Genomic DNA, 57671 nt, shown 5'->3' with positions numbered 1-57671 from the left:
TGATCAAGTCGCCGGTGATGTTCGTGGTCCTGGTCGGCTCGGTGCTGACCACGGCGTTCGCCGTCATGGACCCGACCGACTGGTTCGGCTGGGCGATCGCCGCCTGGCTGTGGCTGACCACGATCTTCGCCAATCTGGCGGAGGCCGTGGCCGAGGGCCGCGGCAAGGCGCAGGCGGACACCCTGCGCAAGGCCAAGACCGACACCGTCGCCCGCCGCCTGACCAGGGACGGCAGGACCGAGGAGCGGGTGCCCGGCACCGAGCTGCGGATCGGCGAACTGGTCGTCTGCGAGGCCGGCGACATCATTCCCGGCGACGGTGACGTCGTCGAGGGCGTGGCATCGGTGGACGAGTCCGCCATCACCGGCGAGTCGGCTCCGGTCATCCGTGAGTCCGGCGGTGACCGCTCGGCGGTCACCGGCGGGACGAAGGTGCTGTCCGACCGGATCGTCATCAGGATCACGACGAAGCCCGGCGAGACGTTCATCGACCGGATGATCAACCTGGTCGAGGGTGCGGCCCGGCAGAAGACGCCGAACGAGATCGCGCTGAACATCCTGCTCGCCTCGCTGACCATCGTCTTCCTCCTGGCCGTGGTGACGCTGCAGCCGTTCGCGACGTACGCGAACGCCCCGCAGACGATGATCGTCCTCGTCGCGCTGCTCGTCTGTCTGATCCCGACCACCATCGGCGCGCTGCTGTCGGCGATCGGCATCGCGGGCATGGACCGCCTGGTCCAGCGCAACGTGCTGGCCATGTCCGGCCGTGCGGTCGAGGCCGCCGGTGACGTGTCGACGCTGCTGCTCGACAAGACCGGCACGATCACCCTCGGCAACCGCCAGGCCGCCGAGTTCCTCCCGGTCGACGGCACCACCGCCGCCGAACTCGCGGACGCCGCGCAGCTCTCCTCGCTCGCCGACGAGACCCCCGAGGGGCGTTCCGTCGTCGTCCTGGCGAAGGAGACGTACGGGCTGCGCGAGCGCCACCAGGGCGAGCTGGAGCACGCCACCTGGGTTCCGTTCACGGCCCAGACCCGTATGTCGGGTGTGGACGTGGACGGGCGCAAGGTCCGCAAGGGCGCGGCCGGTTCGGTCATCACGTGGGTCAAGGAGCAGCACGGCACCGTCGCCGACGGCGCCGACCAGGTCGCGAACCGGATCTCCGAGGCGGGCGGCACGCCGCTGCTGGTCGCCGTCGAGGACGACAAGGGTGCCCGGATACTCGGCGTCATCCACCTCAAGGACGTCGTCAAGGACGGCATGCGGGAGCGGTTCGACGAGCTGCGCCGCATGGGCATCAAGACCGTGATGATCACGGGTGACAACCCGCTGACCGCCAAGGCGATCGCCGAGGAGGCGGGCGTCGACGACTTCCTCGCGGAGGCCACTCCCGAGGACAAGATGGCGCTCATCAAGCGGGAGCAGGCCGGCGGCAAGCTCGTCGCGATGACCGGTGACGGGACGAACGACGCCCCGGCGCTGGCGCAGGCGGACGTCGGTGTGGCGATGAACACCGGGACCTCGGCCGCCAAGGAGGCCGGGAACATGGTGGACCTCGACTCCAACCCGACCAAGCTCATCGAGATCGTCGAGATCGGCAAGCAGCTCCTCATCACCCGTGGCGCGCTGACGACCTTCTCGATCGCCAACGACGTGGCGAAGTACTTCGCGATCATCCCCGCGATGTTCGCGGTGGTCTACCCGGGCCTGGACAAGCTCAACATCATGCAGCTGTCCTCGCCGGAGTCCGCGATCCTGTCCGCGGTCATCTTCAACGCGCTGATCATCATCGCGCTGGTCCCGCTCGCCCTCAAGGGCGTGCGCTACCGGCCGACCAGCGCGGACAAGATGCTCCGCCGCAACCTCGGGATCTACGGACTCGGCGGCCTGATCGCCCCGTTCATCGGCATCAAGATCATCGACCTGCTCATCTCCCTCATCCCCGGAATCGGCTGATCGCCATGAACAACTCCTTCGGAAACGCGGCACGGCTGACCTGGGCCGGGCTCCGCGCCCTCCTCGTCCTGACCCTGGTGACCGGCGTCATCTACCCGCTGGCCGTCACCGGCGTCGCCCAGGGCTTGTTCAGCGGCAAGGCGAACGGCTCGGAGATCAAGGCCGACGGCAGGGTCGTCGGCTCCGAACTCATCGGCCAGACCTACAACCTGCCGAAGAAGAACCCGGACGACGCGGAGGAGGCGGCGGTCCCGGACCTGAAGTGGTTCCAGCCGCGTCCGTCCAACGGCCTTGGCAGCAACAGCGTCAACACCCAGTACTCGCTGATCCTCTCCGGGGCGACCAACCGCTCCGGCGACAACGAGGAACTGATCCAGTGGGTCAAGGACGCCAAGGCCGCCGTGGTCAAGGACAACTCCACCGCCACCTACAAGGTCAAGCCCTCGGACGTGCCGGCCGACGCCGTCACCTCCTCCGGCTCCGGCCTGGACCCGGACATCTCCCCCCAGTACGCGAAGCTCCAGGTCCACCGGGTCGCCGAGAAGAACCACCTCACAGTCGCCCAGGTCGACAAGCTCGTCGCCGACCACACCGACGGCCGGATCCTCGGCTTCATGGGTGAGCCCGGCGTCAACGTGCTCGAGCTCAACATCGCGCTGAAGCAGCTCACCGAGAAGTGACCGAGCAGTGACCGAGCAGTGATCGACAACTGATCGACAACTGATCGACAACTGATCGAACCCCCAGGCAGCGGGCGGCTGGAAACCTCCGCCGCCCGCTGCCCGGGCCGGCCGTACCGCAGGAAGGCACGCCGATCCCGGCAGCCCGTCCGCGCAGAAACTGGCCCAACTCGCCGACGCCCTCAGTACGTAGCATCCAGCGCTGCTGCCGGAGCGGCCGCCGTCCCTGACCTCCCTGGACAGACCAGCCAGATCAAGCTGAAAGGTCGTCGAGAACCTGTCGGTGCTGCCTCGTGTCGGTGTTGGGCCGAACGGGTGAGGGGCGCGAGGATGGTCCCATGAGCAGGTACGAGAGGTACGACGTCACCGACGAGCAGTGGGCGGGGCTGGCCCAGGTCGTTCCCCTGCGCGGGCGCAACGAGTGGCCGTCGAGAGTCGACCATCACACGATCCCGCGCGACTACGGAGACGCCTCGGGGATGGAGGCGGGAGAGCAGCGGCGCATGGTCGTCCTGCGGGTGCAGGTGTTCGCGGACGCCCGCGAGGTCGCCGAGTACCTCATCGCGCAGATCCCGGTGCTGCTGGACCTGACGAGCGCGGACGCCGAAGTGGCCAAGCGGATCCTGGACTTCAGCAGCGGTGTCGTCTTCGGGCTCGGCTGCGGGATGCACCGGGTGGACCGCAACGTCTTCCTGCTCGCACCGCTCGGCACGGAGGTCGAAGGCATCGCCGCCGCGGCCGTCCCCCATTCGTAGGAAGCCCCTTCCGGCGTAACGGTTCGTCGTGTGCGACGCTGCGTAGCGTGCCCCGCATGGACGCACTGACCAGCACACTTCCCGCGGAGTCCGCAGAATCCATGGGCCCTGCACCCGTTCGCCCACCGGGATCCGGACGCGCACGGGGATCCGTACCCGGGTCCGGAACCGCACCCGCATCCGTATTCGCTCTCCCTGTGGTGACCGAACTGAGGCTGTCCGCCTTCGCCTCGCACCGGGGAGCCGCTTTCCCGCTCGGTTCCCCGGTGACCCTGTTCGCCGGGCCGAGCGGCAGCGGAAAGTCGAGCGCGCTGCGGGCGTACGAGGCGCTGGCCCGCCTCGGCTCGGGCGCGGAGCTGGGCGAGGCGTTCCCCGACCCGGCGGGCTGTGTCCCCGAGCGGGCGAAGGCGGACGCGCAGGGCCGGCGGGGTTTCCGCATCGGCTGTACGGTCCAGGGCCCCGCCGGTTCCGTACGTCTCGACCTCGCCGTACAGGCCGAGCCGGAACTCCGCATCGTCGGCGAGCGTTTGACCGCTGACGGACGGATCCTGCTGAGCACGGCCCTGCGCGACCCCGGCCGCTCGTGCGTGCAGGCCGCCTGGCACACGGCGGGCTCGGTCGCCGTCACCCGCGCCCCGCTGCCGGACGACCGGCTGGGCACGGCGATGCTGCCGCTGCGGGTCTCCGGCAGGACGGACGGGGAGCGCGCCGTGCTGGCCGCCGTCGAGCAGGTGGTGGTGGCGCTGCGGTCGGTGTTCGCGTGCGACCCGCAGCCGCAGTCGATGCGTGCGCCGGTCCTGCCGGGTGAAGGGCGTCTGCGGCGCGGCTGCGACAACCTGGCGGCGGTGCTGCACCGCACGCGCAGCGAGTGCGTCCGCCGCCACGCGCGGCTGACCGCTGCCGCGCGGGCGGGCTGCGCCGGTCCGGTGTCCGAGGTGGGCGTCGAGGAGCTCGCGGACGGGACGTTACGGGCGGTCATCGACCGGGCCGCCGGCAGCGTTGCCACGCCCCTCGCGCGGCTCGGCGACGGCGAACTGCGCTATCTGGCGCTCGCCCTGGTCCTGCTCACGGGTCCGGGCGTGCTCGCGGTGGACCAAGTGGCGGAGGTGCCGGGGGCGCTGCAGTGCCTCACGGTCCTGGCCGACGGCTTCGATCGCGGCCTGGACCGCCGCCAGGTGGCCGAACTGGCCTCAGTGGCCGCCTCGGTCTGCGCCGACGGCCATCTGCGGCTGGTGGGCTCGGTGAGTGACCGTGACGGTGGCGCATTCGCGCGGGAGACCGACGGAGTGACGGTGGTAGACCTGGTGCCGTGACAGAACTGGACGTGAAAGCACTGCAGCGCAGACTGGCCGAGTTCGCGGCCGCCCGGAACTGGGGGCCTTACCACACCCCGAAGAACCTCGCGGTGGCGCTGACGGTCGAGGCGGCCGAACTGGTCGAGATCTTCCAGTGGTTGACGCCGGAGGAGTCGGCCCGGGTGATGGACGATCCGCAGAAGGCCCACCGTGTGGCGGACGAGGTCGCCGACGTCCTGGCCTATCTGCTCCAGTTCTGCGAGGTGCTCGGCGTCGACGCACTCGCCGCGCTGGCCGCGAAGATCGACCGGAACGAACTGCGGTTCCCGGCGGCCGAAAGGCCGTCGGACGGCCCTGCACCGACTGATCGTCACTCTGCGGAGTGATCGACCTTTCCCCAATCCGCTTCCTGTCCACAGATTTCCGAATTCCCCTGGCTTTTCGTCTGGAGCTCCCTCACTCTGGGTAGTGACTGAGTGAACGGAATTTCGTACGAACGGGGGCGGCGTACATGGAAGCGGAGCGGCTCATCGCGGCCGGCCGGCACGCACTGGCGGAGAGCCGTGACGCGCTGGACATCGTGGCGGAGGCCTGGCAGGCGCAGGCCCTCGCCCAGGCGGTCGGTACGCAACTGGCGCTGTGCGGGCCCCAGGAGCTGCGCGGCGAGGCGCGCGGCCTCAGCGAGGCGGGTGGCCGCGGCGGGGGGTTCGTCGATCCACAACTGCTGGGGGTCGGCGGGCTCCGTGCAGCGCAGCTCAGCGAAGTCACCGATCCTCGGCGTGCTTTGACCCTCCTGAGCACGCTCCTCGGTGAGATCGGCATAGCTCTCGTCGGCGTTGCCTGTGCCACGGACGAGGAAGGGCTCTACTGGCAGTGCATCGAAGCCATCGACGCCACGGACGAGTCCAACGACCGCGTCCGGGCGATGCTCCGAAGACTCTCCTTACGCGACCGGGACCGGGAACGTCACCGCGACCGGGACCGCGACCGGGACCAGGAGCGCGACCGGGAGCGTGGCCGCGAACGCGAGAGTCGTCGCGTCGACCCGGACGCGGCGACGAGCCCGCCCTGAGGCCGGGCCGGGCAGGCCGGGCAGGAGGGGCAGGAGGGGCAGGTCGGCTCACATCGAGAGGTTGACGCACGCACGACGGTGCAGGATGGAGGTATGGATCTTCGAATCTTCACAGAGCCCCAGCAAGGGGCTTCCTACGACACCCTGCTGAAGGTCGCCAAGGCCACCGAGGACCTCGGCTTCGACGCATTCTTCCGGTCCGACCACTATCTGCGCATGGGCTCGGCCGACGGCCTCCCCGGCCCCACCGACGCCTGGATCACCCTCGCGGGGCTCGCCCGTGAGACCCGGCGGATCAGGCTCGGCACCTTGATGACCGCTGGTACGTTCCGGCTGCCCGGAGTGCTCGCCATCCAGGTCGCCCAGGTCGATCAGATGTCCGGCGGCCGGATCGAGCTCGGGCTCGGCGCGGGCTGGTTCGAGGAGGAGCACAAGGCGTACGGCATCCCGTTCCCCAAGGAGAAGTTCGCCCGGCTCGAGGAGCAGCTCGCCATCGTCACCGGCCTGTGGGCCACGGAGACGGGCAGGACCTTCAGCTACGAAGGCAAGCACTACCAGCTGCGGGACTGCCCCGCGCTGCCCAAGCCCGCCCAGAGCAAGGTCCCGGTGCTCATCGGCGGCCACGGCACGACCCGCACGCCGCGGCTGGCCGCCCGCTACGCCGATGAGTTCAACATGCCTTTCGCGTCCCTGGAGGACAGTGAGCGGCAGTTCGGCAGGGTCCGCGCCGCCGCGGAGGAGGCCGGCCGCAAGGGCGACGACCTCGTCTACTCCAACGCCCTTGTCGTCTGTGTCGGCAAGGACGACGCGGAGGTCGCCCGCCGCGCCGCCGCCATCGGACGGGAGGTCGACGAGCTGAAGACCAACGGCCTCGCGGGCTCGCCGGCCGAGGTCGTCGACAAGCTCGGCCGGTACGCCGCGATCGGCTCGTCCCGTGTCTATCTGCAGGTCCTCGACCTGCACGACCTGGACCACCTGGACCTCATCTCCTCCCAGGTCCAGTCCCAGCTCGGCTGAGCCGTCCCGCCCGGTCCGGACCCACCCCCGGAGTCACCTGTGAAGCCCGTCCGCAGCCTCGCCGCCGCCCTCGCCGAAGGGCCGCTCGTCCTCGACGGCGGCCTCTCCAACCAGCTGGAGGCACAGGGCTGCGACCTGTCCGACGCCCTCTGGTCGGCGCGGCTGCTCGCGGACGGCCCGGAGCAGATCGAGGCCGCCCACACGGCGTACGTGCGGGCGGGCGCACAGGTGCTCATCACCTCCAGCTACCAGGCGACCTTCGAGGGCTTCGCCCGCCGTGGCGTCGGCCACGCCGAGGCAGCCGCCCTGCTGGCCCGCAGCGTGGACCTCGCCCGCGCCGCTGCGGAGCGCACCGACCGGGAGGTGTGGGTCGCGGCGTCGGCCGGTCCGTACGGGGCGATGCTCGCGGACGGCAGCGAGTACCGCGGCCGGTACGGACTCACGGTGCGGGAGCTGGAGGCCTTCCACCGCCGCCGCATCGAGGCCCTCGCGGCAGCCTGCCCCGACGCCCTCGCCCTGGAGACGGTGCCGGACACCGACGAGGCGCAGGCACTGCTCAGAGCCGCGCACGCGGTCGGCCTGCCGGTCTGGCTCTCGTACACCATCGCGGGGACCCGCACCCGGGCCGGCCAGGACCTTTCGGCGGCCTTCGCCCTCAGCGCGGACAACCCCCAGGTCATCGCCGTCGGCGTCAACTGCTGCGAGCCCGGCGACGCGGACCGTGCGGTGGAGCTCGCCGCCCGGGAGACGGGCAAGCCGGTCGTCGTCTACCCGAACAGCGGCGAACGGTGGGACGCCACCGCACGGACCTGGCGCGGCGCCGTCACCTTCGATCCGGCCCGCGCCCGCGAGTGGCAGGCGGCCGGGGCGCGCCTCATCGGCGGGTGCTGCCGCGTGGGCCCGGACCGCATCGCGGCGCTGGCGACCGCCCTCACCGGTCCGGAGCCTTAGCCGTACCCGTGCGCGCCGCTGCGGAGACCGCACCGCAGGCCCGTACCAGCCGGGAAAATACCTGGTCGGAGGGCGCTGGTGAGGCGATACTCGGACACGTGTTCATGACCATCAGTACGACCGGCACCCCTGAGCGTCCCGCCACCGACCTGGGCTTTCTGCTGCACAAGCATCCCGACAAGGCGCAGACGTTCTCCACCTCCCACGGCACGGCGCACATCCTCTACCCCGAGGCCACCGCCGAGCGCTGCACAGCGGCACTGCTGCTGGAGGTGGATCCGGTGGCGCTCGTGCGGCGCGGCAAGGGCAAGGGGCGCGGCGGCGCGCCCGATTCGGCCCTCGCGCAGTACGTCAACGACCGGCCGTACGCGGCGTCCTCGCTGCTCTCCGTGGCGATGAGCACCGTCTTCAAGAGCGCGCTGCGCGGCGTGTGCCACGCCATGCCGGACCGGGCCGGGAGTCCGCTGCCCCTGCGGATCGAGGTGCCCGCACTGCCCGCGCGCGGCGGGGCCGAACTGGTGCGCAAGCTGTTCGGGCCGCTCGGCTGGGACTCGGTCGACGCCGAGCCGGTGGCGCTCGACGAGCAGTTCCCGGAATGGGGCGACTCGCGGTACGTGCGGCTCGTCCTGGAAGGGGAGCTGCGCCTCGCCGACGCGCTGCGGCAGCTCTACGTCCTGCTGCCCGTTCTCGACGACGCCAAGCACTACTGGGTCGCGCCCGACGAGGTCGACAAGCTGCTGCGGGCCGGAGAGGGCTGGCTGGCCGAGCACCCCGAGCAGAGGCTGATCACCAGCCGCTATCTGTCCCGCCGCTGGGGTCTGACCCGGCAGGCGATGGAGCGGCTCGAGCTCGTACGGCTCGCCGAGAGCGACGACCTCGAGGTCGAGGACGTCGACAACGCCGTGGACGAGACCACGGACACCGACGAGCGCCCCGTGCCGCTCGCCGAGCAGCGCCGCGAGGCCATTCTGGACGCCCTGCGCGCCGCCGGCGCGGCCTCCGTGCTCGACCTGGGCTGCGGCCAGGGCCAGTTGGTGCAGGCGCTCCTCAAGGACGTGCGGTTCACCGACATCGTCGGTGTGGACGTGTCCGTGCGCGCGCTCACCGTCGCCGCCCGCCGGCTGAAGCTGGAGCGCATGGGCGAGCGCCAGTCCGGCCGCGTCACGCTGCTCCAGGGCTCGCTCACGTACACCGACAAGCGGCTCGGGGGCTATGACGCCGCCGTGCTCAGCGAGGTCATCGAGCACCTCGACCTGCCACGGCTGCCCGCCCTGGAGTACGCCGTCTTCGGCTCCGCACGCCCGCGCACGGTGATCGTGACGACCCCGAACGTCGAGTACAACGTCCGCTGGGACTCCCTGCCCGCCGGGCACGTCCGCCACAGCGACCATCGCTTCGAGTGGACCCGGACCGAGTTCCGCGACTGGGCGGAGCAGGTCGCCGGGCGCCACGGATACGACGTCCGGTACGCCGGCGTAGGCGACGAGGACCCCGAAGTGGGCGCCCCGACGCAGATGGCGGTATTCACCCTGACCACGAAGGAGGTGGAGGCGGCATGACCACCACCACCCGCACCCTGCCCGTCCCCGACCTCTCCCTCGTGGTCCTCGTCGGCGCCACTGGCTCCGGAAAGTCCACGTTCGCCCTCAGGCACTTCAAGTCCACCGAGGTGATCTCGTCGGACTTCTGCCGCGGCCTGGTCGCCGACGACGAGAACGACCAGAGCGCGAGCGGCGACGCCTTCGACGTGCTGCACTACATCGTCGGCAAGCGGCTCGCCGCCGGCCGGCTCACCGTCGTCGACGCCACCAACGTCCAGCAGGAGAGCCGCCGCCAGCTCGTCCGGATCGCGCGCGAGCACGACGTCCTGCCCGTCGCGATCGTCCTCGACCTGCCCGAAGAGGTCTGCGCCGCACGCAACGCGGAACGCCCCGACCGGGCCGGCATGCCCCGCCACGTCATCCAGCGGCACCGCCGCGAGCTGCGCCGCTCGCTGCGCGGACTGGAGCGCGAGGGCTTCCGCAAGGTGCACGTCCTGCGCAGCGCGGAGGAGGCCGACGCGGCCGAGGTCGTGCTGGAGAAGCGCTACAACGACCTGCGCCACCTCACCGGGCCGTTCGACATCATCGGCGACATCCACGGCTGCCGCTCCGAGCTGGACGCCCTGCTCACCAAGCTCGGCTATGTGGATGGGGCACACCCTGAGGGCCGTACCGCCGTGTTCGTCGGGGACCTCGTCGACCGCGGCCCCGACAGCCCCGGTGTGCTGCGCCGGGTGATGAGCATGGTGGCCTCCGGCAACGCCCTGTGCGTTCCGGGGAACCACGAGAACAAGCTCGGCCGCTGGCTGAACGGCCGGCAGGTCCAGCGCACCCACGGACTCGCCGAGACCATCGAGCAGCTGGAGCGCGAGGACCCGAAGGACCCCGAATTCCGGCAGCGGGTGCGGGAGTTCATCGAAAACCTCGTCAGCCACTACGTCCTCGACGAGGGCAAGCTCGTCGTCTGTCACGCCGGCCTGCCCGAGAAGTACCACGGCCGCACCTCCGGCCGGGTCCGCTCGCACGCGCTGTACGGCGACACGACCGGTGAGACGGACGAGTTCGGGCTGCCCGTCCGCTACCCCTGGGCCGAGGACTACCGAGGCCGGGCGGCTGTGGTGTACGGCCACACACCCGTGCCCACCGCCTCCTGGCTCAACAACACCATCTGCCTCGACACCGGCGCCGTCTTCGGCGGAAAGCTGACCGCGCTGCGCTGGCCGGAGCGCGAACTCGTCGATGTACCAGCCGAGAAGGTGTGGTACGAGCCCACCAAGCCGCTCGTCACCGAGGCGCCCGGCGGACACCAGGGCCGCCCCCTCGACCTCGCCGACGTCCACGGCCGCCGCATCGTGGAGACCCGCCACATGGGTCGCGTCGCCGTGCGTGAGGAGAACGCGGCAGCGGCCCTCGAGGTGATGAGCCGCTTCGCGGTCGACCCGCGGCTGCTCGCCTACCTCCCGCCGACGATGGCGCCGACCGCGACCTCGCAGGAGGAGGGCTACCTGGAGCACCCGGCCGAGGCCTTCGCCCAGTACCGGACGGACGGAGTCGCGCAGGTCGTGTGCGAGGAGAAGCACATGGGCTCGCGGGCGGTCGCCCTCGTCTGCCGCGACGCCGACGTGGCGCGCGAGCGCTTCGGAGCGGAAGGGGCCACCGGCTCCCTGCACACCCGCACCGGACGCCCGTTCTTCGATGACGCCCAGGTCACCGAGGAGATCCTGGAACGACTGCGCGCGGCCGTCACCGGCGCCGGACTCTGGGACGAGCTCGAGACCGACTGGCTGCTCCTGGACGGCGAGCTGATGCCGTGGTCGCTCAAGGCGTCCGGGCTGCTCCGCAAGCAGTACGCGGCGGTCGGCGCCGCATCCGGCGCGGTCTTCCCGGGCGCCACGGCCGCGCTCGAAGCGGCGGCGGCCCGCGGCGTCGACGTCGGCGGACTGCTGGAGCGCCAGCGCGAACGGGCCGCGGACGCGGCCGCGTTCACCGAGGCGTACCGGCGGTACTGCTGGACCACCGAGGGCCTGGACGGGGTGCGCCTCGCGCCGTTCCAGATCCTCGCCGTCCAGGGCCGCTCCCTCGCCGCCGTACCGCACGACGAGCAACTGGCCTGGCTGGACCGGCTGGTGGAGGCGGACTCCATGAGCACAGCCACCGGATCCGGGCTGCTCCAGCGCACCCGCCGCCTCGTCGTCGACACGGGCGACGAGGAATCCGTGCGCGCCGGAGTCGACTGGTGGCTGGAGCTGACCGGCGCGGGCGGCGAGGGCATGGTCGTCAAGCCGCTGCGGGCGCTCGTACGGGACGACAAGGGCAGGCTCGTGCAGCCCGGCATCAAGGTGCGCGGGCGCGAGTACCTGCGGATCATCTACGGCCCCGAGTACACCCGCCCGGACAATCTGACCCGGCTGCGCAGCCGGTTCCTCGGCCACAAACGGTCGTTGGCGCTGCGCGAGTACGCCCTGGGTCTGGAGGCCCTGGACCGGCTGGCCGACGGGGAACCGCTGTGGCGGGTCCACGAGGCGGTCTTCGCGGTGCTCGCTCTGGAGTCGGAGCCGGTCGACCCCCGGCTCTGACCCGGGCGACCCCCCGGCTCCGGCCCGGGCGGGCCGCAAGTCCTGCACCGGCCGACACCTCCGGGGCATGTCGCGGATCCGACGATTACTGCACTCGGGGGAAACGTGGCCGGATTCCGGCGGCGGGCTCGTTCTTCCGGACAGCGGAGTGTCCGCGATCCCCGGAAGGACGGAAGCAGCATGAAGATGATCGCGCGCGGGAGCTTGGGAGCGCTCATGACATGTGTGGCCGCGGCGGTGGCAGCGCCGTCCGCCGCGGCCGGGCCGCAGGTGCCGGTCGCGGTGCCGCTGGACCCGCTGGAGCGCGCCGTTCCGCTGGAGGCGCCCACGCTGAGGACGGGGCTTCCGGTGCCCGTACCCGGTGCGCCCGAGGGACCGCGGTACGTGGAGGGGAAGATGCTGCCCTCGGGCATCCTGCCCCAGGTGCCGCTGACAAGTGACCTGCCCCGGACGCATGTGGGGGTCCCGCTGCCGCACCCGCTGAACGACGAGGGGGTGGGCACCGTCCACGCCTCGGCGCCCGAGGCCGACCTGGTGACCGCGACTCCGGGTGCGGACGTCGCCGCGCCCCTGACGACTCCCCGCCCCGGCACGTTCGGGCTGCCCGGCCTGGCCCTGCCCGAGGCGGGCGTGCTGGTCCCGGAGCTCCGGGCCACGCCGAGGACCGTGCTCGGCTTCGAGCAGTAGCGCGACCGGGAGCGCAGGGGAGGCGTCCCGCCCCGACCCCCGGACTCCACCCCGACCCCCGGACTCCACCCGACGAACAGGCCTCGACCTCACCCCGCCGGCCCCGGTTCCTCGCCCGCTTCCACCCCCTCCGCTCCCGCTTTGCGCCTGTGGTGGGCGGGGAGGGGGCCGGTCTGGGAACGTTTCCCCATGGGATTCCACGTCGACTCCGAGACCGGGCTGCTGCGCCGGGTCATACTCCACCGTCCCGATCTGGAACTGAAGCGGCTCACCCCCAGCAACAAGGACGCGCTCCTCTTCGACGACCTCCTGTGGGTCCGGCGCGCCCGCCAGGAGCACGACGGCTTCGCGGACGTCCTCCGCGACCGCGGTGTGAAGGTGCATCTCTTCGGCGATCTGCTGCGCGAGTCACTGGAGATCCCGGCGGCCAGGAAGCTGGTCCTGGACCGGGTCTTCGACGAGAAGGAGTACGGCCCGCTCGCCACGGACCATCTGAGGGCCGCGTTCGACGCGATGGACACGGCCGCCCTGACCGAGGCCCTGGTCGGCGGGATGACCAAACGGGAGTTCCTGGCCGGTCACTCGGAGCCCGCGTCCGTCCGCTTCCACGTCATGGACCTGGACGACTTCCTGCTCGGCCCGCTGCCGAACCACATCTTCACCCGTGACACCTCCGCCTGGATCTATGACGGCGTCTCCATCAACGCCATGCGCTGGCCCGCCCGCCGGCGCGAGACCGTGCACTTCGAGGCGATCTACAAGCACCATCCGCTCTTCACGGGCCCCGAGGCCGGCGACTTCCACCGCTGGTCGGAGGGCCAGGACGACTACCCCTCCACCATCGAGGGCGGCGACGTGCTGGTCATCGGCAACGGCGCGGTGCTGATCGGGATGAGCGAGCGCACGACCCCGCAGGCCGTGGAGATGCTGGCCCGCGGGCTCTTCGAGGCCGGTTCCGCGCGGACCATCGTGGCGCTGGACATGCCCAAGGGGCGGGCCTTCATGCACCTGGACACCGTGATGACGATGGTGGACCACGACACCTTCACCCAGTACGCGGGCCTCGGCATGCTGCGCTCGTACACGATCGAACCGGCGGAGGGCGAGCGCGGCGTGGGGCTCCGGGTCACCGACCACCCGCCCGAGCACATGCACAGCGCCATCGCCGCCGCCCTCGGACTGCAGGACATCAGAGTCCTCACGGCCAAGCAGGACGTGCACTCGGCGGAGCGGGAGCAGTGGGACGACGGCTGCAACGTCCTCGCCGTCGAACCGGGCGTGGTCGTGGCGTACGACCGGAACGTGACGACCAACACCCATCTGCGCAAACAGGGCATCGAGGTCATCGAGATCCCGGGTAGCGAGCTGGGCAGGGGCCGCGGCGGACCGCGCTGTATGAGCTGTCCCGTCGAGCGGGACGCCGTCGACGCCGCCGCTCCCCCCTCTGTATAGCAATACAGAGCTTCGTATAGACTTCCACGGTCCCCGCATACGCGACCCAGGAGCACCCACCATGGCGACACACCTCGAAGGCCGCCACTTCCTCAAGGAGCTCGACTTCACCGCGGAAGAGTTCCGCGGTCTGATCGACCTGGCGGCCGAGCTCAAGGCCGCCAAGCGGGCCGGCAGTGAGATCCCGCGACTGCGCGGCAAGAACATCGCGCTGATCTTCGAGAAGACGTCGACGCGCACGCGGTGCGCCTTCGAGGTCGCCGCCGCCGACCAGGGGGCGTCGACGACGTATCTCGACCCCTCCGGTTCGCAGCTGGGTCATAAGGAGTCGGTCAAGGACACGGCCCGGGTGCTCGGGCGGATGTTCGACGGGATCGAGTACCGGGGGAGCAGTCAGGAGATCGTCGAGGAGCTCGCCGCCCACGCCGGGGTCCCCGTCTTCAACGGACTGACCGACGCCTGGCACCCCACCCAGATGCTCGCCGACGTGCTGACCATGACCGAGCACAGCGACAAGCCGCTGACCGGCATCGCCTTCGCCTACCTCGGCGACGCCCGCTTCAACATGGGCAACTCCTACCTGGTCACCGGCGCCCTCCTCGGCATGGACGTCCGGATCGTCGCGCCCGCGGCGTACTGGCCGGCGGGCGAGGTCGTCGCCGCCGCGCGCGAGGCCGCCGCGGCCGGCGGCGCCAGGATCACGCTGTCCGAGGACATCGACGAGGGCGTCGCGGGCGCCGACTTCGTCGCCACCGACGTATGGGTCTCGATGGGGGAGCCGAAGGAGGTGTGGGGCGAGCGCATCAAGGCCCTCGCCCCGTACGCGGTGACGATGGACGTGCTGCGTGCCACCGGCAATGCGGACGTCAAGTTCCTGCACTGCCTGCCGGCGTTCCACGACCTGGGCACCAAGGTCGGGCAGGAGATATTCGAGAGCCACGGCCTGACCGAGCTCGAGGTCACGGACGAGGTCTTCGAGTCCGCGCATTCGGTGGTCTTCGACGAGGCCGAGAACCGGATGCACACGATCAAGGCGGTGCTGGTGGCGGCGCTGGGCGCGGGTGAACAGCCCGGTTCCGCATAGACCGGTCCGGTGAACGGCCGCTACGACTCGGTGTGCGGCGGCCGAGGAGCCGGCACCCCCGGAGCGGCAGCCGTGCCCGGTGCCGCGGGAAGCGTGAACCAGACCGCCTTGCCGTGAGGGGTGGGGCGGTGGCCGCAGGCGGAGCTGAGGGCGCGGATGAGGAGCAGACCGCGTCCGTGCTCCTGCCAGGGGTCGGGCTCCGACTCCGGCAGCGGATCGGAGAGCCCGCCCGGCGGGGCGGGGTCGTGGTCGTGCACCTCGACCTGGCAGCCCGTCGGCAGCAGCTCCACGACCAGCTGGATCGGGCCCTGGCCCGCGGTGTGCTCCACCGCGTTGGCGACGAGCTCCGCCGTGAGGAGTTCCGCGGTGTCGCTGTCCGCCACCGTCCCGAGGTCCGCGAAGGCGGTACGGATCAGGGCGCGGGCGAGCGGTACCGCGGCCGCCGTGTGCGGCAGCGCGAGACGCCAGGAGGGGGTGTTCGCGGCCGCCGCCGAGTCGGCGGTGGAGGGGGCTTTACACAAGACGGGTCCGTTCGCTGCGCTCCAGTACCTCTGGTACTGGTTTCAACCATACGGAGCGGGAGGGCCTGGGTAAGGGCCTCTGGGCCGTCAGTCCCAGGACCTGTGCCCCACCTGATACGGGACCTTTGCCGAGCCGCGACCGTGTGACGGGCCGTCGGGTTCTGCCTCGAGTGGGTCGGACCGTATTGCGCACTCGTGACGGAAGTCACGAGCGAGTGATAACTTCGTGGGGCAGGCATGTGGCCGGCAGCAGTCCGCAGCAGCCGGCAGCCCGAGGGAGGCCGCGTCCATGAGCCCCTTTCCCAGCTCCGCGCCCCGCACTGACGAGTGGCGCCATCTACGCCTGACCAGGCAGGACGGCGTCGCGACCGTCACCCTCGACCGCCCCGACAAGCTCAACGCGCTCACCTTCGGCGCCTACGCCGACCTGCGCGACCTGCTCGCCGAGCTGTCGCGCGAGCGGTCCGTGCGCGCGCTGGTCCTCGGCGGCGAGGGCCGCGGCTTCTGCTCCGGCGGCGACGTCGACGAGATCATCGGCGCCACGCTCTCCATGGACACCGCCCAGCTCCTCGACTTCAACCGGATGACCGGGCAGGTCGTACGGGCCCTGCGCGAGTGCCCCTTCCCCGTGATCGCGGCGGTGCACGGCGTCGCGGCGGGCGCCGGCGCGGTGCTCGCACTCGCCGCGGACTTCCGGGTCGCCGACCCGACCGCCCGCTTCTCCTTCCTCTTCACCAAGGTCGGCCTCTCCGGCGGCGACATGGGCGCGGCGTATCTGCTGCCGCGTGTCGTCGGGCTCGGACATGCGACGCGGCTCCTGATGCTCGGCGAGCCGGTCCGGGCCGTCGAGGCCGAGCGGATCGGACTGATCAGCGAGCTGACGGGGGAGGGCGAGGCGGACAAGGCGGCCGCGGCCCTCGCCCGCCGCCTCGCCGACGGCCCCGCCCTCGCCCACGCCCAGACCAAGGCCCTGCTCACCGCGGAACTCGACATGCCGCTCGCCGCGGCGGTGGAGCTGGACGCGGCGACGCAGGCACTGCTCATGAACGGCGAGGACTACGCGGAGTTCCACGCGGCGTTCACGGAGAAGCGCGCCCCGAACTGGCAGGGGCGCTGACGATGCCGTCGTACGCGGGGGAGTCCCGCGGCCCCTTCGGTTCCGGGGGCGAGCCCCCAGCCCCTCGGGACGTGCCCGGTACCGCCCGGTCGGCCCGGACGCGCCCAGAAGAAGCCCGCCCGGCGACTGAGGTGGCCGTCCCCCCACGCCCGCCAGGGCGTAGGGGAAGGGGGTGCGGGGGCGGAGCCCCCGAAATGGGGTCGGCGCCGGAGCCCCAGCGGGGGGCCGGGGAGGTTGCCCCCCAGTTCGGGGAGGGGCGGGCTGGGGAAGAACCCGCCGCAGGCGACGCCCCCGTCGGCGATGCCCGCCACCGCGACGCCCCCCTCCGCGTCGCCGTCATCGGCGGCGGCCCCGGAGGCCTGTACGCCGCCGCGCTGCTCAAGCGGCTCGACCCCCGCCGCGACATCACCGTGTGGGAGCGCAACGCCCCCGACGACACCTTCGGCTTCGGCGTCGTCCTCTCCGACGAGACCCTCGGCGGCATCGAGCACGCCGACCCCGCCGTGTACCGGGCGCTCCAGGACGAGTTCGTCCGCTGGGACGACATCGACATCGTCCACCGCGGCCACACCCTCACCTCCGGCGGACACGGCTTCGCCGCGCTCGGCCGGCGCAGGCTCCTGAAGATCCTGCACGAACGCTGCGCGTCCCTCGGCGTACGGCTCCGGTTCCGCACGCAGGCCCCGCCCGCCGCCGAACTCGCCGCCTCGTACGACCTCGTCATCGCCGCCGACGGGGTGCACAGCCTCACCCGTGCCGCACACGCCGACGTCTTCGCACCCAGCATCACGACCCACCGCTGCCGCTACATCTGGCTCGCCGCCGACTTCGCCTTCGACGCCTTCCGCTTCGAGATCGCGGAGACCGAGCACGGCGTGATGCAACTCCACGGCTACCCCTACTCACCTGCCGCCTCCACCGTCATCGTCGAGATGCGCGAGGAGGTCTGGCGGGCCGCCGGGCTCGACGAGTGCGATGAGCAGCAGTCGGCCGAGCGCTGCGCCAAGGTCTTCGCCGACGCGCTCGGCGGCCGCCCGCTGCGCGCCAACAGCTCCTCGTGGATCGCCTTCCGCACGGTCGTCAACGACCGCTGGGCGCACGGGAACACGGTGCTGCTCGGCGACGCCGCGCACACCGCCCACTTCTCCATCGGCTCCGGCACCAAACTCGCCGTCGAGGACGCCCTCGCCCTCGCCGCCTGCATCGAGGAACAGCCCACGCTCCCCGAGGCACTCGCGGCGTACGAGACCGAGCGCCGGCCCGTCGTGGAGTCGACCCAGCGCGCCGCGGCGGCCAGCCTGCGCTGGTTCGAGGAGCTCGGGTCGTATCTCGACCAGCCGCCACCGCAGTTCGCCTTCAACCTCCTCACCCGCAGCCGCCGTGTCACACACGACAACCTCCGGCTGCGAGACACAGCGTTCACCGAGTCCGTCGAACGGGACTTCGGCTGCCCGCCCGGCACGCCGCCGATGTTCACACCCTTCCGGCTGCGCGGACTGACCCTGCGCAACCGGGTCGTCGTCTCGCCCATGGACATGTACTCCGCCGAGGACGGCGTCCCCGGCGACTTCCACCTCGTCCACCTCGGCGCACGGGCACTCGGCGGCGCCGGACTCGTCATGACCGAGATGGTCTGCGTCAGCGCCGACGGCCGCATCACACCCGGCTGCGCCGGCCTCTACACCGACGAACAAGCCGCCGCCTGGCAGCGCATCACCGACTTCGTCCACACGCGCTCGCCCGGCACGGCCATCGGCGTCCAGCTCGGCCACTCCGGCCGCAAGGGCTCCACCCGGCTGATGTGGGAGGGCATCGACCAGCCCCTGCCGGACGGCAACTGGCCGCTCGTCGCCGCCTCACCGCTGCCGTACCGCCCGGGCGTCAACCAGGTCCCGCACCAGCTCGACCGGGCCGGACTCGCCGACGTCCGGGACCAGTTCGCCGCGGCGGCCACGCGCGCCGCGCACTGCGGATTCGACCTGCTCGAACTCCACTGCGCCCACGGCTACCTGCTCTCCGGCTTCCTCTCCCCGCTCACCAACCAGCGCACGGACGCCTACGGAGGCAGCCTCGCCGCCCGGCTGCGCTACCCGCTCGAAGTCTTCGACGCCGTCCGGGAGGTGTGGCCCGACGACCGGCCCATGACCGTCCGCATCTCCGCCACCGACTGGGCCCCCGGCGGCACCAACGCGCAGGACGCCGTGGAGATCGCCCGGGCGTTCGCCGCCCACGGCGCCGACGCCATCGACGTCTCCACCGGCCAGGTCGTCCCGGACGAACGCCCCGAGTACGGCCGCTCCTACCAGACCCCCTACGCCGACCGTATCCGCAACACCCTCCGCGTCCCGGTCGTCTCCGTCGGCGCGATCTCCTCCTGGGACGACGTCAACTCGCTGCTCCTCGCGGGCCGCGCCGACCTCTGCGCCCTGGCCCGCCCCCACCTGTACGACCCCCACTGGACCCTCCACGCGGCCGCCGACCAGGACTACACCGGCCCGGCCGCCCCCTGGCCGCTCCCGTACCGCGCCGGGAGCCGCAAACCCCCTACGGGCCGCACGGACGCCCCGAGGCCCCGCCTCACGCTCACGCCTCGCCCGTGAGACAGGCATGGCACAGGCAGGGCCCCGCTCACGTCGGCAGCCACCCCGGCCACCACGGCGGGACGTTGCTGTCCGGGCACAGCCCCGAGTCCCCTGGGTAGCCCGCCGGGGTCGCCTGCGCGCCCACGTACCACCAAGCGAGCCACGCCACCACCAGCAGCACGCCGACCAGCTGGGCCGACGCACGCAGCGGGCGCGGCCCGCGCACCGCCGCCGCGCGGGCGAGGACCGCCACCGTCACGGCGGCGAAGGCTGTGCCCGCAGCCAGGCCGAGGAACTCGACCAGGTGGGTGAAGCGGTGCGGCGGCTCCCAGGCGGCGTCGCAGTAGGACCGCGCTTGCGCCACCAGCGCGCTCGCCCCGTAGGCGGCGGCTGCGCCCGTCAGGGCAGCCGCGCCCCAGGACAGCCCCTGGAGCCGGGAAACAGGATGTGAGCTCACGCCCCGGTACGACGATCGCCGGAACCGTACGGTTGCACGAACTCCGCACCCGCGTCCCGCAGCCGCTTGTGCAGCCCCGCGAAGACCGCCGCCGAGCGGCCGCCCGGCCAGTCGTCGGGCAGGAGCTCCTGCGGCAGGCCCGGGTCCGCGTAGGGCAGGCGGCGCCAGGAGTCGAGGGCGAGGAGGTAGTCGCGGTACGCCTCCTCGGGCGGCGTGTCGGGGCGCGACTCCCACCGCCGCAGCACCGGACCGTGCGCGTCCAGGAACTCCTCGTGCTGCTTCGCGATCGCCGTCAGGTCCCACCAGCGGGCCACCGCGTCCGCCGTCGGCGCGAAGCCGAGGTGCTCGCCGCGGAAGAGGTCCACGTACGGATCGAGCTGGAGGCGGCGCAGCGTGTGCCGGGTCTCCTCGTGGAAGCGGGCCGGGGCGATCCAGACGCCGGGCGCGGCCGTGCCGAAGCCCAGGCGGGCGAGGCGGGAGCGCAGGAGATGGCGCTTGTGGCGTTCGGCCTCGGGGACGGAGAAGACCGCGAGCACCCAGCCGTCGGACAGCGTCGACGCGGTGTGGCCGTAGATGCGCTCGTCACCGTCGTCGAGGAGCTGACGGGCGTCCGCCGACAGCGCGTAACCGGCCGCGCCGGACGCCGCGCGCTCCGCGACGAGCAGGCCGCGCCGCTTGAGCCGGGAGACCGAGGAGCGCACGGACGGAGCGTCCACACCGAGCGCACCCAGCAGACGGATCAGCTCCGCCACCGCGAGGGGTCCCGCGGTCTCGCGTCCGTACGCGCCGTACAGGGTGACGATCAGGGAACGGGGGGTGTGCTGCTCGGCCACGTGATCACTCTAGGGCCCTCAGCCTGAAGCGCTGCAGCTTGCCGGTCGGCGTACGGGGCAGCGCGTCGAGGAAGACGATCGCGCGCGGGCACTTGTACGGCACCAGACGGGACTTGACGAAGTCGCGCAGCGTCCCCGCCGTCGCCTCGTCGCGCCCCACGCCGTCGCGCACCACGACGTACGCCGCCACGATCTGGCCACGCAGCTCGTCGGGCCGGGCGACCACCGCAGCCTCCACCACATCGGGGTGGGCCAGCAGCGCGTCCTCGACCTCGGGCCCCGCGATGTTGTAGCCCGCCGAGATGATCATGTCGTCGGCGCGGGCGACATAGCGGAACCACCCGTCCGGCTCCCGCACGTACGTGTCACCCGTGACATTCCAGCCGTCGCGCACGTACTCGCGCTGCCGCGGGTCCGACAGATAGCGGCAGCCCACCGGCCCGCGCACCGCGAGGAGCCCCGGTTCGCCGTCCGGCACCGGCACCCCGGTCGCGCCGTCCACGACCCGCGCCTCCCAGCCCGGCACCGGCAGCCCGGTCGTCCCGGGCCGGATGTCCCCGTCCGCCGCGGAGATGAAGATGTGCAGCAGCTCGGTCGCGCCGATGCCGTTGATGATGCGCAGCCCGGTCTGCTCCTGCCATGCCTGCCAGGTCGCGGCCGGCAGATTCTCCCCGGCCGACACACAGCGCCGCAGGGACGTCACGTCGTACCCGGCGAGATCGTCCAGCATCAGGCGATACGCGGTCGGCGCGGTGAACAGGACCGAGACCCGGTGCTCGGCGATCGCCGGCGGCAACTGCTTCGGCCCCGCCTGCTCCAGCAGCAGCGCCGACGCGCCCGCCCGCATCGGGAAGATCACCAGACCGCCGAGCCCGAAGGTGAATCCCAGCGGAGGACTGCCCGCGAAGACGTCGTCCGGCGTGGGCCGCAGCACCCGCGCCGAGAAGGTGTCGGCGACGGCCAGCACGTCCCGGTGGAAGTGCATGCACCCCTTGGGCCGCCCCGTCGTCCCGCTCGTGAAGGCGATGAGCGCGACATCGTCGGCCGCCGTCGCCACGGCCTCGTACGACGCCGGCTTCCCGGCCGCCAGCCGCAGCAGGTCGTCGGGCGCGTCCCCGCCGTAGGCAACGACCCGCAGCCCCGGCACCTCGGCCTTCACCAGGTCGTCGACCGCACGGACGTCGCACAGCGCATGCTCCACCCGGGCGATTCCGCACATCGTGGCGAGCTCCTGCGACCGCTGCTGGGCCAGCACGGTGACGGCGACCGCGCCCGCCTTCATCACCGCGAGCCAGCAGGCCGCGAGCCAGGGGGTGGTCGGGCCGCGCAGCAGCACCCGGTTGCCTGGCACCACACCCAGCTCGCCGGTCAGCACATGCGCGATCCGGTTCACGTGCTCGCGCAGCTCGCCGTACGTCCAGACCGTGCCGTTCCCGTCGCGGAAGACGGTCCTGCCCGCGCCGTACCGCTCGATCGTCGCGTCGAGCAGCTCCGCCCCGCAGTTGAGCCGCTCCGGATAGCGCAGCTCGGGCAGGTCGAGCAGCAGCCGGGGCCATTGCTCCGCGGGCGGGAGATGGTCGCGCGCAAAGGTGTCGCGGTGGGCCGAGGATGTCAGCTCCATGTTCGCCCCCTTGTCGTGGTGGGGCCGCGCAACGAGCGTATCGTGATGGTGACGACAGTCAACGGTTCGCGATAGGTCCGGTGGCGGGTCCCGTGACGGGCCCGCGGCAGATGCGCAGGAAGTGGGGGCTCGGATGCCTGTATTCTCGCTCGATCCGGCACAAACCGCCTGGCGCGCGGAGCTCCGCACGCTCGCGGCCGAACGGCTGCGCCCCCTCGCCGAGAAGGGCGAGCCGGGCCGCGTCAACCGGCCGCTCGTCGCCGCCCTCGGTGAACTCGGCCTGCTCAAGCGCCTGTTCGGCGACGCGAGCGCACTCGACCTGTGTGTGCTGCGCGAGTCCCTCGCGTACGCCTGCACGGAGGCCGAGACCGCCCTCGCCCTCCAGGGGCTCGGCACGTACCCGCTCGTCCAGGCCGGCACCCGCGCACAACGCGAACGCTGGCTCCCGGAAGTCGTCGCGGGCCGGGCCGTCGCCGCCTTCGCGCTCAGCGAGCCGGACGCCGGGTCCGACGCCGCGGCGCTCGCACTCGACGCCGCACGGCACGGGGACGACGGCTGGCGGCTGACCGGCGAGAAACGCTGGATCTCCAACGCCCCCGAGGCGGATTTCTTCACCGTGTTCGCCCGAACGGGTGAAGCGCCCGGCGCCCGGGGCGTCACCGCGTTCCTCGTCCCCGCCGACCGTCCCGGTCTCACCGGCAGCGCACTGGAGATGCTCTCACCGCACCCCATCGGCACGCTCGCCTTCGACGGCGTGCCCGTCACCCGCGACGACGTCATCGGCGAGGCGGGCGGCGGCTTCCGGGTCGCCATGAACACCCTCAACCTCTTCCGGCCCAGCGTCGGCGCCTTCGCGGTCGGCATGGCACAGGCGGCGCTCGACGCGACGCTCGCCCACACATCGGGCCGGATCGCCTTCGGCGGACCGCTGAAGGATCTTCAGGCCGTCTCCCACCAGGCCGCCGAGATGGCGACGCGGACGGAGGCGGCGCGACTGCTGGTGTACGCGGCCGCCGCCGCGTACGACGCCGGCGCGGCGGACGTGCCGCAGCGGTCCGCGATGGCGAAGCTGTTCGCGACCGAGACCGCCCAGTACGTCGTGGACGCGGCGGTGCAACTGCACGGTGCACGCGCCCTTCAGCGCGGCCATCTGCTGGAGCACCTCTACCGGGAGGTCCGCGCCCCCCGCATCTACGAAGGCGCGAGCGAGGTGCAGCGCAGCATCATCGCCAAGGAGCTGTACGCCAGGACCGGCCCCAGGGAGGACGCCCGATGAGTCTGGAACGCATCAACCCGCCCGGGCTGTCCCCGGCCACCGGCTTCTCGCACGCCGTCGCCGCGGCTGGATCCCGGCTGGTCTTCCTCGCGGGGCAGACCGCACTCGACGCGGACGGCAAGGTCGTCGGGACCGGGCTCGTGGAGCAGTTCGAGACCGCCCTCTCCAATCTCCTCGCCGCCCTCACCGCGGCCGGCGGCACCTCCCACGACCTGGCCCGCGTCACCGTCTACGCCACCGATGTCGCCGACTACCGTGCCCACAGCCATGAACTCGGGCGCGTCTGGCACCGCCTGGCGGGCCGCGACTACCCCGCCATGGCGGTCATCGGCGCCGTACGCCTCTGGGACGAGCAGGCGCTGGTCGAGCTGGACGGGATCGCCGTACTGCCGTAGGGCACGACACACAGCGCCGCTTTGACACTGCACGGTCACCCGTCCAACAGCGTGCCCATCCACTCTTCGACGTCGTCAGGCGTACGCGGCAGCGCACCCGACATCAGCCGGGCGCCGTCCGCCGTGACGACCAGATCGTCCTCGATGCGCACCCCGATACCGCGCAGCTCGGCGGGCAGGGTCTCGTCGTCGGGCTGGAGATACAGGCCGGGCTCGACGGTCAGGACCTGGCCCTCCTCCAGCACCCCGTCGAGGTAGGCCTCCGCGCGGGCCCTGGCGCAGTCGTGGACGTCGAGGCCGAGCATATGGCCGCTGCTGCACAGCGTGTAGCGCCGGTGGAAGTCGCCCTCGGCGTTCGTCAGCACACCCCAGTCGGCCAGCCCCTCCGCGATCACCCGCATGGCGGCGCGGTGGAAGTCGCGGAAGCGTGCGCCCGGCCTGAGCGCGGCGATGCCCGCCTCCTGCGCGGCGAGGACGAGTTCGTACACCCGCCGCTGCACGGGGGAGAAGCGGCCGGAGAGCGGCAGGGTACGGGTGATGTCGGCGGTGTAGAGGGTGCCGCTCTCCACGCCCGCGTCGAGCAGCAGCAGCTCGGACGGGTCGAGGCGGCCGTCGTTGCGTGTCCAGTGCAGGACACAGGCGTGCGCGCCCGACGCGGCGATGGTTTCGTAGCCGGTGCCGTTGCCCTCCAGCCGGGCGCGCAGTCCGAAGACGCCCTCGATCCAGCGCTCGCCGCGCGGGTGGGCGAGAGCGCGGGGCAGCGCGCGTACGACGTCCTCGAAGCCGGCCGTGGTGTGGTCGACCGCACGCTGCAACTGCCCGATCTCCCAGTCGTCCTTGACCAGACGCAGTTCTGCGAGGGCCGTGGCCAGTTCGGCGTCGGTCGCGGCGTCGCGGCCGGGCGGCAGCAGGCCGAGGCCGTCGAGGTGAGCGCAGCGGACACCGGTCAGCTGCTCGGCCTCGGCGAGGCCGGGGCGGCGGCCCACCCAGAGCTCCCCGAATCTGCGGTCCCGGTAGAACGTGTCGTCGCCACTGCCACGGGCAGGCCGCGGCCGCAGATACAGCACCGCCTCATGGCCACCGCCCGCACCCGAGGGTTCCATCACGAGCACGTGCCCGGCCTGGTCCTCGCCGGTCAGCCCCGTCAGCCAGGCGTACGCGCTGTGCGGACGGAACCGGTGGTCGCAGTCGTTGGAGCGGACCTTCAACTCACCTGCGGGGATCAGCAGTCGCTCACCCGGAAAGCGTGCGGACAGCCGGGCGCGGCGGGCCGGGGTGAGGGCACGAGCCGGGACGAGGGCATCGGCGGGCAGGGAAGCGGCCGCCCATCCGGTGCTCATGAACGCCGCCAGCTCCGCTGAAACGGGCAGGTCATGGCTCCCCGTGTGGAGAGGCTGGACGCGGGGCGGGGTGCCGGTCATCTCGACTCCTGGGAGACGGAGGGGCGCTGAGGGCTTGTCAGTGCAATTTCACATTACTATGTTACGGGTCACATCGCGCCCATCCTGTACGGCCAATCCCCGCGTACACCAAGGGACTTCGCGATCAACGCACCGCTGTCACACCACCCCACAGCCACCTCCCACACAGGAGCCTTCGGTGTCCCAGCCACGATCCGTGCTGCCCAGATCCGCGCGCACACCCCTGCTCGCCGCAGCCGTCGCCGTCACCCTCCTCGCCTCGCTCGGCCAGACCACCCGGGCGACCGCCGCGGAACGCACCGCACCCACCGCCCCTACCGTCCCGGCCGCCCTCGTCGGCCGGCCCGCACCCGCCACGGCCGCCGCCACCCACGGCCGGAACCCCTTCGACGAGGTCGACCGCCTCACCAGGGCCCCCGAGCCGAGCGCCGAACCCGCCCCCGCCCCGGGCGCCCTGGCCGAGGGCCGTATCCCGGGCCGGCAGGACCGCGCTCCCGGAAACAGCGATGACTCCCGCAACGCCGCCCTCCGCGCCGCCGGAGTCCCCTGCACGCTCGACGGCATCACCCGCCTCGGCCCCGAGCAGCTCGCCGACTTCCTCGCCGACCCGGCGGTCACCGCCGACGGCTGCCTCGCCGACCTCATCTGGACCTGGGACGCGCGCCTCGCGCCGGTCATGTCGGACGCCCACGTCCAGGCCGTGGGACGGCGCATATCCTCCCTGGCCGCCGCGCACGACGGCCGCAACAGCACGCACCTGCTGGAGATGTTCACCTACCTCCACGCGGTCGCGTACCACGACTTCTCGCGCCCCGAGATCGACATCACCGATGTTCCGACCACCGAGGTACTGCGGCGGGCGATTTACGACTTCGGTACCGCGTCCCGCACCTTCCAGGCCACCCGCGCCAACGCCGAGACCCTCCGTGAGGCGCTCTACACCGGCAGCGCCCCCGGCCTGCGGCACAGCCAGCCGGGGCTGATCAAGAAGGTCCTGGCCACGATGGACAGGTACCACAAGGGCCAGTACGACGACGCCTCCTGGGGCGGCGCGGCCCTCGCCGCCCTCTCCGTCAACTACCTCGGCATCTACCCCGGCAACCGGGACACCGCGTTCCACGACGTGGTCGCCCAGAACGCCTCGTACCGTGCCGCCTTCAGGGCCTTCGCCGGCCACACCCACCTCAAGGGCACGGTGAACGAGTGGGTCGTGCGCGACGCGCTGAGCGAGTACGGGCGCTTCGGCCAGGTGGACGCCCTCAAGGCGCAGATCGTGCCCGACCTCGGCGCACTGCTGTCCGTCACCCGCACCAACTTCGGCAACGGCAGCCGGCCCTGGGCCTCACTCGTGTCCTGGCTGAACTTCTACGAGGCATGCAAGCCGTACGCGGTCTGCAAGGACGACATCGAGCGGCAGATCTTCCCGTACACCTACACATACGACAGCGGAGCCATCAAGGTCCGCACCGGCCTCGACCGTGCCACCGTCGACCAGCTCTACTACGCGAGCAAGCAGGTCAAGGCGCAGTTCCACCGGGTCCTCGGCGCCGAACAGCCGCTCGCCGGCGACACCAACACCTCGCTGAACATCGTGCTGTACGGCTCCCGCGCCGACTACGAGGTCTACCACCCCATCCTCACCGGCATGGGCACCGACAACGGCGGCATCTACATCGAGCGCGGCGCCACCTTCTACACCTACCAGCGCCGGGTGCCGCAGGACTCCTCGCTCACCCTCGAAGAGCTCTTCCGGCACGAGTACGTCCACTACCTCAACGGCCGCTGGGCCGTGCCCGGATACTTTGGCGAAGGCCCCTGGTACAGCGGCGACCGCACCACCGCGATGGACGAGGGCACGGCGGAGTTCTTCGACGGGGCCACCCGCGACGACGGCGTCGCCGTCCGCAAGTCCCTGGTCCAGGGCGTCATCGACGACACCGCCGGCGGCGGCCGGCGGATGACCGTGAACCAGTTGCTGCACGCCACCTACGACGGCGACGGCTTCCGCTTATACGACTACGCGGGCACGTTCTTCGAGTTCTTGTGGACCGAACGGCCCTCGCTGCTGCGGGAGATGTACGGCCACCTGCGGGCCGACGACCCCGTGGGCTTCGACGCGTGGCGCAGCCGGACCGGCGGCGACCCGGCGCTCCAGCGTACCTACGACAGCTTCCTGGACGCGCAGATCGCGAAGGTCGACGACCTGTTCGTGCCCCACACCACCTACACCCCCAACGCGCAGCTCAGGGACGCCTCGACGGACGCCGTCCGCGCCTCCTTCGCCGCCGCCACGCACGCCGACCCGGCCTGCACGGAGAACGGCGATGCCGGCAAGCGGCGCTTCACCTGCACGGGCAGGATCACCGCCAACCTCTCCGACGCCGGTGATGCGGACCTCGTCTTCAAGGACATGTCCGAGACGGTCGACCACTTCATCCTCGACCGGGCCGGAGCGGCCTCCAACAATCTCGCCGACATGAACTGCTCCTTCGGGCCGGTCGAGATCTGGTCCAACGGCCGTGCGGGAACGTCGACTTACCGCTGCGAAGGGCCGCTGCGCAGCTGAGCCGGGCCGACCGGTGACGCTCCCGGTGATTCCCTTCCCCGGTGACACAGCAATGTGACATATTACTGCTGTGCCCACCAGACACCCTCGTGGTCCCCTGGACGCCGTCATCATCGGCGCCGGCGTCGTCGGAGCGGCCTGCGCCTACTACGCGAGCCGCTTCGGACTCGCCGTCGCGGTCGTCGACCGCGGATCCGTCGCGGGCGGCACGACCGGCGCCGGGGAAGGCAATCTCCTCGTCTCCGACAAGGAGGCGGGGCCCGAGCTCGACCTCGCGCTGCTGTCCACCCGGCTCTGGCGCGAACTCACCGACGTCCTCCCACCGGAGACGGAGTACGAGCCCAAAGGCGGTCTCGTCGTGGCGCCCGACGAGACCGCCCTCACCGCACTGCGCGACTTCGCCGAAGGCCAGCGCACGGCCGGCGTCGAGGCGGACGAGATCCCCGCCGACCGGCTCCACGACCTGGAGCCCCACCTCGCGCACGGACTCGCGGGCGGCTTCCACTACCCGCAGGACGCCCAGGTCCAGCCCGCCCGGGCAGCCGCCCAACTCCTGGGGTCGGCACGGGAATCGGGCGCCGAGGTCCGCCTCGGCGAGGAAGTCACCGCGGTCCTCACCCGGCCGGACCGCACCATCCGCGGCGTACGTACGCGACGCGGCGAACTCCACGCCCCCGCCGTCGTCAACGCGACCGGCACCTGGGGCGGCGGGCTCGCCCGCCTCGCCGGCACCCACCTGCCCGTCCTCCCGCGCCGCGGCTTCGTCCTCGTCACCGAGCCCCTGCCGCGCGTCGTCCGCCACAAGGTCTACGCCGCCGACTACATCTCCGACGTCGCCAGCGGCTCCGCGGCCCTCCAGTCCTCCGCCGTCGTCGAAGGCACGCCCGCGGGACCGGTCCTGATCGGCGCGACCCGCGAGCGCGTCGGCTTCGACCGGAACCTGTCCACCGAAGCCCTGCGCCGGCTCGCCGGCCAGGCCGCCGCACTCTTCCCCGTACTCGCGGGCGTACGCGTCATCCGTACGTACCACGGCTTCCGGCCCTACCTCCCCGACCACCTCCCGGCCATCGGCCCGGACCCGCGCGTGCCGGGACTGTTCCACGCGTGCGGCCACGAGGGCGCGGGCATCGGGCTGGCCCCGGCCACCGGGCTGCTGATCGCCGCCGCGCTCAGCGGCGGGCAGCCGGCCCTGGACCTGCGGCCGTTCCGGCCCGACCGTTTCGACCGTTTCGACCAGGCAGGAGCAGCGCAGTGACCAGGACACCGGCCTCCCTGGTGAGGGCCGAGCCAGGCCCCCCGTACGAGATCACCTTCGACGGACACGCCGTCACCGCGCTGCCCGGTCAGAGCGTTGCCGCCGCTCTCTGGGCAGCGGGCATCCTCGCCTGGCGCACCACCCGCGACGGCGGCGCGCCGCGTGGCGCGTTCTGCGGCATCGGCACCTGCTACGACTGCCTCGCCACGGTCAACGGCCGCCCCAACCAGCGTGCCTGCCTGGTACCGGCCCGCCCCGGCGATGTGATCACCACGCAGAAGGGCACGGGCCATGACGACCTCGCCGTCTGAGCCCGCGACGCCCTGCGAGCTGGCCGTCGTCGGTGCGGGCCCCGCCGGGCTCGCGGCTGCCGTCACCGCGGCCGGCCTCGGGCTGCGGGTGACACTCCTCGACGCGGCGGAGCGGCCCGGCGGACAGTTCTACCGCCACCCCGCACCCGGCCTCGGCGCCGCCCGGCCCGAAGCCCTCCACCACCGCTGGCGTACGTTCGCGCGCCTCGAACGGGCACTCCGCGCCCACAAGGCGTCGGGCCGTGTCCTTCATCTGCCCGTACACCACGTATGGACCGTCCTTCCCGAACACGCTCCGGACGCCGATCCGGAAGCGGCCGAGCCGTCGGAGGAGCCGGGCGGGACACCGGGCTGGCGGCTCCACGCCGTCGCGGGACACGGTGACGGCGACGAGAGGGCGGTCACCGTCCGGGCCCAAACGGTGCTGCTCGCCACCGGCGCGTACGAGCGGCAACTACCGTTCCCCGGCTGGACGCTGCCCGGAGTCGTCGGCGCCGGCGGGGCCCAGGCCATGCTCAAGTCCGGCCTCGTCCTGCCCGGCCGCCGGACCGTCGTCGCGGGCAGCGGCCCGCTGCTGCTCGCCGTCGCCGGGACCCTGACGGCCGCGGGGGCGGAGGTGCCCGCCGTCGTGGAGGCCGCCGCGTATCCGGCGTACGCCCGTCGACTTCCGGTCCTCGTACGCAACCCGGGCAAGCTCGCCGAAGCTGCTCTGCACGGCGGCGCGCTGCTGCGGCACGGCGTACGCCTGCTCATCCGGCACGCGGTCACCGCCGCTCACGGCACGGACCGGGTCGAGGCCGTGACGGTGGCACGGCTCGACCGCGACTGGCGGCCCGTCCCCGGCAGCGAGCGCCGTATCCCCTGCGACGCGCTCGCCGTCGGCCACGGACTGGTCCCCCAACTGGAGCTCGCCACCGGACTCGGCTGCGCCACGCGCCGTACGGCCGACGGCGCCGTCGCCCTGGACCTCGACGACGAGCAGCGCTCATCCGTCCCCGGCGTGTGGTCGGCGGGGGAGACCGGCGGGATCGGTGGGGCGGAACTCGCCCTGGCCGAGGGCGAACTGGCCGCCTACTCCGTCGCCCGCACCCTGCACGGCACCCCGGGACCGCGGCGCGCGGCCGTGCTGCGCGCCCGCCGCGAGCGACTGCGCGCCTTCGCCGAGGTGATGGCGGCCGTGCACCGCCCGGGTCCCGGCTGGACCGCATGGCTCGACGACGCCACGCATGTGTGCCGCTGCGAGGAGGTGCCGGCGGGGCTGATCAGGGAGGCGGCCGGTGAACTCGGTGCCCACGACGCCCGCACCGTCAAACTGCTCACCCGCGCCGGAATGGGCTGGTGCCAGGGGCGGATGTGCGGGCCCGCCGTAGCCTGTCTTGCCGGTGAGGAGCCGTCCCCGGACCGGCGCCCCCTGTCCTGCCCGGTACCGCTGAACCACCTGGCCGCTCTGCCCGGCCCGGGCGTCACGCCCGGTGAGACGGTACCGCCGGACGAGGCGGACCGGACCTGACCCCAGGGCCAGGGACGGGCCCGTCCCTGGCCGGCCGACGGCTCGTCAGACTCCTGCCTCCGCGACGGGGCTTGCCCTTGTGGCGCTGTCGCAGTGATTAGTAAAATGTCACACCTCACACTAGGAGTTGCTATGGCACCCGCACCCCGCACGCGCCCCTGGCACGGCATCATGGTCGCCACCGCCCTGCCCCTCCGCGACGATCTTTCCGTCGACCACGACGCCTACGCGGAGCATGTCGCCTGGCTGATCGAGAACGGCTGCGACGGCGTCGTCCCGAACGGCTCGCTCGGCGAGTACCAGACGCTCACCGACGACGAACGCGCCCGCGTCGTCCGCACCGCCGTCGAGGCGGCGGGCGACGGGGACCGGGTGATGCCCGGCGTGTCGGCGTACGGCAGCGCGGAAGCCCGCCGCTGGGCCGACCAGGCCGCGGAGGCCGGCGCCGGATCCGTCCTCCTCCTGCCGCCCAACGCCTACCGGGCGGACGAGGAAGCGGTCGCCGCCCACTACGCCGACGTCGCTCGCGCCGGCCTGCCCGTCGTCGCGTACAACAACCCGTACGACACCAAGACCGATCTCACACCCGCCCTGCTCGCCCGGCTGCACGGCGAGCAGAGCATCGTCGCCGTCAAGGAGTTCAGCGGCGACGTGCGCCGGGCTTACGAGATCGCCGAACTCGCGCCGGGGCTCGATCTGCTGGTCGGCGCCGACGACGTCCTGCTCGAACTCGCCCTGGCCGGCGCGGTCGGCTGGATCGCGGGATACCCCAACGCGCTGCCGGCCTCCTGCGCCACGCTCTACCACGCAGCCGTCGCCGGGGACCTGGACACCGCGCTGCCGCTCTACAAGTCCCTGCACCCGCTGCTGCGCTGGGACTCCAGGACCGAGTTCGTCCAGGCCATCAAGCTCTCCATGGACCTGGCGGGCCGTCCGGGCGGACCGACCCGGCCGCCGCGCTCACCCCTCACCGGCGAACAGGAGACGGCCGTACGCGCCGCCACCGAGAAGGCGCTCGCCGAGGGCCACCAGTAGCCGGCAGGAACCGAGCAGCAGCGAGAAGGGGACCCCCATGCGCACGCGCCACGTCTACCACGCCGTCGACTCGCACACCGAAGGCATGCCGACCCGCGTCATCACCGGCGGTGTCGGTGTCATCCCGGGCGCCACCATGGCCGAACGCCGACTGCACTTCATCGAGCACCTCGACCACATCCGCACGCTGCTGATGTACGAACCGCGCGGCCACTCGGCCATGAGCGGCGCGATCCTGCAGCCGCCCACCCGGCCGGACGCCGACTACGGGGTGCTCTACATCGAGGTGTCCGGACTGCTGCCCATGTGCGGCCACGGCACCATCGGCGTCGCCACCGTCCTTGTCGAGACCGGCATGGTGCCCGTCACCGAACCGGTCACCACCGTCCGCCTCGACACCCCCGCCGGGCTCGTCAGCGTGGACGTACAGGTCGAGGACGGCGAGGCGACATCGGTCACGCTCACCAACGTGCCGTCGTTCTGCCTCGGGCTCGACCGCAAGGTCGACGTACCGGGACATGGCACGGTCACCTATGACATGGCGTACGGCGGCAACTTCTACGCCTTCGTCTCCCTGGACGCCCTCGGCCTGCCCTTCGACCGCGCCCGTAAAGGCGATCTGCTGGCCGCCGGACTCGCCGTCATGGACGCCATCAACGCCACCGACCGGCCCGTCCATCCCGAGAACCCCGGCATCGGCGGCGTCAAGCACGTCTACCTCGCCGCCCCGGGCTCGGACGCCGTACGGTCCCGGCACGCCATGGCCATCCACCCCGGCTGGTTCGACCGCTCCCCGTGCGGCACAGGCACCAGTGCCCGGATGGCCCAGCTCCATGCCCGCGGTGAACTTCCCGTCGGCCGGGACTTCGTCAACGAGTCCTTCATCGGCACGGAGTTCACCGGCCGCCTCGTCGGGGAGACCACGGTCGGCGGGCTGCCCGCCGTCATCCCCACCGTCACGGGCCGTGCCTGGATCACCGGCACCGCGCAGTACTTCCTGGATCCGGCCGACCCGTTCCCCGGAGGTTTCCTCCTGTGACCGCGCCAATGCCCCGGGCCGACACCGCGCCGACTTCCCGGGCCGACACCGCGCCGACTCCCCGGGCCGACGCGGCGCCGACGGCCGCGCCGACTCCCCGGGCCGACGCCGCTGTCGTCCGCACCACCGACTACCACACCGCCGGTGAGCCCTTCCGCATCGTCACCGACGGGCTGCCCCCCATCCCCGGTGACACCGTGGCGGAGCGCTGCGCCGGCGCCATCGGCGCCGGGGGCTCCGCCACCGCGCCACGCCCGGGCCCGCTCGACGACATCCGCCGGCTCCTCGTCCAGGAACCACGCGGACACGCGGGCATGTACGGAGGCTTCGTCGTACCGCCGGACGACGACGGCGCCCACTTCGGCGTCCTGTTCTGGCACAAGGACGGCTACTCCACCGCGTGCGGACACGGCACCCTCGCGCTCGGCGCCTGGGCGGTCGACAGCGGACGCGTCTCCGCGCCCGACGACGGCTCCGTGCAGATCCGCGTCGACGTGCCCTTCGGACGGGTCGGGGCCACGGTCCACCGCGCACACGGCCGCACCACCGCCGTCACCTTCCGCAACGTCCCGGCCCGCGTGACGGCCCGCAAGGTCCCCGTCGCCACCAGCTTCGGCACCGCCGACGTGGATGTCGCCCACGCCGGGGCCTGTTACGCCTCCGTGCCGGCCGCGCAGCTCGGCCTCGACGTGGACCGCGCCTCGCTGCCCCAGCTCGTCCGCGCGGGGCGGGAGATCCGCGCCGCCCTCGCCGGTCATCCCGCCACCTGGCATCCCGATAGCCCACTGCTGTCCGGTGTTTACGGTGTGATACTGCACGAGGAAATGCCCGACACCGCCGCCGGACCCGCCCAGGTCAATGTGACCGTCTTCGCCGACGGCCAGATCGACCGCTCGCCGTGCGGCTCCGGCACCTCCGCACGCCTCGCCCTGCTGGCCGAGGACGGCAGGCTGGGCCCCGGGGAGGTCCTGCACCACGAGTCGGTCGTCGGCACGGTCTTCACCGGCCGCATGGTCTCCCGTACGGACGAGGGAACCGTCACCGAGGTCACCGGCACCGCGCACCGCACCGGCGAGCACACCTTCGTGCGCGAACCGCACGACACCCTGGCGACGGGATTCCTGCTGTGACCGCGTCCTCCCAGGGCCCGCTCCGGCTCGACGACGCCGACATCGCCCGGCTGCTGACACCGGCCGCCGCGGCCGACGCCGTCGAGGCGGTGCTGCGGGACGGCCTCGACCCGGAGAGCTGCCCGCCGCGCACCCATGTCACCGTTCCGGCAGGGCAGTTGCTGCTGATGCCCGCCGCGGCCGGGACGTACGCCGGGGTGAAGATCGCGGGCGTCGCCCCGGGGAACCCCGCGCGCGGGCTGCCCCGGATCACCGGGAGCTATCTGCTCCTCGACGGGGAGACCCTTGTCCCGCTCGCGCTGCTCGACGGGGCGGCGCTGACCGCCCTGCGCACGCCCGCCGTCTCGGCCGTCGCCCTGAGGCATCTCGCGGCGCCGGACGCCGGGCACGCCGTGCTCTTCGGTGCCGGACCGCAGGCGTACGGCCACCTGGAAGCGGCCCTTGCGGAACGGCCGTTGACCCGGGTGACGGTGGTCGCGCCACGTCGGGAGCCGGCCGAGGAGCTGGTCGCCCATGCCCGGAAGCTCGGCCTCGAGGCCCGTACCGGGACTCCCGGTGACGTGGCGGACGCCGATCTCGTCCTGTGCTGCACCACAGCACGCGAGCCGCTGTTCGACGGCCGACTGGTACCGGACCACGCCACCGTCATCGCGGTCGGCTCGCACGAACCGGACGCGCGGGAAACCGACACCATGCTCGTCCGCCGCTCGGCGGTGTACGTCGAGGCGCGGACGGCCGCATTTCGCGAGGCCGGTGATCTCATCATTCCGGCGACGGAAGGGGCCTTCGGGCCGGACCGCATCACGGGCACTCTCGCCGAGCTGGTCAGGGGCCGGGCCGTGGCGGCCGCAGGTTGTCCACAGCTCTTCAAGAGCGTGGGCATGGCCTGGGAGGATCTTGCCGTGGCCGCAGCCGTTCACCGGGCGGCCATGACGAAACCGGGCAGCGCAACGTGACATTGTACGCTTGCCCTCCACGGAATTCTCGGAGGAAGCGCCATGGGGGACCTGAAGCAGATCAGCCTGATCACCGCTCAGGAGCGGCTGCGCGATCAGGTCGCCCACGCCCTGCGTGCCGCGCTGGTGGCGGGCGAACTCCGCCCGGGTCAGGTGTACTCCGCTCCCGGCCTCGCGGCCGACTTCGGGATCTCGGCCACGCCGGTGCGCGAGGCGATGCTGGACCTCGCCCGTGAGGGGCTGGTCGAGCCCGTCCGCAACAAGGGCTTCCGGGTCACCGAGGTCAGCGAGCGCGACCTCGACCAGTACACCGAACTCCGCGCGCTGATCGAGGTGCCGACCGTCGGCCAGGTCGCACAGATCGCGACGGAGGACGAACTGGAAGCGCTGCGGCCGGTCGCCGAGGAGATCGTGGAGCACGCCACGAACCACAATCTGATCGGATACCTGGACGCGGACCGCCGCTTCCATCTCGGCCTGCTCGCCCTGGCCGGCAACGACCGTCTGGTCGAGACCGTCGGGGACCTGCGCAAGCGCTCCCGGCTGTACGGCCTGACGCGGCTCGATGAACTCGGCCTGCTGGTCGCCTCCGCCGAGGAGCACCATGAGCTGCTCGATCTGATGGTGGCCGGCGACGAACTGGCCGCCGAGGAGTGCATGGCCCGCCATCTCGGCCATGTCCGTTCCCTGTGGGCGCAGGCCAGGGACGAGCCGGTGGAGCCGCGCCCGAAGCGCACGCTCGGCAGCCGCTGAGGTGCCGGCCGCTGCGGCCGGCGGTCCACCGCCGTCCGACGCGACGGACCGGACCGGGACCGGCAACCGCTGACGTCCGGCCCGTCACCGGCCGCCGGGCCCTCGGCTACCTTCGTGGGAAACGAGGAGGCTCCATGCCCGAGATCGAACTCTCCGCAGGAACCGTCGCGTACGAGGACACCGGCGGCCCCGGCCCCGTTGTCGTCCTCCTCCACGGACTCGTCCACGACGCGACCGTCTGGCGCAAGGTGATCGCCGAACTCGCCCCCGGTCATCGCTGTATCGCCCCGACCCTGCCGTACGGCGCCCATCGCACCCCCATGCGCCCTGACGTCCCGCTCGGCCCGGACGCGGTCAACGAGCTCATCGCGGAGCTCCTCGAGCGGCTCGACCTGAACGACGTCACGCTCGTCGAGAACGACTGCGGCCGCGCCCAGACCGTCGCCGCCCGCCACCCCGAACGGCTCGCCAGGCTCGTCCTCGTCTCCTGCGAGGCGTTCGACAACTACCCGCCCGGCGTGCCCGGCAAGATGATCTCCGTGGCCTGCCGCATCCCCGGCGCCATCACCGTGCTGGCCCGCACTCTGGCGCTCAAGCCCCTGCGACGGCTCCCGGTCGGCATCGGAGCGCTGACCAAGTACCCCGTCCCGGACGAGATCGTCGACGGCTGGCTGTACCCGCTCCTCCACGACAAGGCGATCCGGAACGACTTCCGCCGCTACGGTCTCGCCGTGCGGAGGACGGAACTGCTCGAAGCGGTCGAAGGCCTGCGGAAGTTCGACAGGCCGGCGCTGGTGGTGTGGGCGACGGAGGACCGGATGATGCCCCGGGCGCACGGCCGCAGGCTCGCCGAACTCCTGCCGCAGGGCCGGCTCGTGGAGATCGAGGACAGCCGCACGCTGGTCGCGGAGGACCAGCCGGAACGGCTCGCGGCGACGCTGCGGTCGTTCATCGCGCAGTAGCCGGGGAGCACGGGGACAGCCGGCACGCCGCCCGTGCGAGGATCCCTGCGCAGTGCGCGGTGATCCCGACGGTGGAGGGCAACGATGTACGCGATATCCCTGGGCGACGACGGCGCCGAGCTGCGCCCGCTCGAACCATGGCAGGCGGAGGAGTTCCTGGCCCACATCGACCGGGGACGGGAGTTCATCGGGCAGTACAACGCGCTGCCCGACGTCGTCACGGACCTGGAGTCGAGCCGTGCGTTCCTCCAGGCGTACGCGGAGAAGACCGCGGCCGACACCGGGCGGATCCACGGCATCCGGACGGACGGCACGCTGGTCGGCGCGGTCATCCTCCGGACGATGGACGTCGAGCAGGGCACCGCCGAGGCGGGCTGCTGGCTGGAGCCGTCGGCGGTGGGCAGGGGGCTGGTGACCCGGGCCGCCCGCGTGATCATCGACTGGGCCGTCGAGGAGCGGGGCATCCACCGCGTGGACTGGTGGGTCTCGTCGGAGAACGAGCCCAGCATCGCCGTGGCCCGGCGGCTCGGGATGACGAAGGAAGGCGTACTGCGGGGGAGCTACCTGTACCGGGGCAAGCGGCACGACGAGGAGGTCTGGTCGGTGCTCGCGCCGGAGTGGCGGGCGGGCAAGCAGGCGTCCTGACCTTCCCGGCACCGGTCGGCACCCCCTCGATGCCGGTCGGCACCGTTCGCACGGCCGCCATGCCGTGGACGGAGGACGGAGGACGGAGGACGGAACGGCGCGAAGCGGCCGAAGGTCCGCGGAAGTTCGCCCGGCGCCCCGATCGACCGGGGCCCTGATCGACCGGCGTCCTGATCGACTGGCGGCGCCTTCGGCCCCGGCCTACGGTCGGATGGGGGACGGCGCCCGCCGTCCCACCGCCCTTCGCCCTCGGCCGTCCGCCGAGGGCGCATGCGCCATGACCAGCCCGCAGCCGACCCCGATACCGCAGACCATCACCCCGGAGCGGGGTGACGGCAGCGGGAGCGCGCTGCTCGTCATCGCGTCGTGCCAGCTCATGGTGGTGCTCGACATCACCATCGTGAACATCGCGCTGCCGCACATCCAGACGTCTCTCGGCTTCTCCACGACCAACCTGTCGTGGGTGGTCAGCGCCTACACGCTCACCTTCGGCGGGCTGCTCCTGCTCGGCGGCCGGTCGGCGACATCCTCGGCCGACGCCGCGTCTTCGTCCTCGGCGTCCTGCTCTTCGTCGGCGCCTCGCTCCTCGGCGGACTCGCCAGGAACGCCGCCCTGCTCCTGGCCGCCCGCGCGCTCCAGGGTGCCGGCGCCGCCGTGGCCTCCCCGACCGCGCTCGCCCTGATCAGCACGACCTTCCGGGAAGGACCGGAGCGCAGCAGGGCCTTCGGCGTCTTCTCCGCCGTCTCCGCGGCCGGCGGCGCGATCGGCCTGCTCACGGGCGGCATCCTCGTCCAATGGCTCGACTGGCGCTGGGTGTTCTTCGTGAACGTGCCGATCGGGCTGCTCATCGCCGCGGCCGCCCCGCGCCGGATCAGGGAGTCCGAGCGCCACCCCGGCACCTTCGACCTGACCGGCGCGCTGACCTCCACGGCCGGCATGGTGCTCCTCGTCTACGGCTTCATCCGGGCCGCGCAGGACGGCTGGCGCGACGGGGTCACCATCGCGTCGTTCGCCGCCTCGATCGCGATCCTCACGGTGTTCGTCCTCGTCGAGCGCCGCTGCCGGCAGCCCCTCACCCCGCTGCACATGTACGCCGACCGCAACCGTGCGGGGGCCTACGGAATGATGCTGAGCCTCGCCGCCGCGATGTTCGGCATGTTCTTCTTCCTGACGCTCTTCGTCCAGAACGTCCTCGGCTTCAGCCCGCTGCAGACGGGCTTCGCCTTCCTGCCGGTCAGCACGGTCATCGCGGTGGGCGCGGCGGCGGCCTCCAGGCTCCTGCCCAGGTTCGGGCTCAAGCCGTTCATGGTGACCGGGGCACTGCTGGCGACGACGGGCCTCGCCTGGCTGAGCCGGATCGAGGTCCATTCCACCTATCTCGGCAGCATCCTGGGGCCGCTGCTGGTCTTCAGCCTGGGGATGGGGCTGCAGTTCGTCTCGCTCACGCTCACCGCGCTCTCGAACGTCGCGGCCCGTGAGTCGGGCGCTGCCTCCGGGCTCCTCAGCGCCCATCAGCAGGTCGGCGGCTCGCTCGGACTGGCCATCCTGGTCACCGTGTTCGGCGCGGCGGCCGGCGACGCGGCGAGAGAGCAGCTGGGGGCCCGGGACGTCCTCACCGCCGGGGTGTCCACGGCCTTCGCCGTCGGAGCGGTCTTCATGGGGATCGCGGCGCTCATCGCCCTCCTGGTCGTCCAGGTACGCCCCTCGGACATCGAACGCCTCAAGGGCGGTGCGGGCCCGGGGCGGCGCTGAGGCCGCCGGTGCGTCGCGGCGCGGTCCGTCCGTCCGTGCGCATCCGGTCGGGCCGGCCGTACGCAGCCTGTCCCGCCGGAGCCGTGCGCAGGAGCCGTATGCAGTAGTGCGTCACCGCCGTACGTCACACCGCTCGGGCCGCTCACGCCGCCTCGAGCTGGAACCACACCCACTTGCCGCGGTCGCCGACCGTCGCCACGCCCCAGGACTCGGCCAGCGCCTCCAGGAGGTCCAGGCCGCGCCCGGTCTCCATCTCGTCCGTCGGCTCGTCGCCCGACCGGGCGCCGCAGCCCATGCCCGGCTCGGTGTCGAAGACGGCTCCGGTGATGCCACCTGCGGCCTCGTCGCGGGCGACGGCGATCTCGATGGAGGCACCCTCGGCGTGGCGTACGGCGTTCGACACCACCTCGGACAGCAGCAGCGCCGCGGTCTCGGTGACGGCGCAGTCGGCGGGGGCGACCTCTTCGAGGACGCGCCGGGCCTGAGCGGCTGCGCGGGGGTGGCGGGGCAGGATGGCGACGGCGCCGTTTCCGGTCATGAGTGCACTCCAAGCATCACAGTCGGGAAGGTCTGTCCGTCGGGGCGGTATCCCGCCGACCTCGTGGACTCCTTCCAGCCTGGTGGCGCGGGAGGGGCCAAAAGCGTCCCTTTTTGCCGGTTTCAGGACTGTCGTCCGTCACATTGCGGCGTAACTTTCGTCGCGCTCGAGCGGCGGCTGCAGGCTCGACGTCGGCAGATTCAGCCGCCGGAACATCGCGGTCATCCGCAGGACGAACACCACGCCGGCCGCCACGTGGGTGGCCACGCCGTCACCAACGCCCGCCCGGTCCAGCAGCAGGTAGCACACGGAACCCGCGAGCGCGGCGGTCGCGTACACCTCCTCCCGCAGCAGCAGCGGGGGGAACTGGCCGCACAGCACGTCCCGCACCACCTCGCCCGTCACCCCGGTGAGCACCGCCAGGACGATCACCGCGAGCGCGGTGACCTGCGCGTCGACGGCGGCGCGCGCCCCGATGACGGTCACCACGGCCGGCCCGAGCGCGTCGACGATCAGCAGCGCCCGGTGGGGCAGCTCCCACCTGTGCAGATACGCCATGGTCCCGACGGCGACGATCCGATGACCGCCGGCAGCACCCAGTCGTGTGTCCAGTACAGCGGGTGACGGTCCAGGATCAGATCCCGCAGGGTGCCGCCCGACACGGAGGCGGCGAAGGAGAGGACGAGCCCGCCGCAGGGGTCCATACGGGAGAGGTGCGCGGCGAGCACACCACTTGCCGCGAACGCGGCGACACCCACGTGAAAGAGCACGTGCAGCTTGTGATCAGTCTTGGGGCACGGCACCCCGCCAGGGCGTGCCGATCGTCGCGATCCGGTACGACGAAAGTCATACAGTGGCCCAAAGGTGCTCCACGGAGGTGCTCCGCGAACGGGTTCCGGAACGGGCTCCACGTACGTGTGACATTGCACGCGAGGTGGTGAGGGCGCAGTGACCCGGTGGAAACGCTGGTCGGCACGGCAGCAGGACGCCCTGCTCACCGTGGTCGTCGTGCTCGCCGGAGTCGCCGACTCCTGGGTCAAGTCGCCGAACGGCCTGCTCACCGGACAGCCGATCGGGGTCGTCGCGGCCGAGTCGGGTGCGGTCGGCGCCCTGATGTGGTGGCGCAGGCGGGCTCCGGGCGTGGTGGCGGCCCTCGTCATGGTGGGATACGTGATCGGCTTTACGCCGGTGGCCCTGGGTGTCGCCATGTACACGGTCGGAGCGCACTACCGGCGCATCCGGACCCTCGTGCTCTTCGGCGTGGCGGGCTGCCTGGCCGGTGTGCTGGCGCTGCTGGCCGGCCCGCCGGGCCAGGACCTGCGGTACGGGGCGTTCGTCCTCGCGCTCATCCTGGGGCCGCTCGTCGTCGGGTACGCGGTCGCCATACGCCGCGAACTGGCCGTCGAGGCGCGGGCCAGGATCGAGGCGCTGGAGCGGGAGCGGCATCTGCTGGTGGAGCGGGCCCAGGTGGGCGAGCGCGCCCGTATCGCCCGCGAGCTCCACGACGTGGTCGCCCATCGCGTCGGCAACATCGTGCTCACCGCCGGTGCGCTGAAGGTCGGCCCCGAGGCGCGGACGGCCCCGGCGGTCGCGCGGGCCGCCGAGCTGATCAGGGACGAGGGCCACCAGGCGCTGGAGGAACTGCGCGAGGTCCTCGGCGTCCTCACCCGGGACCGCCGGGGCCGGCCCGCCGCCAGGGCCCCGCAGCCCGACGCCTCGCAGCTCGACAAGCTGGTCGAGCGCTCGGCCCAGCTCGGCCGTCGGGCGACGCTTCGGATCGACGGGCACCCGGAGACGCTGCCGGCCCCGGTCCAGCGCGCCATCCACCGCATCGTCCAGGAAGGGCTCACCAACGCCGCCAAGCACGCCCCCGGGGCGCCGGTCGGCGTCGTGGTCGAGTGCCGGCTCGACGGCGTCGAGGTGCAGGTCACCAACGGCCGGGCCGATGGCGCCCGGGAGGCGGACGCGCCGCCGCTGCCACCGAGCGGCGGCAACGGTCTGATCGGTCTGGCGGAGCGCGTCGGGCTGCTCGACGGCACGTTCTCGGCGGGTCCGTACGACGGCGGCTACCGGATCGGCGCGTTCATCCCGCACAAGCCGGCAACGTCCTGAGCGGACGCCCACCCGTGACGAACAGTCTCCGTGGGCACCCTGAGCGCCCGTCAGCGCTCCAGGCCCGCCCGGTAGGCCAGCCGCGCGGCCTGCACCCGGTTGTCCGCCCCGATCTTCGCCAGCAGCCGGCTGACCTGGCCCTTGACCGTGCCCTCGCTGATGTGGAGGGCGGCGCCGATATCGGCGTTGGACAGTCCCCTGGCGATCAGCTTCAGCACCTCGAGATCGCGCTCCGTCAGTGACTCCAGGACCTGCTTCTCGGCCTCCGTGACCTGCGACGCCTGCCCCGCCAGCGTGTCCAGGACCCGGCCGGTCACCGCCGGGTCCAGGGCCGCCTTGCCCTCGGCCACCTGACGCACGGCGCGCAGCAGCTCCTCCGGCGGCGTGTCCTTCAGGAGGAAACCGCTGGCGCCTGCCCTGACGGCCTCGTCGACGTACTCGTCCGCGCTGAACGTCGTGAGGATCAGCACCCGGGGCGGTCGCGGCAGCGCCCTCATTTCCCGTGTCGCGGCCAGCCCGTCCATGCCCGGCATCCGGATGTCGAGCAGGGTGACGTCGGGACTGAACTGCCGCGCGGCATCCACGGCGCTCCGCCCGTCCCAGGCCTCGGCCACGACATGCATGTCGTCGCTCGACTCGACGATGTCGCTCAGCCCACGGCGGACGATCTCGCTGTCGTCGGCGATAAGGACATGGATCACCGTCCCATGATGCTGCAGGTTGTGCAGAGATGCGCCGAGATGCGCCGTCGCGGGGCGGCGGCGCGAGCCCGGGCCCACGAGCGGTCCGATCGCTTGCGCAGGGTCAGCATCGGGCGGACTCTGGACCTGATGAGGCAGGCCGGTGAGGGCGTCATGAGCTACGCAAGGAAGGCGACCGGGGACGCCGACTTCCGTGGCCCGCTGGACGTGACGAAAGCCGCCACCTGCGTGCTCGACGGCCACGACGTCGTCATCGGCTGGAGCCCCGCGGCGCAGGAGCTGCTCGGATACCGGCCGGCCGAGGTCATCGGACGCCCCGTCGACACGTTCCTCGTGTCCGCGGCCGGATCCGCCGCGTCGGCCGCGTCCGCCGAGTCCCCTGCGTCCCGCGCGTCCCCCGCGTCCGGATCGGCCGGGCGGATCGCCGCCGGGTCGGTCCTGCCCTTCCCGGAGCGGGACGTGCGCACCGCCGTCCACCGCGACGGTCACCGTCTGCAACTCGCCACCGCGGTATGTCACCTGTCCGGACCCGGTCCGGCGCAGCGGGTCCTCCTGGCGGCCGACCTCGAGCCGCTCAGGGAATGGGAATCCCGGCTGGCCATGCTCCAGGGCCTGGCCACCCAGTCACCCCTCGGTTTCGCCATCTACGACACCGAGTTCCGTCTCGTCTGGTGCAACGCCGCCTCCGAGGAGGAGCTCGGCCGGCCGCTCGCGGAACTGCGGGGCAGGCCGGCCGACGACCTGTACCCCAGAGGCAGATTCGTGACACCGGGCTATCCGGAAACCCTGGACGCGGTCATGCGCCAGGTGCTGGAGAACGGAGAGCCGATCCTCGACCTGCACTTCCGGGGAGAGCAACCCAGCGACCCCGGCAAGGACCACCTGTGGTCCTGTTCGTACTACCGGCTGCAGGATCCGGACGGCCATGTCTTCGGGGTGTGCGAGGACGCGTTCGACATCACCGAGCGCTACGAGGCGCAGCGGCAGCTGAATCTGCTGGTCGAGGCCGGCCGTCGCGTCGGCACCACGCTGGACGTGATCGCCACGACGGACGAGCTGGCCGCGGTGGCGGTGCCCGAGTTCGCCGACTTCGTCGAGGTCGACCTCGCTCCGGCGGTGCTGGAGGGCGAATTGCCGGGCGTCGCAGGCCCGGCGGTTACGGAACTGATCCGCGCATCCTCCCGCTCGGCCGCACCAGGCCCCGGCGGCACGGCGGACACCGCGCAGGCGGAGAGCCGCCCGTCGCAGCGGGTCGAGTACGCGCACGGCTCGCCGCAGCACCGCAGCCTCGCCTCGGGCGGGCTCGTACTCGAGGACGACACCCTGGTCGTGCCGCTGCGCGCCGGCGGCAGCGCGCTGGGCCTCGTCACCTTCGTACGCCGCAGTGGGCCGGCGGTCTTCGACAGCCGTGCCGTCGGGGTGGCGGACGAACTGGTCACCCGGGCTGCCGTGTCCATCGACAACGCGCGCCGCTACACGCGCGAGCGGGCTGCGGCCCTGGCTCTCCAGCGGCAGCTCCTGCCGCAGTACCTGCCGCCGAACTCGGCGGTCGAAGTGGCCCATCGCTATCTGCCCACGGACGCTCTCAGCGGCGTCGGCGGCGACTGGTTCGACGTGATCCCGCTGTCCGGGACGCGTGTCGGCCTCGTCGTCGGGGACGTGGTGGGCCATGGGCTCCACGCGGCGGCCACCATGGGCCGGCTGCGTACGACGGTGCGCGCCCTGGCGCCCCTGGACATCCCCCCTGACGAACTCCTCAAGCGGCTCGACGACCTCGTGGGACAGTCGGCGGAGGACGACGTGGACGGCTCCGGCACCTTCACCGAGAACGACGATGTCGCGGCCGGGGCCACCTGCCTCTACGCGGTGTACGACCCCGTTTCCCGGCGCTGCACCATGGCCCGCGCGGGTCACCTGCCGCCCGCGGTCGTGGAACCGGGCGGCCGCGTCTGCTTCCCCGATCTGCCGGCCGGTCCACCGCTCGGCCTCGGCGGACTGCCCTTCGAGTCCCTCGAGGTCGAACTGCCGGTGGGCAGTCTGATGGCCCTCTTCACGGACGGGCTGGTCGAGGCGCGCGACCGGGACATCGACAAGGGCCTGGAAACCCTGGGAAAGGTCCTCAGCGAGGAGTCGAGCTCGCTGGAGGACCACTGCGACCGCGTCATCTCAGAACTCCTCCCCGGAAGCACGACCACCGACGACACGGCTCTCCTCCTGGTCCGCACCCGCGAACTCGACACCCGCAGGGTCGCCGCCTGGGACCTGCCGGCGGAGCCGGTCGCCGCCGGCCGCGCACGGGAGCTGGTCGCTCGCCGGCTGAGCGAATGGGGCCTGGACGAGCTCGTGTTCTCCACCGAGCTGATCGCCAGCGAGCTGGTCACGAACGCGGTCAGATACGCCGAGGGTCCGCTCCACCTGCGCCTCATCCGCGACCGCACCCTCGTCTGCGAAGTCGCGGACGCAGGCCACACCGCCCCCCACCTGCGACACAGCGGCGACGACGACGAAGGCGGCCGCGGACTGTTCATCGTGGCCCAGCTCGTGTTGCGGTGGGGGACGCGGTACAGCCGCGAGGGCAAGTCCATCTGGACGGAACAGGCGTTGCCCTCGGGCTGACGGGGTCTGCGCGTATCAGGTGTCGCGGAACCGGCCGGTGCGCGGGCGCGCCGGAGCCGGCATGCACGGGATGCGGGCCCGGCTCGCCTACAAAGGAGGCGCACAGGACCGACGGACCGAGGGGTTGTGATGGCTCACCGGGGCGATGCCTGCGGGGCAGACCGGCAGTTCCCTGAGCGCCGACGGATGCTGGGGGTGACGGCAGCCGTGTTCGCCTCGGCAGTGCGATGGCCCGGTGCCCTGCAGGCTTCGGTGCAGGGTGGTGGCCGCGGTGTGCCTTCCGGGAAGGCGCCGCAGGGGTGCGGGCTCGATGTCCGGGCCGAGAACGCCCGCCCGGGAAACGCCGACTGGCGGATCGTCCGTGCGGGTTCGGCCCACGCCGTCGAGGGCTTCGCCGAGCGGGTCAGTGTGCGTCCGGGTGAATCCGTGGCGCTGCGTGTCTCGACGACGGCCGCGACGTACACCGTCTCGGCCTACAGGATGGGGTGGTACGGCGGAGCGACGGCTCGTCTCGTATGGCGCTCGGGCAGTCTCCCGGGAAAGCTCCAGCCTTCCGCACTGATCGACGGCGGGACGAGAACGGTGTACTGCAACTGGCAGCGCACTGCGGAAGTGGACACCTCCGGCTGGCCGGAGGGCTGCTACCTGCTGCGGCTCGACGCCGAGGACGGGCGCGGCCAGCGGTATGTACCGTTGACCATCCGGTCCTCCTCGACGGCCGGCCGGATGCTCGTGGTCAATTCGGTCGCCACCTGGCAGGCTTACAACCGGTGGGGCGGCATCGACCTCTACAGGGGCACCGACGGCAGGAAGAGCTCGCGCTCGCTCGCGGTGTCCTTCGACCGCCCCTATGCCAGTGGGCACGGCGCCGGACAGTACCTCGTCTACGAGGCACCGCTCGTCACGCTGGCGGAACGCCTGGGGCTGCCCCTCGCCTACGCCACGGGAGTGGACGTGGCCCGCGAGCCGCGGCTCCTCGAAGGGGCCGTGGCCATGCTGTCGCTCGGGCACGACGAGTACTGGAGTCCGGAGCAGCGCCAGAACGTGACCTCGGCTCGCGATCGCGGGATGAACCTGGCTGTCCTCGGCGCCAACTGCTGCTACCGCCGCATCCGTTTCGAGCCGTCCGGCCGGGGCGCGGACCGGCTCGTGGTCTGCTACAAGGACGACTACGCCGACGACCCCGGCCTCGGGCGTGGATCGCCGCCGACCAACGACTACCGGCGCCGGCCTGCCCCCGACCCGGAGAGCGCGCTGCACGGGGTTCTCTACGACGGCTACCCGGTGGACGCTCCGCTGGTGGTGTCCTGCCCGGGCCACTGGCTCATGGAAGGCACCGGTGTGCGGCCGGGCGATTGCTTCCCCCACTTGGTGGGCGTCGAGTACGACCGGGTGAACACCGCTCACGCCACGCCTCGTCCGATCGAGATCCTGACGCACTCGCCCGTGGTGTGCAAAGGGCGCCCCTCGTACGCCGACATGACGTACTGCTCACCGCCTGGCGGGGCGGGCCTCTTCGCCACCGGCACCATGCGCTGGGTCGAAGCGCTGAAGGCGACCGGGCCGGGGCGAAGCGGGGTGAACCACGGGCTGGACGGGCGCGCCGGGCACTTCACCCGCACCGTGACGGCAAACGTCCTAAGAGCATTCGCGCAGGGACCGGCGGGGAGCGCGAGATCCGCGCGGGAGAATGTGGGTGACTACTACAGGGATGATGGCGCGCCCATCGGCGCGTGATGACAAGCCCTCCCCTCCGCAATCGATAACATCACATTTGCCCAATTGAGTACTTTTGTGGGGATTGTGATGCGTCGTCTTACTATCGGCCTGGCCCTGCTGGCCGGCCTGGCCTCCTGGCCCTGGGTGGGCACACAGGCCGTCTCCGCCGTGAAGGAACCGGCCGGCCAGGACAGCAGCCGCGGCACGAACATCCTGATTGTCGGCATCGACAGCCGCGCCGGGCTGTCCGCAGCCGAGAAGCGGCGTCTCCACGTGGGTGGCCAAGGATGCGACTGCACCGACGTGATGATGCTCGTGCACCTGTCCGAGGACCGCCGGCGCGCGAGTATCGTCTCCATCCCCCGGGACAGTTACGTCGAGTACGCCTCGGCCGACGGCGCCACCGCGCCACCGCGCAGCGGCAAGATCAACGGCGCGTTCAAGATCGGCCGGGGACCGCTGGCCGTACGCACCGTCGAGAAGGTCACGGGCCTGCACATCGACCACTACCTCGAGACCGGCTTCACCGGCTTCGAGCAGGCCGTCAACAATCTGGGCGGCGCGACCGTGTGCACGGACAAGCCGCTCAAGGACGAGAACTCCGGCCTCGACATCACCGCGGGGACCCACCGTCTCGACGGGAACGGAGCGCTGCGCTACGCCCGGGCCCGGCACATCAACCGTCCAGGAGACCTGGGCCGAGTCCGCCGCCAGCAGCGCATGCTCGCCGACATGCTGGCCCGTCTGACCGTCCAGGGCGCACTTGCCGATCCTGTGAGCACGGCGCACACGGTGCGCCGGCTGCTCAAGACCGTCCGCACGGACGAGCGGACGGGCCTGGGCGACCTCGTCGGCATCGGCTGGTCACTGGGCCGGCTGTCCGCGGACCGGACGGAGTTCGCCACGGTTCCGATCACGGACTTCGACCATCGCGTGCCCGGCGTGGGCTCCACGCTCATCTGGCACGAGGACCGCTCCCGGGCCCTGTGGAACGCTCTGCGCTCCGACCTCCCGATCACCGGTGACATCCGCATCCTGCCTGTGCCCGAAACACGCGCCGAGGCCAATCCCGCGGGCATCGACGTGCGGGTCGACGACCCCACCGTCGCGGAGGCCCTGCGGCGCAACAAGTTCGTCGTCACGGACACCTCGGCATCCGCCCCTTCGGTACGGCCCGCCGGTCCCCCTCTCATCACCTATCCCGCGGGGCGAGAGGCGGAGGCGTCCACGCTGGCCGCCGCCCTGCCCGGATCACACCTGCGAGCAGTCTCCCGGCACGACGCCGTCCTCGACGTCGCCGTCGGCTCCGAGCCCGTCGTGGTCAAGACCGTCACCTACGACCGCAACGTCGCCGAAGGTGCCCCCGTCGCGGCGGACCACCTCCGCTGCGCCGGACCGGCCTAGCCAGAGGGTGTCTTGTGGATCCGGCCGGGCTCGGGTCGTGCGCCGGGTCAGCCGACAGTGAGTTCGGCCGATGCTTTGAGCGCCCGCTGTGAGCTGGTGCCGTGGTTCATGGTGGTGCTGCTGCTCGCCGAGAAGATCCAGTGCAGGGCTCCGAGGACCAAGAACACGACCACCAAGGCCTTGCCCGCGCCGGAGAGCAGCAGCGGGCGGGTGGCCGAGCGGGGTTGCTCGGCGGGGCGGGCTTCGTCGCCGAACAGGTGCTTGGGGTAGGCAGCGGTCAGCATCATCACGTAGGCGCTCACGCGCATCGCGTAGCGGGCCGTGGCAGCGGTTGCCTCGAACACCGGGCGCGGCATCCGGCCGAGGATCAGCACCAGGAGCCAGAAGATCAAGCAGATCACGTACCAGCCGGCTGTCGCCAGGTATTCCACGATGGCGGCGGGGATGACCAGGATGATGCGGAACAGGACGGCCAGGCGGTTGAGCTCGCCGGGGTGGACCTGGACCTGGACGGGGTGGCCGGGCGCGTGGAAGGCGAACGGCGGGTAGGCGTCGACCAGCAGCGTGGCGGAGGCGTTGACGCGGGTCGCGTAGACGAGGTAGCCGGACAGGAACGAGGCGATCGATTCGGGCAGCCGTCCTGTGAACAGGGCGGCGAACCAGCCCACGACCATGACGAAGAATGCCGCGATCCCCAGAAAGAACACGGCGATGAATTGGGGGACCAGCAGGAGCCAGCGCAGCAGCACGGTCCAGCGGCGCTGCCGGCCGGGCTCGGGGAGGTCCAACTCCGGCAGTAGCTCAGCGGTCGCGGGGTGGGGGCGAGCTGCCCATCTCTGGTCTGCCATGGCCGGCTCCCGTCAGGTCCGCGACTGTCACTCTGTCAGCATCACGTCGCCCGGTCCGATGCACGCGCCGCGAGGACCGAATGGATGAAGCGCAGATACGCCCATACGCGTCGCACCGGAAGGCGGCAGAAGGCGACGAGGCTCCCGCCGGCCGTCGACCGCGTCTTCCGCCAGGGCGGTGACACGGCCGACGGCCCACAGACGGCCCAGGACGGAGAAAAGCCCTCCTGACCTGTGTAAACGTCAGATGTCGCGGAAGATCTCGATCTGCGCGCCCACCGAGTTCAGCCGCTCCGCCAGATCCTCGTAGCCGCGGTTGATGACGTACACATTGCGCAGCACCGACGTGCCCTCCGCCGCCATCATCGCCAGCAGGACGACCACGGCCGGGCGCAGGGCCGGCGGGCACATCATTTCGGCGGCGCGCCAGCGGGTGGGGCCCTCGACCAGGACGCGGTGGGGGTCGAGGAGCTGGAGCCGGCCGCCGAGGCGGTTGAGGTCGGTGAGATAGATCGCGCGGTTGTCGTAGACCCAGTCGTGGATGAGGGTCTTGCCCTGGGCGACGGCCGCGATGGCCGCGAAGAACGGCACGTTGTCGATGTTCAGGCCGGGGAACGGCATCGGGTGGATCTTGTCGATCGGGGCCTCCAGCTTGGAGGGGCGCACCGTCAGGTCCACCAGCCGGGTGCGGCCGTTGTCGGCGTTGTACTCGGCCGTGCGGTCGTGGTCGAGGCCCATCTCCTCGAGCACGGCGAGCTCGATCTCCAGGAACTCGATCGGCACCCGGCGGATCGTCAGCTGGGACTCGGTGACGACGGCGGCGGCGAGCAGGCTCATCGCCTCGACCGGGTCCTCGGAGGGGGAGTAGTCGACGTCCACGTCGATGGTCGCCACACCGTGCACGGTCAGGGTCGTCGTGCCGATCCCCTCGACGCGTACGCCGAGCGCCTCCAGGAAGAAGCACAGGTCCTGGACCATGTAGTTGGAGGAGGCGTTGCGGATGACGGTGACGCCGTCGTGCCGGGCGGCGGCCAGCAGGGCGTTCTCGGTCACCGTGTCGCCGCGCTCGGTCAGCACGATCGGGCGGCTCGGCGTGGTCGACCGCTCGACGACGGCGTGGTAGAGGCCCTCGGTCGCGGTGATGTCCAGGCCGAAGCGGCGCAGGGCGATCATGTGCGGCTCGATCGTCCGCGTGCCGAGGTCGCAGCCGCCGGCGTACGGCAGCCGGAAGCGGTCCATCCGGTGCAGCAGCGGGCCGAGGAACATGATGATCGACCGCGTCCGGCGTGCCGCGTCGGCGTCGATGGCGTCCATGCCGAGCGTGGCGGGCGGGACGATCTCGAGGTCCGTGCCGTCGTTGATCCAACGGGTGCGGACGCCGATGGAGTTGAGGACCTCCAGCAGGCGGTAGACCTCCTCGATGCGGGCGACGCGGCGCAGGACCGTACGGCCCTTGTTGAGCAGTGAGGCGCAGAGCAGCGCGACACAGGCGTTCTTGCTCGTCTTGACGTCGATGGCCCCGGAGAGCCGGCGTCCGCCGACGACCCGCAGATGCATGGGCCCGGCATAGCCGAGCGACACGATCTCGCTGTCGAGCGCCTCACCGATGCGGGCGATCATCTCAAGGCTGATGTTCTGATTGCCGCGCTCGATACGGTTGACGGCGCTCTGGCTGGTGCCGAGTGCCTCGGCGAGCTGCGTCTGTGTCCAGCCCCGATGCTGACGGGCGTCACGGATGAGCTTGCCGATGCGTACGAGGTAGTCGTCTGCCATGGCGGCAGGCTATCTCAGATATGAGATGAGCCGCCCAATGGGGTGGACTGTTCGGGTGATGCTCCGTTTTGATGGTCCATCATTGCCCTAACTCGGGCAAATCGGACGTGTGTGTCAGCGGATGCGTGCCGGTGGGTGCGTGCCGACGGGTGGGGTGTGCGGGGTGCGTGCCGCCGGGCGCTGCGACCCCCGTCACCCGTGTCCGGACATGACCGCTCCGCGGTCATGTACTAGAGTTATCTCGACATCGAGATATCTGCAGAAGGCGAGCCGCAACACCTTCCGCCGAGGTCATTCACTAAGGGTGACCTAACTAAGCCTTACCTTAGCGGATTGCTGAGACACGCAGGCGGCAGGATGCGGTCAGTACGCGCACATTGATGAAGGAGACTGTCGTGTCGGCGAACAGCTTCGACGCCCGCAGCACACTGCGCGTGGGCGACGAGTCGTACGAGATCTTCCGGCTGGACAAGGTCGAGGGCTCCGCGCGCCTCCCTTACAGCCTCAAGGTCCTGCTGGAGAACCTGCTCCGCACCGAGGACGGCGCGAACATCACCGCCGACCACATCCGGGCCCTCGGCGGCTGGGACTCGCAGGCGCAGCCGAGCCAGGAGATCCAGTTCACGCCGGCCCGCGTGATCATGCAGGACTTCACCGGCGTGCCCTGCGTGGTGGACCTCGCCACCATGCGTGAGGCCGTCAAGGAGCTCGGCGGCGACCCGGCGAAGATCAACCCCCTCGCCCCCGCCGAGCTGGTCATCGACCACTCCGTCATCGCCGACAAGTTCGGCACCCCGGACTCCTTCGCGCAGAACGTGGAGCTGGAGTACGGCCGCAACAAGGAGCGCTACCAGTTCCTGCGCTGGGGCCAGACCGCCTTCGACGAGTTCAAGGTCGTCCCGCCCGGCACCGGCATCGTCCACCAGGTCAACATCGAGCACCTGGCCCGCACCGTCATGGTCCGGGGCGGTCAGGCGTACCCCGACACCCTCGTCGGCACCGACTCGCACACCACCATGGTCAACGGCCTCGGCGTGCTGGGCTGGGGCGTCGGCGGTATCGAGGCCGAGGCCGCCATGCTCGGCCAGCCGGTCTCGATGCTCATCCCGCGCGTCGTCGGCTTCAAGCTGACCGGTGAGCTGCAGCCCGGCACCACCGCCACCGACCTCGTGCTGACCATCACCGAGATGCTGCGCAAGCACGGTGTCGTCGGCAAGTTCGTCGAGTTCTACGGTGAGGGCGTCGCCGCCACCTCCCTCGCGAACCGCGCCACCATCGGCAACATGTCGCCGGAGTTCGGCTCCACCGCCGCGATCTTCCCGATCGACGGCGAGACCCTGAACTACCTGAAGCTGACCGGCCGCAGCGAGCAGCAGGTCGCGCTCGTCGAGGCGTACGCCAAGGAGCAGGGCCTCTGGCTGGACCCGTCCGCCGAGCCCGACTTCTCCGAGAAGCTCGAGCTGGACCTGTCGACCGTCGTCCCGTCGATCGCCGGCCCGAAGCGCCCGCAGGACCGCATCGTCCTCGCCAACGCCGCCGAGCAGTTCGCGCAGGACGTCCGCAACTATGTCGAGGACGACGACGAGGCGGGCAAGGAGTCCTTCCCGGCCTCCGACGCCCCGGCCGAGCACAACGGTGTGCCGACCCGCCCGAGCCTCGTCACCGCTCCCGACGGGTCGACGTACGAGATCGACCACGGCGCCGTGACGGTCGCCGCGATCACCTCCTGCACCAACACCTCGAACCCGTACGTCATGGTCGCCGCCGCGCTCGTCGCGAAGAAGGCCGTGGAGAAGGGCCTGACCCGCAAGCCGTGGGTCAAGACCACCCTCGCCCCGGGCTCCAAGGTCGTCATGGACTACTACGACCGCGCCGGCCTCACCCCGTACCTCGACAAGATGGGCTTCAACCTCGTCGGGTACGGCTGCACCACCTGCATCGGCAACTCCGGCCCCCTGCCGGAGGAGGTCTCCAAGGCGGTCAACGAGCACGACCTGGCCGTGACGTCCGTGCTCTCCGGCAACCGCAACTTCGAGGGCCGGATCAACCCCGACGTCAAGATGAACTACCTGGCCTCCCCGCCGCTGGTCGTCGCCTACGCCATCGCGGGCTCCATGAAGGTGGACATCACCAAGGACGCGCTCGGCATCGACCAGGACGGCAACCCGGTCCACCTGCAGGACATCTGGCCGTCCGAGGCCGAGGTCAACGAGGTCGTCGCCAACGCCATCGGCGAGGACATGTTCTCCACGTCCTACCAGGACGTCTTCGCCGGTGACGCCCAGTGGCAGTCGCTGCCGATCCCGACCGGCAACACCTTCGAGTGGGACCCGCAGTCCACCTACGTCCGCAAGCCCCCGTACTTCGAGGGCATGACGATGGACACGACCCCGGTCACCGACATCACCGGTGCCCGCGTGCTCGCCAAGCTCGGCGACTCGGTCACCACCGACCACATCTCCCCGGCCGGTGCGATCAAGGCCGACACCCCCGCCGGCAAGTACCTCACCGAGCACGGTGTGGAGCGTCGTGACTTCAACTCCTACGGCTCGCGCCGGGGCAACCACGAGGTCATGATCCGCGGCACGTTCGCCAACATCCGCCTGCGCAACCAGATCGCGCCGGGCACCGAGGGCGGCTACACCCGCGACTTCACGCAGGACGGCGCGCCGGTCTCCTTCATCTACGACGCCTCGCGCAACTACATCGAGCAGGGCATCCCGCTGGTCGTCCTGGCCGGCAAGGAGTACGGCTCCGGCTCGTCCCGCGACTGGGCGGCCAAGGGCACCGCGCTGCTCGGCGTCAAGGCCGTCATCGCCGAGTCGTACGAGCGCATCCACCGCTCGAACCTCATCGGCATGGGCGTCCTGCCGCTGCAGTTCCCGGAGGGCGCCTCGGCCCAGTCCCTCGGTCTGACCGGTGAGGAGACCTTCTCCATCAGCGGCGTCACAGAGCTCAACGAGGGCACCACGCCGCGTACGGTCAAGGTCACCACCGACACCGGTGTGGAGTTCGACGCGGTCGTCCGCATCGACACCCCCGGTGAGGCGGACTACTACCGCAACGGCGGCATCATGCAGTACGTGCTGCGGAGCCTGATCCGCAAGTAAGCGGCGACGCGCACACGCGAAGGGCCGCACCCCCGGTCACCGGGGGTGCGGCCCTTGTCGTCGCTCAGCCCGCCGTGGTCCGCCTGCCGCGGGTCAGCGCGGCGTGGCCGGGCCCGCCGTGGTCCGCTCCACCGGGATCCACAGCTCCGCGTCCGCCTCCGTCGCGTCCGGGGAGAGCCGGGTGCGCAGGATCTCGGGGCCGGGCCTGCTCCGGAAGGGGTTGGACGGGAACCACTGCGTGAAGACGTCCCGCCACAGGTACTGGAGCGTCTCCGGGAACGGCCCCGAGTGCTCGAAGACCGCCCAGGCGCCGGCCGGTACGGTCAGCTCCGCCATGTCGTCCGGAGCCTCGGCGCCGGTCACGACACCGTGGTAGTAGTCGAGCTCGGTGCCCTCCGCACGGCTGTCGGCAAGATTGTCGCTCACGGCGACGATCCCGCGCGGCTCCTGGTCGGACAGCGCCTCCATGCGCTCCAGGGTCTCCCGGCCGATGCCCCGGACGAACGAGACGATCTCCGGGTTCATCCCCTCGTGGACGAGGGGGACCCGGGCCTTCCTCCCGACGACCCGGAACTCGTCCTTCTGCACGATCCGGTACCGCATGCTGCTGCTCCCTTCGACGATGAGACGGAAGGACATCCGGGGCTGGGAGTGCAGCGCCGCACCGGTCCGCCTGGCCTCGGCGGGCCCGACGCCGTGCATGGCGCGGAACGCACGCGCGAACGCCTCACCTGAGCCGTAGCCGTGGCGCACCGCGATGTCGAGCAGCGTCCGCTCCCCGGCGAGCACCTCGGCGCCCGCGAGCGTGAGCCGCCTGCGGCGGATGTACTCGGAGAGCGGCATCCCGGCGAGCGCGGAGAAGATCCGTCGCATGTGGTATTCCGATGTGACGGCGATCCGCGCGAGCACGGACACGTCGATCTGCTCGTCGAGATGGCGCTCGATGTACTCCATCGCCTGGTTCAGCCGCTCCAGCAACCCCCGGCCTCCTTCCCTTCCGGCCACTCACGCTAGGGAAGGCCCACCCTGTCGCACCCGACATCCGGTGCCCGCTCCGGTCGGGTACGGTCGCGCGGGGCCGGGGCGGCCGGGGCGGCCGGTGCGCGCTCGGGCACGGTCGTACGTCACCTCATGGCGAAGCTGCCTGGAGATGACGCTCCAGGAACCGTGTCATCGCGGCCCAGGTCTCGCTCTGCGCCAGGGCGTTGGCCTGAGGAGTGCCGCCCGAGACGAGGTCCGCCGTGCGGTCGACGGTCGTCGGGACCAGCGGCGGGCGCAGGAAATGCCCCGCGCCCGGGTGGATCAGCAGCACGTCCTCGGCGGGCACGGTACGGCGGCGCTCGATGAGCGCGCGGGCCATGGCGGCGGCGGGCCACACAGCGTCCTCGGTCCCGGCGACCGCCATCAGCGGGGCCGTGATGTCCTCCACCGGGATCAGCGCGTTCTCCACCGCGGCCGTGTCCCTGAGGCCGGCCGCGTAGGCGGGCCGCATCCGCAGTGCGGTGGAGCGGGCCCGGCCGCCGGGCAGCCGCCGCAGCACGGCACGACCGGCGATCTGCGGCAGCAGCAGCCGGCTCCTCACGGGCACGTACGGCATGGGCGCGCCCTTGTACGTCCACGCCGAGGTCTTCGGCGGCGGACAGCCCGGGCCCGGAGCCTGCCAGACGACATGCGTCGGCGCGACGGCCACGACCGCCCGCACGGGAATCCGCGCCAGGGCGAGAGCCGCCAGCGCCCCGCCCGTACCCACCGAGTAGGCGACCACACCGACGCGGCGGCCGGTCGCCACTGCGCCGACCGCCCGCACGAGGCGTTCGAGCGGGATGTCCCTCAGCGTGGCGGGCTGCCACTCCCCGCCCAGGTATCCGAGCACCAGGGTGGTGAAGCCGCAGCGGGACGCCAGCAGCGCGGCCGTCGGGGCCACGGCCTCCACGCCGGTGGAGCCCGGGATCAGCACGACCACCGGCGGCGGCCCGGTGTCGATCGCGCGCGGGGCGAACTCGACGACCCGCAGCCCTTCGTCCACCGTCTCCGTCCGCGTGATCCGCCGCGCACGCCAGCGGCGCACGACGGTCCGCCGGACCTGGCGTGCCGCGTCGGCCGCGCAGCGGACGGTCCAGATCAGCTGGTCGTCCGGCGCCGAGAAGGCGACGGGCGGCAGATCGCGCCGCACACACGTCATCGACCACCACGGACCCGTCGGGTCCACCCCCGTGTAGGAACCCGCGATGGGCGCGTTCCTGGCCGTGCCGGCGACACCCCCGGCATCCGCGCGGTAGCGGTTGACGGACCGCCAGGCCCTCCCGGCGGCGTCGGTCACATCGATCCGTACGGTCACTTCCTCGTGCGCGCCGAGCCCCTGGACGACGAGGTCCGGGACCTCGTCGACGAGACCGTCCCCGGGTGCGATGGTGAGTTCCACGCTTCGGAACGTAAGCCGCTGCCGACCTGCGGGCGACCGGGCGCTCGCCGGTCGAGTGAGGCCCGGACCCGGACAGCCGAGCCGGTCGGAGAGGCCCCACGTCGCTCACCGGCGAAGAGGTCGTCAGGGCACGGGTCGTCAGGACACGGATCGTCAGAACAGCAGACGGTACTGGTTCCAGTGGGCGCTGTCGCCGACCCGGGTCCTGTGCGCGAACGGCGCCTCCGCCCTGCCCGTGCCCTTGTGGAGCCAGAGGGCCCCGGCCCGGTCACGGGCCAGCAGGTCGCTGTGTCCGTCCCGGTCGAGATCGCCGATCGAGGTCAGCAGGTTGTAACGGTTCCAGCCCCACCCGATGCCGACGCGCCGTGAGAACGGCTTCTCCAGATCGCCGGTGCCTTCGTACAGCCACAGCATCCCCGTCCTGTCACGGGCGACGACATCCGGTGCAAGGTCACCGGTCAGATCGCCCAGACCGGCGATCTGCGTGTACGCGTTCCAGCCGGGCCCCACCTCGATGCGCGGCCGCAGCGTGGCGTCGGCGCGGGCGGAGAAGAGCCACAGCACTCCGCGCGGGTCACGGGCGACGACCTCGGCCTCCGGCGTGCCGCCGAGGTCGCCGGGGGAGAGCAGCTGGTCGTACTGGCCCCACCGGCCCTCCAGCAGCCGCTCGCCCGCCTCCGTCACATAGAAGAGCCGGCCGTCCGCCCGCTGCCCGTAGGCGCCCTCGGCGAGACCGTCCCGGTCGTGGTCGACATGCGTGGCCGCCCGGTGGGTCTGCCAGCCGCCGAGGACGAACTCGCGGGGCTTGAGGCCGCCTCGCCCGTCCGGCCAGTACACATGGACGTCGCCCGGCCCGTCTACCGCGGTCAGCGGGAACTGCGGGGCCTGCGGCGGCACCGTCCCCGACGTCGGGGCGGCCGCAACGGCCGATGAGGCAGACGAGGGCGACGAGGCGGGCGCCGGGCCGGCGGAAGGGGTCGCGAGCGCGTGCGGCGCCCCGATCGAACCCGCGAGAAGGGTCGTGATCGCCGCCGTGGCCAGGCGCGTCAGCGCGCGCCTGCCACGGCGGCCGGGAAGGTGAGCCACGTCGTACTCCAGGAGTCGGTCGGAAGGGACGTGGGGCGTGCCCCGCGGGGGGGGGAAAAAAACCCCCGGGAACCCCCCAAAAGGACCTCCCCCCCCCCCCCCCCTCCCCCCCTTGTCAACCACCCCCCCTCCGCCCAACC

At 71.8% G+C, this 57671-nt stretch carries 47 protein-coding genes and 1 pseudogene (1 of these 48 running past the window's edge); 34 read left to right on the top strand and 14 right to left on the bottom strand.

Annotated features, from left to right (window positions below):
- The 13 genes from kdpB to argF all read left to right on the top strand — a co-directional run.
- Window positions 1–1955: the 3' portion of a potassium-transporting ATPase subunit KdpB gene (gene kdpB / locus ACFV9O_RS16205; protein ID WP_385417804.1), read on the top strand. The gene continues 193 nt to the left of window position 1, outside the view; the window shows 1955 of its 2148 coding nt (coding positions 194–2148); its start codon lies beyond the left edge, outside the window; its stop codon occupies window positions 1953–1955.
- A 5-nt stretch (window positions 1956–1960) separates the two neighbouring features.
- Window positions 1961–2635 (top strand): potassium-transporting ATPase subunit C, encoded by a 675-nt coding sequence (locus ACFV9O_RS16200; RefSeq protein WP_385417802.1) that lies wholly within the window; start codon window positions 1961–1963, stop codon window positions 2633–2635.
- 338 nt (window positions 2636–2973) lie between these two features.
- A complete protein-coding gene (locus ACFV9O_RS16195) occupies window positions 2974–3390 on the top strand; it encodes a cell division protein SepF (RefSeq protein WP_385417799.1) in 417 nt (138 codons plus the stop codon).
- Window positions 3391–3446: 56 nt separating this feature from the next.
- Window positions 3447–4703 (top strand): AAA family ATPase, encoded by a 1257-nt coding sequence (locus tag ACFV9O_RS16190; protein ID WP_385417796.1) that lies wholly within the window; start codon window positions 3447–3449, stop codon window positions 4701–4703.
- Window positions 4700–5071 carry a nucleotide pyrophosphohydrolase gene (locus tag ACFV9O_RS16185; RefSeq protein WP_385417794.1) on the top strand — a complete coding sequence of 124 codons (372 nt, stop codon included), beginning with the start codon at window positions 4700–4702 and terminating at the stop codon, window positions 5069–5071. The genes ACFV9O_RS16190 and ACFV9O_RS16185 overlap by 4 nt, the downstream gene beginning before the upstream one ends.
- Window positions 5072–5196: 125 nt before the next feature.
- Window positions 5197–5757, top strand: coding sequence for a DUF6099 family protein (locus ACFV9O_RS16180; RefSeq protein ID WP_385417791.1), 561 nt, complete (start codon window positions 5197–5199; stop codon window positions 5755–5757).
- A gap of 93 nt (window positions 5758–5850) precedes the next feature.
- Entirely contained in the window at window positions 5851–6774 is a 924-nt protein-coding gene (locus tag ACFV9O_RS16175) for an LLM class F420-dependent oxidoreductase (RefSeq protein WP_385417788.1), read from the top strand.
- A gap of 39 nt (window positions 6775–6813) precedes the next feature.
- Window positions 6814–7725: a homocysteine S-methyltransferase gene (mmuM, locus tag ACFV9O_RS16170; RefSeq protein ID WP_385417786.1), complete on the top strand. Its 912-nt coding sequence runs from the start codon at window positions 6814–6816 to the stop codon at window positions 7723–7725.
- A gap of 98 nt (window positions 7726–7823) precedes the next feature.
- Window positions 7824–9284 (top strand): 3' terminal RNA ribose 2'-O-methyltransferase Hen1, encoded by a 1461-nt coding sequence (locus ACFV9O_RS16165; protein WP_385417785.1) that lies wholly within the window; start codon window positions 7824–7826, stop codon window positions 9282–9284.
- Window positions 9281–11842, top strand: a complete 2562-nt coding sequence (locus ACFV9O_RS16160) for a polynucleotide kinase-phosphatase (RefSeq protein WP_385417783.1) — start codon at window positions 9281–9283, stop codon at window positions 11840–11842. Before ACFV9O_RS16165 ends, ACFV9O_RS16160 begins: the two co-directional genes overlap by 4 nt.
- Before the next feature lie 180 nt (window positions 11843–12022).
- Window positions 12023–12529, top strand: coding sequence for a hypothetical protein (locus ACFV9O_RS16155; protein ID WP_385417780.1), 507 nt, complete (start codon window positions 12023–12025; stop codon window positions 12527–12529).
- Window positions 12530–12718: 189 nt separating this feature from the next.
- Entirely contained in the window at window positions 12719–13981 is a 1263-nt protein-coding gene (locus ACFV9O_RS16150) for an arginine deiminase (protein WP_385417779.1), read from the top strand.
- A gap of 61 nt (window positions 13982–14042) precedes the next feature.
- Window positions 14043–15065, top strand: coding sequence for an ornithine carbamoyltransferase (gene argF, locus ACFV9O_RS16145; protein ID WP_385417776.1), 1023 nt, complete (start codon window positions 14043–14045; stop codon window positions 15063–15065).
- 20 nt (window positions 15066–15085) lie between these two features.
- Here the strand turns inward: argF and ACFV9O_RS16140 are convergent, their stop codons facing one another.
- The gene (locus tag ACFV9O_RS16140) at window positions 15086–15586 is read right to left on the bottom strand and encodes an ATP-binding protein (RefSeq protein WP_385417775.1); all 501 of its coding nucleotides are present in this window, start codon (window positions 15584–15586) and stop codon (window positions 15086–15088) included.
- Between the two features lie 289 nt (window positions 15587–15875).
- Here ACFV9O_RS16140 and ACFV9O_RS16135 point away from each other — a divergent pair, with 289 nt between their 5' ends.
- Window positions 15876–16703, top strand: a complete 828-nt coding sequence (locus ACFV9O_RS16135) for an enoyl-CoA hydratase family protein (RefSeq protein WP_385417772.1) — start codon at window positions 15876–15878, stop codon at window positions 16701–16703.
- A gap of 194 nt (window positions 16704–16897) precedes the next feature.
- Entirely contained in the window at window positions 16898–19303 is a 2406-nt protein-coding gene (locus tag ACFV9O_RS16130) for a bifunctional salicylyl-CoA 5-hydroxylase/oxidoreductase (protein WP_385417770.1), read from the top strand.
- Window positions 19304–19331: 28 nt separating this feature from the next.
- On the opposite strand, the gene ACFV9O_RS16125 is transcribed toward ACFV9O_RS16130, so the two are convergent.
- The 3 genes from ACFV9O_RS16125 to ACFV9O_RS16115 are packed head-to-tail and all read right to left on the bottom strand — an operon-like array spanning window position 19332 to window position 22196.
- Window positions 19332–19742 (bottom strand): hypothetical protein, encoded by a 411-nt coding sequence (locus ACFV9O_RS16125; protein ID WP_385417767.1) that lies wholly within the window; start codon window positions 19740–19742, stop codon window positions 19332–19334.
- Entirely contained in the window at window positions 19739–20575 is an 837-nt protein-coding gene (locus tag ACFV9O_RS16120) for a PaaX family transcriptional regulator C-terminal domain-containing protein (RefSeq protein ID WP_385417764.1), read from the bottom strand. The genes ACFV9O_RS16125 and ACFV9O_RS16120 overlap by 4 nt, the downstream gene beginning before the upstream one ends.
- A gap of 4 nt (window positions 20576–20579) precedes the next feature.
- On the bottom strand, window positions 20580–22196 hold the full coding sequence (locus ACFV9O_RS16115) for an AMP-binding protein (RefSeq protein WP_385417762.1): 1617 nt from the start codon (window positions 22194–22196) through the stop codon (window positions 20580–20582).
- A gap of 133 nt (window positions 22197–22329) precedes the next feature.
- Between ACFV9O_RS16115 and ACFV9O_RS16110 the strand changes: the two genes are divergently transcribed.
- Together ACFV9O_RS16110 and ACFV9O_RS16105 are read left to right on the top strand one after the other, a co-directional pair.
- Window positions 22330–23472, top strand: coding sequence for an acyl-CoA dehydrogenase family protein (locus ACFV9O_RS16110; RefSeq protein WP_385417759.1), 1143 nt, complete (start codon window positions 22330–22332; stop codon window positions 23470–23472).
- Window positions 23469–23867 (top strand): RidA family protein, encoded by a 399-nt coding sequence (locus ACFV9O_RS16105; RefSeq protein ID WP_385417756.1) that lies wholly within the window; start codon window positions 23469–23471, stop codon window positions 23865–23867. Before ACFV9O_RS16110 ends, ACFV9O_RS16105 begins: the two co-directional genes overlap by 4 nt.
- A gap of 35 nt (window positions 23868–23902) precedes the next feature.
- Here ACFV9O_RS16105 and ACFV9O_RS16100 read toward each other — a convergent pair whose 3' ends face one another.
- A complete protein-coding gene (locus ACFV9O_RS16100) occupies window positions 23903–25288 on the bottom strand; it encodes an aminopeptidase P family protein (RefSeq protein ID WP_385417753.1) in 1386 nt (461 codons plus the stop codon).
- 58 nt (window positions 25289–25346) lie between these two features.
- On the opposite strand from ACFV9O_RS16100, the gene ACFV9O_RS16095 reads away from it, so the two are divergent.
- The 12 genes and pseudogenes from ACFV9O_RS16095 to ACFV9O_RS16040 all read left to right on the top strand — a co-directional run bounded on the left by ACFV9O_RS16095 (window position 25347) and on the right by ACFV9O_RS16040 (window position 39202).
- Window positions 25347–27854: a collagenase gene (locus ACFV9O_RS16095; RefSeq protein ID WP_385417750.1), complete on the top strand. Its 2508-nt coding sequence runs from the start codon at window positions 25347–25349 to the stop codon at window positions 27852–27854.
- Window positions 27855–27924: 70 nt separating this feature from the next.
- Window positions 27925–29109 carry an NAD(P)/FAD-dependent oxidoreductase gene (locus ACFV9O_RS16090; protein ID WP_385417748.1) on the top strand — a complete coding sequence of 395 codons (1185 nt, stop codon included), beginning with the start codon at window positions 27925–27927 and terminating at the stop codon, window positions 29107–29109.
- The gene (locus ACFV9O_RS16085; RefSeq protein WP_385417745.1) at window positions 29106–29420 is read left to right on the top strand and encodes a (2Fe-2S)-binding protein; all 315 of its coding nucleotides are present in this window, start codon (window positions 29106–29108) and stop codon (window positions 29418–29420) included. The genes ACFV9O_RS16090 and ACFV9O_RS16085 overlap by 4 nt, the downstream gene beginning before the upstream one ends.
- The gene (locus tag ACFV9O_RS16080; RefSeq protein WP_385417743.1) at window positions 29401–30930 is read left to right on the top strand and encodes an FAD-dependent oxidoreductase; all 1530 of its coding nucleotides are present in this window, start codon (window positions 29401–29403) and stop codon (window positions 30928–30930) included. The genes ACFV9O_RS16085 and ACFV9O_RS16080 overlap by 20 nt, the downstream gene beginning before the upstream one ends.
- A gap of 132 nt (window positions 30931–31062) precedes the next feature.
- Complete coding sequence (locus tag ACFV9O_RS16075; protein WP_385417740.1) at window positions 31063–31965, top strand: dihydrodipicolinate synthase family protein; 903 nt, start codon at window positions 31063–31065, stop codon at window positions 31963–31965.
- Window positions 31966–32002: 37 nt separating this feature from the next.
- Entirely contained in the window at window positions 32003–33004 is a 1002-nt protein-coding gene (locus tag ACFV9O_RS16070; RefSeq protein WP_385417737.1) for a proline racemase family protein, read from the top strand.
- On the top strand, window positions 33001–34134 hold the full coding sequence (locus tag ACFV9O_RS16065) for a proline racemase family protein (RefSeq protein ID WP_385417734.1): 1134 nt from the start codon (window positions 33001–33003) through the stop codon (window positions 34132–34134). Before ACFV9O_RS16070 ends, ACFV9O_RS16065 begins: the two co-directional genes overlap by 4 nt.
- A complete protein-coding gene (locus ACFV9O_RS16060) occupies window positions 34131–35090 on the top strand; it encodes an ornithine cyclodeaminase family protein (protein WP_385417731.1) in 960 nt (319 codons plus the stop codon). The genes ACFV9O_RS16065 and ACFV9O_RS16060 overlap by 4 nt, the downstream gene beginning before the upstream one ends.
- Window positions 35091–35132: 42 nt before the next feature.
- A complete protein-coding gene (locus ACFV9O_RS16055; protein ID WP_385417729.1) occupies window positions 35133–35843 on the top strand; it encodes a GntR family transcriptional regulator in 711 nt (236 codons plus the stop codon).
- Between the two features lie 134 nt (window positions 35844–35977).
- Window positions 35978–36805 (top strand): alpha/beta fold hydrolase, encoded by an 828-nt coding sequence (locus ACFV9O_RS16050; RefSeq protein WP_385417726.1) that lies wholly within the window; start codon window positions 35978–35980, stop codon window positions 36803–36805.
- Between the two features lie 84 nt (window positions 36806–36889).
- Complete coding sequence (locus ACFV9O_RS16045; protein WP_385417724.1) at window positions 36890–37450, top strand: GNAT family N-acetyltransferase; 561 nt, start codon at window positions 36890–36892, stop codon at window positions 37448–37450.
- Between the two features lie 277 nt (window positions 37451–37727).
- Window positions 37728–39202 (top strand): annotated as a pseudogene (locus ACFV9O_RS16040) (MFS transporter).
- Between the two features lie 142 nt (window positions 39203–39344).
- Here ACFV9O_RS16040 and ACFV9O_RS16035 read toward each other — a convergent pair.
- From ACFV9O_RS16035 to ACFV9O_RS16025, 3 genes are all read right to left on the bottom strand, one after another.
- On the bottom strand, window positions 39345–39740 hold the full coding sequence (locus ACFV9O_RS16035) for an ATP-binding protein (protein ID WP_385417722.1): 396 nt from the start codon (window positions 39738–39740) through the stop codon (window positions 39345–39347).
- A gap of 138 nt (window positions 39741–39878) precedes the next feature.
- On the bottom strand, window positions 39879–40298 hold the full coding sequence (locus ACFV9O_RS16030; protein ID WP_385417719.1) for a TRIC cation channel family protein: 420 nt from the start codon (window positions 40296–40298) through the stop codon (window positions 39879–39881).
- Window positions 40253–40510, bottom strand: a complete 258-nt coding sequence (locus tag ACFV9O_RS16025) for a trimeric intracellular cation channel family protein (protein WP_385417717.1) — start codon at window positions 40508–40510, stop codon at window positions 40253–40255. The genes ACFV9O_RS16030 and ACFV9O_RS16025 overlap by 46 nt, the downstream gene beginning before the upstream one ends.
- A 178-nt stretch (window positions 40511–40688) precedes the next feature.
- Here ACFV9O_RS16025 and ACFV9O_RS16020 point away from each other — a divergent pair, with 178 nt between their 5' ends.
- Complete coding sequence (locus tag ACFV9O_RS16020) at window positions 40689–41852, top strand: sensor histidine kinase (RefSeq protein WP_385417714.1); 1164 nt, start codon at window positions 40689–40691, stop codon at window positions 41850–41852.
- A gap of 50 nt (window positions 41853–41902) precedes the next feature.
- On the opposite strand, the gene ACFV9O_RS16015 is transcribed toward ACFV9O_RS16020, so the two are convergent.
- Complete coding sequence (locus ACFV9O_RS16015) at window positions 41903–42553, bottom strand: response regulator (protein ID WP_385417711.1); 651 nt, start codon at window positions 42551–42553, stop codon at window positions 41903–41905.
- A gap of 153 nt (window positions 42554–42706) precedes the next feature.
- Here ACFV9O_RS16015 and ACFV9O_RS16010 point away from each other — a divergent pair, with 153 nt between their 5' ends.
- The 3 genes from ACFV9O_RS16010 (at window position 42707) to ACFV9O_RS16000 (ending at window position 48292) form a co-directional block, all read left to right on the top strand.
- Entirely contained in the window at window positions 42707–45169 is a 2463-nt protein-coding gene (locus tag ACFV9O_RS16010; protein ID WP_385417709.1) for a SpoIIE family protein phosphatase, read from the top strand.
- 273 nt (window positions 45170–45442) lie between these two features.
- Window positions 45443–46906 (top strand): N,N-dimethylformamidase beta subunit family domain-containing protein, encoded by a 1464-nt coding sequence (locus ACFV9O_RS16005; protein ID WP_385417707.1) that lies wholly within the window; start codon window positions 45443–45445, stop codon window positions 46904–46906.
- A 69-nt stretch (window positions 46907–46975) separates the two neighbouring features.
- Window positions 46976–48292, top strand: a complete 1317-nt coding sequence (locus ACFV9O_RS16000; RefSeq protein WP_385417704.1) for an LCP family protein — start codon at window positions 46976–46978, stop codon at window positions 48290–48292.
- 47 nt (window positions 48293–48339) lie between these two features.
- Here ACFV9O_RS16000 and ACFV9O_RS15995 read toward each other — a convergent pair whose 3' ends face one another.
- Both ACFV9O_RS15995 and ACFV9O_RS15990 read right to left on the bottom strand, forming a co-directional pair.
- The gene (locus tag ACFV9O_RS15995; RefSeq protein WP_385417702.1) at window positions 48340–49140 is read right to left on the bottom strand and encodes a DUF4389 domain-containing protein; all 801 of its coding nucleotides are present in this window, start codon (window positions 49138–49140) and stop codon (window positions 48340–48342) included.
- Window positions 49141–49383: 243 nt separating this feature from the next.
- Window positions 49384–50913, bottom strand: coding sequence for a helix-turn-helix domain-containing protein (locus ACFV9O_RS15990; RefSeq protein ID WP_385417699.1), 1530 nt, complete (start codon window positions 50911–50913; stop codon window positions 49384–49386).
- A 395-nt stretch (window positions 50914–51308) separates the two neighbouring features.
- Here ACFV9O_RS15990 and acnA point away from each other — a divergent pair, with 395 nt between their 5' ends.
- Window positions 51309–54023, top strand: a complete 2715-nt coding sequence (gene acnA, locus ACFV9O_RS15985; protein WP_385417696.1) for an aconitate hydratase AcnA — start codon at window positions 51309–51311, stop codon at window positions 54021–54023.
- 93 nt (window positions 54024–54116) lie between these two features.
- Here acnA and ACFV9O_RS15980 read toward each other — a convergent pair whose 3' ends face one another.
- From ACFV9O_RS15980 to ACFV9O_RS15970, 3 genes are all read right to left on the bottom strand, one after another.
- Window positions 54117–55001 (bottom strand): GyrI-like domain-containing protein, encoded by an 885-nt coding sequence (locus tag ACFV9O_RS15980; RefSeq protein ID WP_385417693.1) that lies wholly within the window; start codon window positions 54999–55001, stop codon window positions 54117–54119.
- 151 nt (window positions 55002–55152) lie between these two features.
- A complete protein-coding gene (locus ACFV9O_RS15975; RefSeq protein WP_385417690.1) occupies window positions 55153–56445 on the bottom strand; it encodes an acyl-CoA thioesterase/bile acid-CoA:amino acid N-acyltransferase family protein in 1293 nt (430 codons plus the stop codon).
- 153 nt (window positions 56446–56598) lie between these two features.
- Entirely contained in the window at window positions 56599–57531 is a 933-nt protein-coding gene (locus ACFV9O_RS15970) for an FG-GAP repeat domain-containing protein (RefSeq protein ID WP_385417687.1), read from the bottom strand.
- Window positions 57532–57671 lie beyond the last annotated feature (140 nt).

The organism is Streptomyces sp. NPDC059909, from assembly GCF_042730885.1.
In the GTDB taxonomy this organism is placed as follows: Bacteria; Actinomycetota; Actinomycetes; order Streptomycetales; family Streptomycetaceae; genus Streptomyces.
Note: the sequence above shows the minus strand (reverse complement) of the source record. Positions and strands in the feature narration are given on the sequence as shown.

Coding starts and splice junctions, on each gene's coding strand:
- ACFV9O_RS15995 (WP_385417702.1), bottom strand. CDS start 49,140: ATGGCAGACCAGAGATGGGCAGCTCGCCCCCACCCCGCGACCGCTGAG.
- ACFV9O_RS16115 (WP_385417762.1), bottom strand. CDS start 22,196: ATGGAGCTGACATCCTCGGCCCACCGCGACACCTTTGCGCGCGACCAT.
- ACFV9O_RS16105 (WP_385417756.1), top strand. CDS start 23,469: ATGAGTCTGGAACGCATCAACCCGCCCGGGCTGTCCCCGGCCACCGGC.
- ACFV9O_RS16055 (WP_385417729.1), top strand. CDS start 35,133: ATGGGGGACCTGAAGCAGATCAGCCTGATCACCGCTCAGGAGCGGCTG.
- ACFV9O_RS16070 (WP_385417737.1), top strand. CDS start 32,003: ATGCGCACGCGCCACGTCTACCACGCCGTCGACTCGCACACCGAAGGC.
- ACFV9O_RS16080 (WP_385417743.1), top strand. CDS start 29,401: ATGACGACCTCGCCGTCTGAGCCCGCGACGCCCTGCGAGCTGGCCGTC.
- ACFV9O_RS16110 (WP_385417759.1), top strand. CDS start 22,330: ATGCCTGTATTCTCGCTCGATCCGGCACAAACCGCCTGGCGCGCGGAG.
- ACFV9O_RS16035 (WP_385417722.1), bottom strand. CDS start 39,740: ATGACCGGAAACGGCGCCGTCGCCATCCTGCCCCGCCACCCCCGCGCA.
- ACFV9O_RS16195 (WP_385417799.1), top strand. CDS start 2,974: ATGAGCAGGTACGAGAGGTACGACGTCACCGACGAGCAGTGGGCGGGG.
- ACFV9O_RS16130 (WP_385417770.1), top strand. CDS start 16,898: ATGGGGTCGGCGCCGGAGCCCCAGCGGGGGGCCGGGGAGGTTGCCCCC.
- ACFV9O_RS16155 (WP_385417780.1), top strand. CDS start 12,023: ATGAAGATGATCGCGCGCGGGAGCTTGGGAGCGCTCATGACATGTGTG.
- ACFV9O_RS16150 (WP_385417779.1), top strand. CDS start 12,719: ATGGGATTCCACGTCGACTCCGAGACCGGGCTGCTGCGCCGGGTCATA.
- ACFV9O_RS16095 (WP_385417750.1), top strand. CDS start 25,347: ATGTTACGGGTCACATCGCGCCCATCCTGTACGGCCAATCCCCGCGTA.
- ACFV9O_RS16030 (WP_385417719.1), bottom strand. CDS start 40,298: ATGGCGTATCTGCACAGGTGGGAGCTGCCCCACCGGGCGCTGCTGATC.
- ACFV9O_RS16175 (WP_385417788.1), top strand. CDS start 5,851: ATGGATCTTCGAATCTTCACAGAGCCCCAGCAAGGGGCTTCCTACGAC.
- ACFV9O_RS16200 (WP_385417802.1), top strand. CDS start 1,961: ATGAACAACTCCTTCGGAAACGCGGCACGGCTGACCTGGGCCGGGCTC.
- ACFV9O_RS16100 (WP_385417753.1), bottom strand. CDS start 25,288: ATGACCGGCACCCCGCCCCGCGTCCAGCCTCTCCACACGGGGAGCCAT.
- ACFV9O_RS16135 (WP_385417772.1), top strand. CDS start 15,876: ATGAGCCCCTTTCCCAGCTCCGCGCCCCGCACTGACGAGTGGCGCCAT.
- ACFV9O_RS16190 (WP_385417796.1), top strand. CDS start 3,447: ATGGACGCACTGACCAGCACACTTCCCGCGGAGTCCGCAGAATCCATG.
- ACFV9O_RS16050 (WP_385417726.1), top strand. CDS start 35,978: ATGCCCGAGATCGAACTCTCCGCAGGAACCGTCGCGTACGAGGACACC.
- ACFV9O_RS16075 (WP_385417740.1), top strand. CDS start 31,063: ATGGCACCCGCACCCCGCACGCGCCCCTGGCACGGCATCATGGTCGCC.
- ACFV9O_RS15990 (WP_385417699.1), bottom strand. CDS start 50,913: ATGGCAGACGACTACCTCGTACGCATCGGCAAGCTCATCCGTGACGCC.
- ACFV9O_RS16160 (WP_385417783.1), top strand. CDS start 9,281: ATGACCACCACCACCCGCACCCTGCCCGTCCCCGACCTCTCCCTCGTG.
- argF (WP_385417776.1), top strand. CDS start 14,043: ATGGCGACACACCTCGAAGGCCGCCACTTCCTCAAGGAGCTCGACTTC.
- ACFV9O_RS16045 (WP_385417724.1), top strand. CDS start 36,890: ATGTACGCGATATCCCTGGGCGACGACGGCGCCGAGCTGCGCCCGCTC.
- ACFV9O_RS16180 (WP_385417791.1), top strand. CDS start 5,197: ATGGAAGCGGAGCGGCTCATCGCGGCCGGCCGGCACGCACTGGCGGAG.
- ACFV9O_RS16000 (WP_385417704.1), top strand. CDS start 46,976: ATGCGTCGTCTTACTATCGGCCTGGCCCTGCTGGCCGGCCTGGCCTCC.
- ACFV9O_RS16010 (WP_385417709.1), top strand. CDS start 42,707: ATGAGCTACGCAAGGAAGGCGACCGGGGACGCCGACTTCCGTGGCCCG.